This is a genomic window from Arcicella rosea, assembly GCF_040543805.1.
Lineage (GTDB): Bacteria > Bacteroidota > Bacteroidia > Cytophagales > Spirosomataceae > Arcicella > Arcicella rosea.
Window position 1 is genome coordinate 1 of record NZ_JBEUMS010000027.1, and the last position, 41931, is coordinate 41931.

A 41931-nucleotide genomic window follows, 5' to 3' on the forward strand; every position below is an offset into this window, starting at 1 on the left:
TTTGAAGACAGAATTTCACAAGTTGATTTATTGAGTTAGGGGGCTAGCCCCCTAACTCAATAAATCAAATGACACAGTTTAATGAACACTCCCCAGTAAATCAGAGTCTTAACTCTCTAAAACTGTATTTTAACTCAGATTTTCTGTATTAGAGTACAGATTTAGTGAGCTGGAATACAGAAAATCTGAGTACCAGCTCGCCCACATTGAGTTATTACTCAATAAATCTGAGTTAAAGCTCACTCAAACTGTATTGAAGCTCAGAAAATCTGAGTACCAGCTCATCCACATTGAGTTAATACTCAATAAATGTGAGTTAAAGCTCACTCAAACTGAGTTAAAAGTCAGAAACACTCCCAAGAACTCACTTTTGTGTATTAAGGAATTTATGGATATTTCCTTCTTAACAACAATGGTCGGGAGACCATCCACGGAAACAAAATACTTTTACAAAGAGTAAATTTTAAGTAGAAAAAGCTTACAGTCTAAAGCCAATTGCTTTTTTCCAAAACAATAAACAATGATTTTATTACAAACCAATGCCCCGTCGGACTGGGCAATGTTTTTTGGGCATTTTCATCCTGTGGTTGTTCATTTACCCATCGGGATGTTGATGATTGCAGCGATTTTAGAAATTATTTCTCGTAAAAAAGGATTAACAGCCTTACAACCAGCCATTGCTCCGATTTTATTTTTAGGAATGATAACGGCTATTATTTCATGTATTTTTGGTTATTTACTTGCTAGTTCAGGCGAATACAGTGAAGAAACGCTGTTTTTGCATCAATGGATGGGCATTGGAGTTGCTTTGACTGCTTTAGCTGCTTGGTACATGAAAGTAAATTGGCAACAAGACCCAACCATGAAAAAGGCATACATGCCTGCCGTTTATTTGATTGTGATTTTATTAACTGGCACTGGCCATTTAGGCGGAAACATGACGCATGGTGAAGATTATCTTTATAGTTTTACGCCAGAGCCTTTTCGTTCTTTAGCGGGTTTACCACCACGAGAAAAAGGAAAATCTGGTGAAAAAAAGAAAATAGAAAACATCAACGAAGCATTGGTATATCAAGATATTGTAGCGCCAGTAATGGAACAAAAATGTTGGTCGTGCCATAATGCTAATAAAATAAAAGGTGGTTTGCGAATGGATACTCAGGAGCTTTTGATGAAAGGCGGTAAAAACGGAGTAATCATTAAAGGAAATGATGTTGCTAATAGTGAATTAATCAAGCGTTTATTATTGCCAGAAGAAGATGAGCATCACATGCCACCCAAAGGCAAAACGCCTTTGACTGAACAAGAAATTTCGCTTTTACATTGGTGGATTCAAAACGGAGCGGCTTTTGATAAAAAAGTAGCGCAACTAAAACCTGATGAAAAAGTAAAACCATTGTTAGCCTCCTTGGCAAGTGGGAGTGAAGGAAGTAATACGGCAACGGGAGGAGAAAGTATTTCAGCGGTTTTTAGTGAGAAAGTTTCTGAGGCTACAGAAAGTGATATTCAGAAACTATCAGCTATGAATGTTTTGGTCATGCCTGTTTCAAAAAGCCATAATTTTCTGGATGTCAATTTTGTGAATGCCCGAAACTTTGATGATTCAAAAATCAATCTCTTGACAAATTTATCAGAGCAAATTATTTGGTTGAAGCTTGGGAATACAAAAATTTCGGATAAATCATTAACTGAAATTGCTAAACTAAAACACCTCACACGTTTGCATTTAGAACATACAGCCATTACTGATGCTGGAATTGCTCAATTGAAAGATTTACAATTTTTAGAATACATTAATCTGTTTGATACACAAATAAGTGATGCTGGTCTGAAAGAATTAGCCAAGCTCAAAAACTTAAAGAAAGTATATTGCTGGCAAACAAAAGTTACGAAAGCTGGTGTAATAGCCTTACAAAAAGCCTTGCCAAACGTAGAAGTAAACATAGGTTGGGAAGATAAAGTCACAAAGTCTGATACCAATAAAGTAATCGCTCAGAAATAGTTTAGGAAACATGAGTTATCCAGAATTTTATAATCAAATAAAAAAGCGGTCGAAAAACTAATTTCGACCGCTTTTTTGTTTGATTACAGTTCCGTTAGGAACACTATATCGGTAGATATATCTTGTTTTAACTCCTTCAAGCCCCATCGGGGCGAAATATCTCGCCCCGATGGGGCTTAAAGGGATATTTTTACCATAAATAATGCTTCTACTACCGATATTTCGCCTCTCCGAGCCTATCTTGCTTTAATTTTATATAGATTTCTATTTTATGAAAAAATCGGATGGATTATTTCATAAAACCTACCAAACATAAGTAGCTACAACTCCAGCATCAAGTGTTTGAATCGCTTTTTTTCCTTGATAAGAAATATTGAATTTTTGTGCTTTATTACTTTCGTTTTGAACAATCAAAACCTTTTTGCCTGAAGGTGTTTTGAAAGCGACGTTGGGTAAACTTGCAGTTGTGTTAGAGAAAATTCGGACAGAATTGGGTCTTACAAACTTGGAAGCATGTGCTATAATGTAATAAGCTGGATTTCTGGTAATGCTATTTTTATCAATTGTAATTGCTCCCAAGCATTCTGTACATCCGCCTTCTGTGTGTGGATTTTGCTTTGGGTCGGCAGCTAAATTCCATTCTAATACTGTTTTGCACCAGTTTTTGGGCGCTCCGATGATGAGATTTTTTACATGCCAAGTTAAATCTCCTGAAAAATTTCCTGGACTGCCAATCCATTGTTCTGTAAAATATAAGTTTTTATCTGGATGGGCATTGTGTACATCCGACAATGTATTGATATAACCTCCGTACAAATGAAACGCAGAACCATCAATGTATTTTCTGGCTTCTAGGTCGTTCAAAATTGTGATTGGATAATCTGGACGATCGGCATTATGGTCATAAATGATGATTTTAGTATCCACTTTTGCCGCTTTGAAAATCGGACCTAAATGTCTTCTTACAAAAAGTCCTTGTTCTTCGGGCAACATCAATAAACTTGGATTATTTCCGGGATGAAGTGGTTCGTTCTGAACTGTCAAAGCATCAATTCTGATGCCTTCTTTTTTCATTTCTTGAATATACTTTAATAAATACTTCGCATAAGTAGAATAATATTCTGACTTTAAACTTCCTCCTTTTGAGCTTGCATTGCTTTTCATCCAAACTGGTGGCGACCAAGGCGAAGCAAGTATTTTAATTTCAGGATTAATTGCCAAAATTTGTTTTAATACAGGAATTAGATATTGTTGGTCGCCCGCCAAATTGAATTTCTTCAATTCTGGGTCGGTTTCTCCTTCAGGTAAATCATCATAAGAAAAAACATGATTATCTAAATCAGAAGCTCCTACACTGATTCTGAGATAACTAACGCCAATATTGGCATCATTCGTAGCAAAAAGTTCTTGCAATAAAGCGGCTCTTTCTTTGGTATTCATCTGGTTGATAAGCATGGCACTTCCTCCCGTCAAAGTAAAGCCAAAGCCATCCATTTTCTGGAAAACCTTACTTTCATCAATAATAATATTCGGTAAAGTATTATTGGTATATTCAAAATTGAAAGTTTTTGCTTGCTTCTTAAATAGAATAGATTCGTCTGAACTGGTTAGCCAAATTTCAGCGAATTGTTTTTGTGCTTGAATGTCAAAAAATGTTAGAAGATTTAAGCCAATGAAGAAGAGTATGTTGAATATAATTTTCATAAGAAAAAAGATTATTTTACACAGTATTAGATTTGTGTGCAAAATAATCTTTTTTACTGAGGAAGTAATATCCTGACTTGTCTGTTTTATTCAGAATAGCAATTTTGGATAAAAACGAATTGAAAATACTTAAAGTCCATTTTCCATTTGCTCCAGAATCAAAGCATGATACTTATCTAGATTGTCTTGTAATTTTAATAGTTGTTCTTTTGAACCCAAATAAGTAATATTTCTTTGATGAATGGATTCGGGGACAATGTCTAAAATATTTTGTGTACCATCGAATGACAAACCGCCTGCTTGTTCAATCACAAAAGCTAATGGATAGCATTCATAAAGTAAACGTAATTTTCCTTCTTTTGCTTTTCGGGTTGGAGGATACAAGTAAACGCCACCCTTTAATAAATTTCGATGAAAATCACCGACTAACGAACCAATATAACGAGCCATGCAGCCAGATTGCTTTCGCATATCCACAATAAAATCTTTGATAGGATTGGTGAATTCATCAAAATAAGCCTCGTTTACTGAATAGATTTTGCCATTTTCTGGCATTTTTATATCGGCATGTGAGAGGAAGTATTCTCCCAAAGAATTTTCATAAGTAAAGCCATTTACTCCTTTCCCTGTGGTATAAACCATAATCGTTGAAGAACCGTAAAGAATATAACCAGCTGCCACTTGCTTGCGTCCGCCTTGAAGAAAATCTTCCTCAACGGCAGGAGTACCAATTGGACTTACTCTTCTATAAATTGAAAAAATCGTTCCGATAGAAACATTTACATCAATATTAGAAGAACCGTCTAGCGGGTCCATTGCTACCACATATTTCGCATTAACATTACCTGTTTGAATAATTTCATCGTCTTCTTCAGAAAGAATTCCCACCACTTCGCCACCATTTACCAATGCTCTGATAAAACGAATATTGGCAATCATGTCTAGTTTTTGTTGGGCTTCACCCTGAATGTTCTCACTTCCTAAAGCACCCGTAATATCAATCAAGCCCGCTCGATTAATTTCACGATTGATGATTTTGGAGGCAAGTGCAATGTCTCTTAGCAATTGAGAAAGCTCTCCTTTGGCATAAGGAAAAGCCTCTTGTTGGCGATTGATAAATCTATCAAGCGTTGTTCCAACAGGTAAAGCAAGTGTCAGATTACTTTTCATATTCTAAAAGGGTTTATGTATGCGATATTTAGCTTTGAGCAATTGGCTGTGAGCTACGAACTTTTTACTTTTTATTATTTTAAAAATCTCATAGCTCAAGGCTCATAACTCATAGCTTAAAGCTATTTCCCACTAATTCTCAGATAGTTTTCTTCAAAAGATATTGACAGACTTCTCGCTTTTTGGTCATAAGCCTCTTTGTCTAACCACGTATTTTTAGGGTTAAGTAAATCTTTAGGCACATCTGTACACATTGTGGGCATTTCTAAACCAAATATATCATGTTTTATGAAATTTACATTGTCAAATTCACCTTTTAATGCAGCATGAATCATCGCACGAGTATATGGTAATTTAATGCGTGAACCTACACCATAGCCACCACCCGACCAGCCAGTATTAATTAACCAAACTTTAACATTGCCAGCCTCTAATTTTTCACCCAAAAGATTAGCGTACTTCAATGGATGAAGCGGTAAAAATGCAGCCCCAAAGCAAGCTGAAAAAGTAGCTTGTGGCTCTTTAATTCCCATTTCTGTACCTGCCAATTTTGAAGTATAACCTGCCACAAAGTAATACATGGCTTGTTCTATACTTAGTTTTGAAATAGGAGGTAATACACCAAAAGCATCTGCCGTTAAAAAGAAAATATTTTTTGGTGCATTGCCTACAGAAGGAATTGCTACATTCGGAATATAATGAATTGGGTAAGCTGTTCTTGTATTTTCTGTAACACTTTGATTGCTGTAATCTACACTTTTTGTGTTTTCTTTAAAGCGAGTATTTTCTAAAATTGACCCATAGTGAATCGCTCCAAAAATCTCAGGTTCTTGTTCTTCACTCAGATTGATTACTTTGGCATAACAACCTCCTTCAAAATTAAAAACCTGTTTGTCGTCCCAACCATGTTCGTCGTCGCCAATCAGATTTCTGTATGGGTCAGCAGAAAGTGTTGTTTTTCCAGTACCAGATAAACCAAAAAATAAAGCAGTGTCTCCGTCTTTCCCAATGTTGGCTGAACAGTGCATTGAAAGTACTTTTTTCTCTTCTGGCAAGATATAATTCAGTACCGTAAAGATGCCTTTTTTCATTTCACCAGCATAAGCTGTTCCGCCGATAAGGATGATTTTACGAGTGAAATCAATAATTGTAAAATTACTTTGACGAGTACCATCAATTTCAGGATTTGCTTCAAATTCTGGAATGTCTAAAATCGTCCATTCTGGTTCAAAGTGTGATAATTCATTTTCAGTTGGACGAATAAATAGATGATGGCAAAACAAATTATGCCAAGCTAAAGTATTTATCACCAAGATATTCATTTTATGTTCTGGTGCTGCACAAGCACAAGCGTAGCGTGCATAAAGCTTTTTGTTGGCAATAAATGTCAACATTTTTTGATAAAGTGCCTCAAATTTATCTGCTTCAAAAGCTTGATTGATTTCTCCCCAAGCCACAGTATCAGCAGTTTTGTCGTCATAGACTGTAAACTTGTCTTTTGGCGAACGTCCCGTGAACTTACCTGTATCGCACATAAATGCGCCTGTATCAGTAAGAGTGCCTTCTCCATTTTTTAAAGCTTCCTCAACCAAGGTTGAAACGCTGAGATTCAGTCGAATATCAGCATGAAGACTTAATAATGGGTGATTTACTTTTTGTTTAGCAGCTTTGCTAAAATCAGAAGTAAGGATGTCATGTTTCATGTTTGTAATTGTTAATTTGATCAAGACTCAAATAAAATTTAGAAGCATTCGAACGCATTGCAAAAGTAATTAGCGTAAAATTAAAAACAAGCGAAATTTCGCTAAAAATGAAAATAATTTACATTTTACGGTTTATTTTATATATAATATTTGAAAAGTATAAAATGTGAGTGCTTTTTTGAGCTTAGAAATGAATTTTACAGCAAAAATGTCAAATAAGAAATATTAAGCGAAAATTCGCTATTTTGCTTTTTTGGAGAAAATCTTTCAATAAATCTTATTAGCTTTGTGGAAATTATAAAGCGATGAGTGTGAATAGCGATAAAGTAAAAATAATTTTCGGGCTAAAAATCAGACAATTGCGTCTTGATAAAAAACTCTCTTTGAGCGAAGTCGCCGAAAAGTCTAAACTTTCAATTTCATATTTGAATGAAATCGAAAAAGGAAAAAAATATCCAAAAACAGAGAAAATAATGGCTTTGTCAGAAGCCTTAGAAATAGATTATGATTCATTGGTTTCGCTGAAATTGAGTAAGCAATTAGAACCTATTGCAGAATTACTCAATTCCAATATTCTAACGGAATTGCCCTTAGAAATTTTTGGAGTAGAACCTTCTGATTTTATCGAGTTGATGTCGGAAGCGCCAGCCAAAATCAGTGCATTTATCAGTACGATTATCGAAATCAGTAGGAATTACGATATGCGTGTGGAGCAGTTTTACTTTTCTGTATTGCGTTCATATCAAGAAATGTATGATAACTATTTTGACGATTTAGAGCAATCTGCCCAGCAATTCAGAAAGCTTTTTGAAATCTCGGCTACTACTTCACCTAATGAAAAACTATTAGCTGAAATTTTAGAAAACTTTTATGGCTACCGTATCGAAGAATTCTCAAAAGAACAATATCCCGAATTAGTTACGATTCGCTCTGTTTATAACCCAGCTACTTCTAAACTATTAATCAATAAAGATTTAAGTACCGAACAAAAAACGTTTACGTATGGTCGTGAAATAGGTTATCAGTTTTTACAACTTAAAAAAAGATCGAATATTTCATCCGTAATAGAAGTAGGTTCTTTTGAAGAAGTACTTAATAACTTTAGAGCATCTTATTTTGCGGGAGCGATTTTAATCAACAAAGATATTTTGATTGATAGGCTTACTTACTTTTTTGCTTCACCCAAATGGGACGAAAACATGTTGCTGAGCATCATGCGTTTGTTCAACGTAACGCCAGAAGTATTTATGCACAGGTTATCGAACTTGATGACAAGCCACTTCAAGATTAATAATCTTTTCTTTTTGCGTTTTAATAATCAGGTTGATGACGATTTGTTTTATTTAACTAAGGAAATGCACTTGGCAAAATTGCACACGCCTCACGGCACGGCATTGAGTGAGCATTATTGCAGAAGATGGAAGGCGCTCACTATTTTAAAAGATTTAGAGAAAATACAGAAAGAAGAAGGCTATGATGCCGAAGAAGTATTATGCAAAGCGCAAGTTTCTGAATACATAGACACGGGCAATCATTATTTGGTAATTTGTTTAGCGAAACCATCGCCACCTAATTTAAAAATGAATAGCAGCGTTACTTTGGGTTTTGCCATTGACGATAACCTGAAAAGTATGGTAAAATTTCTTCCAGATTCATCATTGATTCACCGAAAAGTAAACGAAACATGTGAGCGTTGCGGTGCAATGGACTGTACCGACAGAATGAAACCACCTTATGTATTGCAAAAACAACAAGCCAGAGAAAAAATTAAAGAGTCAATCGCAAAATTGAATTAAGCAAATCTTAGAAAATTTATTAAATCGACCAGAAGAATTTTAAGTGCTTGAAAATCAAATATGATTTCTATGTTATCCTTGAAAATCTTTGAAATGTACAAGGCTTTTGATGGTTTGTTGTACAAAAAGAATAAAATTTTGATATTCTGGATATTTCAGAATATAATTTTGAAATAAAAAGGTTTTTATTCTTTTTTCGGTTGAAAAAATAAGTTTCTTCAAGATGTTGTATTGTTGCTTAATTGATATATATTTGCTAAATATACTATATCGTATTATTTCTATGAAAAATCCAAATTGTCCTCGTTGCGACGCTCAAAATGTTACTAAAAGTGGCGTAATCAAAGAAAAACAACGTTTTAAATGTAAAGACTGCAATTATAATTTTACGGTTGAGAAACTAGGAAAAGGCATTTCGGCATATTACGTCATCAAAGCCTTACAATTATATATTGAAGGAGTAAGTTATCGTGAAATAGAGCGACTTTTGGGGGTTTCACACGTATCAGTAATGAATTGGGTAAAGAAATATCAAATCAAAATCCCTAAAAACTCAGATTATTATCCTACTTATAAGATTATGAATCACAAAGAGTTAGCTGCTTTTTATGCTGATAGAGAGAATTTGAGAGATTCTGGGATGATTGTAACTGAGCTTGGAGATAAATTTATGTTGATAAAGTGGGAGCGTTTGAAGCATTAATCTTTTACGCAACAAATTTTTTTTGGATATCATGGAAATGGGTTTAGAATATTTTTCTAAACCCATTTTTTATGTAAACTATACTTAAATACCGTTACTATACCAATACTATTGACTGTATAGCTTTTTTTGTGACCTTTGGATTTTGTGCTTGTACAATAAAAACACGTTAAAGTACAAATAAGCCTTCGATTTTGAAACATGATTATCAGATTTTGACAATCGAAATACACAGCTTTAATCAATAAGAATAATTTTAGCTTGAATAACCGAAATCTTAAATCCAACATCCCAAATAAAGATATTCACTCAATCAAAACCCCTTATCTATAAACACTATGTCAGAACACACAGTAAAAAAAACATCCACTAAAGCACTCGCCGCCATTATTGGGGCATCATCAGTAGGAACACTCATCGAATGGTACGATTTTTATATATTCGGAAGTTTAGCAACAATTATTTCAACACAATTTTTCCCGAAAGATAATCCCACAGCAGCTTTTCTTTCAACTTTAGCCACTTTTGCTGCAGGTTTTGTAGTTCGTCCTTTTGGCGCATTATTCTTTGGTCGCTTAGGCGATTTGATTGGTCGAAAATATACTTTTATGGTTACTTTGGTGTTGATGGGCGGAGCAACTTTTGCCATTGGATTAGTACCAAAATATGAAACAATTGGTTTTTTTGCGCCATTAATTGTATTGATTCTTAGATTGTTACAAGGTTTGGCACTTGGCGGAGAATACGGTGGTGCAGCCACTTATGTAGCCGAACACTCGCCAGCAAATGCAAGAGGTTTTTGGACTTCATGGATTCAAATTACCGCTACAGCAGGTTTGTTTATTTCTTTAGGAGTAATCTTGTTAACCAAAAATTCGATGTCGAAAGAATCATGGGAAGATTGGGGCTGGAGAATCCCATTTATGGTTTCCATCATCATGGTTTATGTTTCTGTCTTGATTCGTAAAAACATGTCGGAATCGCCTCTTTTTGCCAAAGCTAAAGCCGAAGGGAAAACATCAACCAATCCATTGAAAGAGTCATTTGGTAATAAATTGAATTTCAAATTTGTCTTGTTAGCACTTTTTGGAGCAACAATGGGGCAAGGCGTAGTTTGGTACACAGGTCAGTTTTACGCACAAACATTTTTGTTGAAAATCATGAACGTGGATTTCGACCAAGCCAATACTTTGTTAATCATTGCCTTGATTATGGGTACGCCTTTGTTTGTATTTTTTGGTTGGTTATCCGATAAAGTAGGTCGCAAGCCAATCATGTTAGCAGGTTTATTATTGGCTATTTTCGCTTATCGCCCGATTTACGAAAAAATGTATCAAACCGCTAATTTGAAAAATAAAGAAGAAATTACGGCTCAAACAAAAGTAGCAATAAAAGCAACTTTGTTTGCTAATTCAAGTACAGATTCATTAATTACCACAACAACCAATAAATTTTATACCGACGGAACTACTTATAAAGAAGTAAAAAAACAGACAATTTTAGCAGGCAAAGTTGAATCAGAACAACCAAAAGCAGAAGTAGCCAAAACTGTTAAAATCAATGACAGCGATTTATGGACACTCGTTTGGTTGGTTTTTGTACAATTGGTTTTTGTAACGATGGCTTACGGGCCAATTGCCGCTTTCTTGGTAGAAATGTTTCCAGTAAAAATTCGCTATACTTCAATGTCGTTGCCATATCATATTGGTAACGGAGTATTCGGAGGACTGATGCCAGCGATTGCTACTTACTTAGTAACCAAAGCAAAAGATGCGAATGACGTTGCTGAAAAAGCAGGTGAAGCCATCAAAAATACGCAACCATATTTAGAAGGTTTGAACTACCCAATTTTAATTGCAGGAGTATGTTTTGTGATTGGTTTATTGTACATCAAAGAAGACAGAAGTATCAGAGATTAAATATTTTAAGGCTGAAATTAATTTTAAACATATTTTCATAAAAAGACATGAACGGAATTAAAAGAATATTAGGTATCGTTTGGATACTCTTAGGTTTAGCAACAGCTTACTTTGGAATTTATGAATTAGGCATTCCGAAATTTGCTTCGGGAAATCAAGAAGATTTGGTGTTTGGTATCATCATTATGATTATTCTTACTCCAATTATCACAGGGGGATTATTGATTTTTGGAAAGTACGCACTTTCTGGAGAATACGATAATTAAAATATAAAATTTTATTATTTATTCGTGGTTTATCTCGAATTTTAACCATAAAAAAGGGGTCTAAAAACTAATTTCGCCCCCTTTTTGTGATTGAGAGACATCGAATTCCTACTGTTTGAGCGGAGCGAGTTTAGGAATTCTTGATTTTCTTTTGTTACTTTTCTTTTATCAAGAAAAGAAAAGTAACAAAAGACGATAATAAATATAAATCCTCTAAAACTCGCTATTTTATGAGAAAATTCGAAATAAGCCAATTTTTGACTATAAAAAATTAGCAAGTATAGTTCTTTCTTTCTGAGAAGAGTTAAATTTTTACCCTAAATTGTGATAAAATTAATACTCAATCCAAAGGTTAAAATCTTTAGTCATTCATGAAAGAAAAGTTAAAAAATCAAAAACTTTTGGTACTTGGAATCGTATTTATGATTCTCTTTAACTTTCCTATTTTATCAATTGTTAACCACGATACAAAGATTAAAGGCATTCCAACACTTTATTTTTATGTTTTTACAATTTGGATATTATTCATTGGCATAATTTACTGGAGCCTCCGCAACGAAGAGCAAGAAATTAATAAAGATGAATAGTGTAGTATTAATATTGACTTCATTACTCTATTTGGTTTTCCTTTTTGGAGTAGCTTATTGGGCTGAACAACGTTCTGCCAAAGGCAAAAGTATTGTTAATAATCCATACATTTATGCACTATCGTTGGCAGTTTATTGTACCGCTTGGACTTTCTACGGCTCAGTGGGCAGAGCAGTAACTAATGGAATCGAGTTCATTTCAGTGTATATAGGTCCATCTTTAATGATGCCTTTGTGGTGGATTGTACTTCGTAAAATTATCAGAATCTGTAAAGTACAGCGCATTACTTCAATCGCCGATTTTATTTCTTCACGCTATGGTAAAAATGCCACTTTAGGCGTAATTGTAACGATTATCTGTATTTTGGGCATTTTGCCCTATATCGCTATTCAACTCAAAGCCATTTCAAATAGCTTTTTGATTGTGGCAAAAACTTCTGGCGAAATCAATACCGAGAACTTTTTTGTAGGAGATTTAGCTTTTTACATTACCATTTTACTCTCAATTTTTACCATCATTTTTGGTACACGCACCATCGATTCTACCGAACGTCACGAAGGAATGGTTACCGCCATCGCCGCAGAATCTATCATAAAATTGGTAGCTTTTTTACTCGTTGGTATTTTTGTTAGCTATTTTATTTTCGATGGCATTACAGATATTTTTCAAAAAGCTTCCAATATTCCAGCACTTCATAAAGTTTTTGTGTTTCATTCTGAACAAGATACTGCTGGTTGGTTTTGGCATTTATTGTTGTCGATGATGGCAATTATGTTTTTACCACGCCAATTTCAGGTTTCTGTCATTGAAAATGTGGATGAAAAACACCTGAACAAAGCATTATGGCTTTTCCCATTATATTTATTGTTGATAAATATTTTTGTAATTCCGATTGCGATGGGAGGCGTATTATTATTCCCGAACCATACTATCAATCCAGATGAATATGTGTTGGCGATTCCTCTAAAATTCAATCAACCCTTTATTACTTTATTTACTTATATCGGTGGTTTTTCAGCGGGTACAAGTATGATTATTGTGGAAACAATTGCGCTTAGTGTAATGATTTCCAATAATTTAGTAATGCCCGTAATCCTAAAAAGTGCTTATTTACAAGAGAAATTAGCTGGAAATTTAAGCTTATTAGTAAAGACAATTCGACGTGCTTCCATCGTCTTGATTCTTTTAATGGCGTATTTATATTACAAAACCATTGCCGAACATTACTCTTTGGTTTCAAATGGAATGGTTTCGTTTGCAGCAGTTTCTCAGTTTGCACCAGCCATTATTGGAGGAATTTTTTGGAAAAATGGTACACAAAAAGGAGCATTAATGGGTTTGTTGGTAGGCGTATTGATTTGGTTTTATACATTGGTATTGCCTTCAATGGTCGGAGCTGGTTTCTTCCCGCAGTCTGTAATTGACCAAGGTTTTATGGGTTTTTCTGCCTTAAAACCTTTAGCATTATTTGGATTAGAAGGCATGGATAGCATTTCTCATGGCTTGTTTTGGAGTTTACTCTTGAATATCTTTTGCTACGTTTGTTTTTCACTTAACAGTCATCAAAGTTCGATAGAGCATAATCAAGCAGTAATTTTTGTCGATATTTTCGAATATTCCGAACAAGTAGAAAGTCCAACAATTTGGCGAGGAACTGCCTATTTTTCTGATATTCAGTTGTTGCTAAGTAATTTTCTCGGAGAAAAAAGAGCAGAGAAAATATTAAAACTCTATGCACAAAAGCATAAAATCCGATTGACTTCCGAGATAGCTGAACCGCAAATGGTTAGTTATGTTGAAAAATTATTAGCTGGAATTGTTGGAACGGCTTCTGCCAGAATCATGATTTCTTCCGTTTCAAAAGAAGAAAAAATTTCAACAGAAGAAGTAATCAGTATTTTAAAATCTTCACAAAGCTTATTGTCGGCTAATAAAGAGCTCAAACGTAAATCGGTCGCTTTAGAAAAAGCAACGACAGAATTAAAAGAAGCGAACGAAATACTTCAAAAAACAGACAAACTCAAAGACGATTTCCTTTCAACGGTAGCTCATGAAATCAGAACGCCACTTACTTCGATTAGAGCTTTATCTGAAATCGTTTTTGATAATCCAGAAATGGATTTAAGTGAAAGAGAACACTTTTTAGGAACAGTCGTAAAAGAATCTGACCGACTTAGCCGATTAATCAACCAAGTACTTGATTTAGAAAAATACGAATCTGGAAAGCAAAAGTTGATTTTGGAGGATGTTGATATTCAGGAGGTTGTAAAAGATTCTATTGATGCGCTTTATCAGCAAGCGAAAGAAAAAGAGATAAAAGTAATCTTTATGCCGGATCGTTTTACACCAAGATTTGAAGCCGATAGAGATAAATTAATACAAGTAGTGGTGAATCTTTTATCGAACGCCATTAAATATTGTGAGCCACAAAAGGGAGAGATTATTTTAGCCACACATTATGCAGAAGGCTGTGTTTATACCAGTGTTCATGATAATGGTGTTGGTATTGATAAGAATTTTCAACGATTAATTTTCGATAAATTTTTCCAAGCTGAAGACCAAACTATTAAAAAACCAAAAGGAAGTGGTTTGGGTTTAGCCATTTCAAAAAAGATTATAGCATTACACAACGGACAAATCTGGGTAGAAAGCCAAGTAGGAAAAGGATCAAAATTCACCTTTTCGATACCCGTCGTTTAGATTACCATAAAGAAAATCAACATTTACTTATTTTATACGATATGAAAAAGACAATAAAAGTATTAATCGTTGATGACGAACCTAGCATTTTGATGTCTCTTGAATTTTTAATGAAGAAAGAAGGCTACAGTGTTTTCATCGCACGTGATGGCTCCGAAGCCTTAGAAATTATTGAAAAAGAAGTGCCTTCCATCATTCTATTAGATATTATGATGCCCCATGTAGATGGCTATGAAGTATGCCGACTTATCAAAGAAAGTATTCGTTTTCAACATATTAAAATCGTTTTTTTAAGTGCTAAAAATAAAGAAGCTGATATTGAAAAAGGATATTTAATTGGGGCGGATTTATATGTTTCTAAACCTTTTTCTACTCGTACTTTAGTGGCAAAAATCAATACATTAGCATTGGGAATTGTTTCAAATTAAGAAAGGGTGAATGTTGATGTATGGATTTTTACTTATAGATAGCATGAAAAACTAATTTCAGTCAAATTGGGCTTATATTATGATAAAAGTTCAAAATATCAATTGAAAAGCTATACTTTGTTTAGTAAAGATAGCTATATTTTTTTAGCGTAAAACCTGTAAAACAGTATTCAAATAAAAAAAATGTCTTGTACTTTTACAGTAGAAAATATTAAAATCTGAAGCAATTCAATACCAACTCAATTTCTAATATCCGATTAATGATGAATTTACAAATTAGCTCCTTTGATGATTACGAATCAGCATATAACCATTCAGTTTCAGACCCTGAAAGTTTCTGGGCTGAAATAGCACAAAATTTTCAATGGCGTAAACCTTGGAAAAAAACATTAGAATGGGATTTTACGACAGGAACAACCAAATGGTTTGCTGGCGGTAAAATGAATATTACTGAAAATGCTTTAGACCGCCATTTGGCTACTCGTGGCGACCAGCCCGCTATCATTTGGGAATCTAATGACCCACAAGAAGAGTCAATAACGCTTACTTACAAAATGCTTCATCAAAGAGTTTGTCAGTTTGCGAATGTGTTGAAAAAGCATGGAGCTAAAAAAGGAGATAGGATTTGTATTTATATGCCAATGATTCCAGAATTGGCAATTGCTGTATTGGCTTGTGCTAGAATTGGAGCTATACATTCAGTGGTTTTTGGAGGTTTTTCTTCGCAATCAATCGCCGACCGTATTAATGATGCACAATGTAATATCGTGATTACTTCTGATGGTTCTTTCCGTGGCAATAAAGAAATTGGCTTGAAATCTACGGTGGACGATGCTTTGATTCAATGTCCATCAGTGCAAAAAGTAATTGTTTCTACTCGTACTCGCACACCAGTTTCAATGCTAAAAGGGCGTGACGTTTGGTGGGAAAATGAAGTAAAAACAGTTTCATCTGACTGTCCAGCAGAAGAAATGGATGCAGAAGATATGCTTTTCATTCTTTATACTTCTGGTTCAACAGGTAAACCAAAAGGCGTTGTACATACTTGTGGAGGCTACATGGTTTATACCACTTATACTTTTGCGAATGTTTTCCAATATCAACCCGGACAAGTACATTTTTGTACGGCAGATATTGGCTGGATTACTGGTCACTCATATATCGTTTATGGACCATTATGTTATGGCGCTACTTCATTGATGTTTGAAGGCGTACCAACGTATCCAGATGCTGGACGTTTCTGGGATGTGATTGATAAACATAAAGTAGATATTTTATATACCGCACCAACTGCGATTCGCTCGTTAATGGGTTTTGGACTTGACTACGTAAATGGGAAAGATTTAAGTTCATTGAAAGTATTAGGTTCGGTAGGAGAGCCAATTAACGAAGAAGCTTGGCATTGGTATAACGATCATATTGGTAAAGGAAAATCTCCGATTGTAGATACTTGGTGGCAAACAGAAACGGGAGGGATTTTGATTTCTCCAATTGCTGGCATTACCAAAACGAAGCCTTCGTATGCTACTTTACCTTTACCGGGCGTTCAACCAATTTTGGTAGATGAAAAAGGAGAGGAGATTGTCGGAAATGGCGTTTCTGGAAATTTATGTATTAAATTCCCTTGGCCGGGTATTATTCGTACTACTTATGGCGACCACGAACGTTGTATCCAAACATACTTCTCTACTTATAAAAACCTTTATTTTACTGGTGATGGTTGTATGCGTGATGAAGATGGATATTACAGAATCACAGGTCGTGTGGATGATGTAATCAATGTTTCTGGGCATAGAATTGGTACGGCAGAAGTTGAAAATGCCATTAATATGCACTTGGGTGTGGTAGAATCTGCGGTGGTTGGTTATCCGCATGACATTAAAGGACAAGGCATTTATGCTTATGTAATTTGTGAAAAATCGACAGGACATGATTCTGATTTAACACGTAGAGATATTTTAGCAACTGTTACTCGTGTAATTGGACCAATTGCTAAACCTGATAAAATTCAATTTGTGAGTGGTTTACCTAAAACTCGTTCAGGTAAAATCATGAGAAGAATTTTAAGAAAAGTAGCGGAAGGAGAAACTTCAAATTTAGGCGATACTTCTACTTTGCTAGACCCAAGCGTAGTGGATGAAATCAGAGAAGGAGCTTTGTAATAGATTACTGGTATGTTGAATGAAGAGGTTTCGTTAAAAGCGAGACCTCTTTTTTATGCAATGAGATTCAAAAATCTTTTATGTTAATTTTTGTTAAGAGCAGTTAGATTTAACATGGTCGAAACTTTTAGACATAATCGCTTCATCAACAAGCCTTTTATTTTGTTAATGATGGAATGAATATTTGAAATGTGCTGATAATCAGTTAATTTGTGTAAGATTTGGGCTAAGTATTTTTTTGGGAATTATTAATAAAAGATGATTTTAATCGTCTTTTTAAAACTTAGCGAGCGTTTTAGTTAGGGAATGTAAGGGATAGACCCTCCTTTTTTTGGATAAAAATGTGTAAATTGCACCCTTGATTTATCAAAAGCTATTTGAAAAAGTAGAAATTGATGAATTTTTCTTACAATTTTTTAAGGTTTAAGTTAACGTTAGCGTACCTGAATATTAAATGATTGTTTCACGAAACCCTTATTGTAAAACGATTTGATATAATCATTTTCAATATCAATTGTACTACATAGTTAGGCTTTTGCGGTAGGTTTCTAAATATGTTATTATGATTTTAAAAACAGTTTTCCTACTTTTTACTGCCACGGTTACTGCATTTACGACTCCTTCCAAACCGAAAAAAACGATTAGTGGAAAGATTTCATATTATGCAAGTAAGTTTGAAGGACGAAAAACTTCTAGCGGTCAACGTTACAAAGCTAACCGCAGAACGGCTGCCCACAAATCGCTTCCATTCGGTACTTTATTAGAAGTAACCAATAAGGAAAATGGGAATGTGACCATCGTAAAAGTAAACGATAGAGGTCCACACAGTAGAGGAAGAATTTTAGATGTATCTTATGCGGCGGCGAAAGATTTAGGATTAATTGGCAAAGGAACAGCTTCTGTAGCGATTAAAGTACTCTCATTTGGTGATGGCGTCCTTAGCCTGAATGAGGAAGAAGAAGTACCATTAATTGCCAAAGACACCACACAACAAATATCAATGGTTGATATACTTCTTAGTAAAAAACCAATGTATATGATGGTTGTAAAAGATTCAAATGGAAGAATCAGGTTAGATTCAACAGCAATCAGACCTTTAAATCTTGGCATTAAGGAATAACAAAAAAGGCTTCGCAATTTGCGAAGCCTTTTTTGTTGATAAGATTTTTAGTTTTACTTTCCACCGAAGCCAAAAGTTAAACCTGCATTCACCATAAAGAATTTAGAGGAAGTACTAAAATCAGCATTACCCGGCGAACCGTTGTTTGAACCATCTTTATTATCAAAAATAAAGTTATAAGTACCTTCTGCAAAAATTCCCAAATTCCCCACTGGAATAGCGATACCAAATTTTGGGGCAGCTCCAAATTTAGAGGAAGTTGTTTCAGAATTAACACCCAATACATTACCTTTTAACGTAGAAGTAAAAACTCCCGCTTCAGCACCAAGATAAGGACGAACAATTCCTTTTGTTAAATAATATTCAAACATACCCGTAATCGGAACGATAGTATTTGTGAACTGATACCCCGTTCCATTAAATTCTTCTTTGATTGATTTTACACCTACACCCACAGCAAATTGTTCGCTAACAAATACTTTGGCTTGTAAACCTGCTCCATATAGCCCTTTTGCATCTTTGGCATCGGGTGCAAAATATGATCCATGAATTCCTAATGAGAATTGTGCAGCAGCTTTCTGAGTTGTAGCAACTAAAGCGGTCGCTAAGATGGCGAATGTTAAAAATAGCTTTTTCATATTTTAATAATTTTATGAAGAGATAGAATATTCTTCTGTTGATGTAGAGTAATTAAAAAGATTTGTTCCAGTCGAATTTTTGCTTTAATGTGTGGTTTTTTTTACACAAATTAATTGATGAGCATAATTTTTATGGAATAGAGGAATAAAAAAATGGGGAAAATCAAGCTGATTTTCCCCATTTTCCTGTCAAAAAATTGATTCGTTTTCTATTTTACTCCAATATATCTCTCGAAAAATTCATAAATTCTAAGCATTCTATCTATTTTCTGGCGAACATTCCCAGTCCTTGAAAGTTCGTGCGTTCCACCCGGCATACGCACATACTCAACTTCTTTACCCATAATTTTGAGTGATTTATACATCATTTCAGACTGTATTACGCCAGTTCTTAAATCATTTTCACCGTGTTTAATTAAGAATGGCGTTTTGATTTTATCCACATAAGTATAAGGTGATTCTCTTTCTAAAATTGGTTTGATGTTACTTTCCCAAGGATAACCGCCAAAATAATTTGGTGTAAGTCGCCAAGCGTTGCCTTCGCCCATGAAAGTAGATAATTCATAAACACCTCTTTGTGCAAAAGCAGCTTTAAAACGGTGGTCGTGCGAGATAATCCAAGCCGTTAAATAACCAGCATAAGAACCACCCGTGATTACTTGTTTGGAAGTATCAACCCAGCTTGCTTTGGCAGCATCGCTTGTTGCAGCTAAAACATCTTCCGTTGGTCCATTGCCCCAATCTTGATAATTTGAAAACTGGAAATCTTTTCCATAGCCTCCCGAACCTCTTGGATTGGCATAAACCAAACCATAACCTTGCGAACAAAAGTATTGGAATTCATGCCACATCGATGCTTCGCCTGGTCCCCACATGGCAGTTGGTCCACCGTGCATATTTAATAGTAAAGGATATTTTTTACCAGCTTCAAAATTGGCAGGTTTCATAATCCAATACTCTACTGATTGACCTTTTGAGTTTTTGTAAACTCTTTTTTCAGGAAAGCTCAAGGCTTTATTTTGTAGCCATTCGTCATTATGAGCGCTTAATTTAACAGCATTTTTCATCAATAAATCTGCTGTATATAATTCAGAAGGGTTTTTTACTTCAGTTTTGGCAAAAAGAATTCGTTCTTTAGAAATGTCAAAACTGCTGATTCCTGTATCATAGTCACTTAGTTTTTCGATTTTTTTAGTCTGCACATCTAATTTATAAACAGGTACTCCACCATTTGAACTTGCAGTGAAATACACAAATTTACTGTCGTCTGTCCATTCAAAATTATTAGCAGCTCTGTCGAAAGTAACTATCGTTTTGTTACTTCCATCAGCACTGGCTAAAATGATTTGATTGAAGCCCAACCAATCTGTTTTAGACATGGTTGCAATCAACAATTTTCCATCAGGCGATGGCGTAGCACTATTATATGAAATGCCTTTTTCAGCGATAATTTGTTTAATGCCCGAACCATCAGCATTCAATAAAACAATCGAAGCATTCAATTCTCTATCTGGATGTTGTAAACTATCTCTACCACTCGACGCATAGATTTTCTTACTATCAGCCGACCAACTTCCGCCGTTATACGACCAGAATCCTTTTGTCAATTGTACAGGTTTTGCACCTTCTTTGGCATCAATCACAAATAAAAGATTAAAGCGAATTTCTGGTTCAGTCGTAGATTCTCCTTGAAAATTCAAGCGGGTAATTACTTTCGCTTTTTTATCCTCAACATCTTTTTCAAGATATGCTCTGATTTCTTCGATACTTCCGTTTGGATTAGCTTTTACTTTTTTATCAGTTTTCAAGAAATCATTGGTTTTGAAACCAGCTTTTTCAATCGACCATGAAGGCAATTTTTTACTTGGATTGATCAATGAATCTTTCAGTAAATCCGAAAAAGTAACATTGATAGAAAACAAAATCTTACTCCCATCTGGCGACCATTGTGGATTACTCGCTCCGTATTTAAAATCTGTTAATTGAAATGCTTCACCACCATCTAAAGGCATCAAAAAGATTTGAGACTTACCTTTTACATTTCTTGAAAAAGCAATTTGTTTGCTATCTGCCGACCAAGTAGCAGCACCAACGCTTTCAGTACCACGAGTTAATTGTTTTACCGTTTGGAAGTCAGTCAACCATAAATGTGAGCGATAGTCGAAATCTAGTTTATCTGTTTCGTTACTTTCGTTAGTTCTTAAAGCATAAATGGCTTTTTTACCATCAGGCGCTATAGATACGCTAGCAACTTGTTTGATTTTGGTCATGTCAGTAACCAAAATTTTCTCTTTTCCCTTTTGAGAAAAGGCTACATGTGAGAAGGTTAATACTAAAAGAAGGAGTGTTTTTTTCATGATTGATGAAGGATTTTGAATTTTAAAGTAAAAAAAATAAATTTTATGAAACAACTTTAAGACAAATTGCATGAAAAGTTTGGCATTTGTTGATTAGTGTATAAATTTACCTAAACTACTAAACGCTAAATTTTTTGCAATATTCATTCAACACAAAATTTCTACGAATTTTGTCACTATTTCTTTTGTTTTCTATCGTTTCTTGTAACGAAAAAAAAACAAATAAATCAAATAGAAGTGTATTTATCGAATATAAAAATGGTAAATATACTATTCAAAAAGATGGCAAACCTTTTTTAATAAAAGGTGCATCTGGTTATTCTCATTTAGAAGAATTGAAAAATGCTGGAGGCAACACTATTCGAACTTGGGATACTACCAATCTTTCTGCAATTTTAAATGAAGCAAAAGTAAATAATATCGCTGTTATAGTAGGTTTACCTATGCCAGATAATGAGCAAATAGATGTTTTCTACAATGACCCTCAACAAGTAGAAGTTCAATATAAACGCTATTCGAACTTAGTTCATAAGTACAAAAATCATCCTTCTTTATTATTCTGGTGTTTAGGAAATGAACTTTCATTTCCACACAAACCTAAGTACAATTCATTTTATAAGACTTTCAATAATTTAGTTGAAATGATTCATAAAGAAGATGTTAATCATTTGGTAACCACCACAATGGTGAATTTTCAGCGTAAAAATATTTTTAATATTAAGTTCAGGACTGATATTGATTTTATCTCTTTCAATGTTTTTGGAAGGCTCAAAGGTTTTGAGAAAGAACTTGAAGATTTTGAATGGTTTTGGGATGGCCCATTTTTAATTACTGAATGGGGAATAGATGGTCCTTGGGCAACTACTGAACATACTGTTTGGGGTGCTTATATAGAAAATACGAGTACTAAGAAAGCAGAACAATATTTATCTATTTACAAAAAATACATGCCTGATAAAAATCCAAGATTTTTGGGCTCGATGGTATTTTATTGGGGGCATAAGCAAGAATATACACCAACTTGGTTTAGTCTTTTTGCTGAAAATGGAGCAACCTCAGAGGCAGTAGGAATAATGCAATATATTTGGAAATCTCAGAAGCCTACTTTAAAAGCACCTCAAATTAAATTTATGTTGGTAGATAAAAAAGGGGCAAAAGATAATATCATATTTACGCCTAATAAGCGTATATCAGCTGAGGTGCTAATGAATAATCCAGAAAATGAGAATAATGAATTGTCGTTTTCTTGGGAAATTTTACCTGAAGATTGGTATAAAGAAAATGATACTTATGGTAAAAAGAAGCCAAGGAATATGAAGGAGCTGTTTGTTGAACAAAATACAACAAAAGTTGTTTTCAAAACGCCTTTAAAAGAAGGACCCTATCGTATTTATGTAACAGTCTATGACAAAAATGGACAATTTGCAAGTAGTAACACACCTTTTTATGTAGTTGAGAAATAATTATGAAATATAGACACGCTTTACATCCGCCAACCAAAAAACAGCAAATCATACTTCAGTCGATGATTGTTATTGGCTTTTGTACGATGTTTTTCTTCCTGTTTTGTTTTCTAAATAAGTTAGTAATTGTAAATGCTTTTCTATTTTGGCTTTTACTTATATCATTTTTATTTACTTGTTTGAAAGTTACTTACGAATGGTATCACTACTTATTTATCACTGTTAAGCCAGAACCTCCAATAACCCAAAACTATACAGTAGATATTTTTACAACTTTTTGTGCAGGAGAACCTTACGAAATGATTGTAGAAACCCTAAAAGCGATACAAGAAATTACTTATCCACATACTACTTATTTATGCGACGAAGCTGACGATGCTTATTTAAAAAAGGTTTGTGCCGAACTTGGGGTTAGGCATGTAACAAGAACGGATAAAAAAGATGCAAAAGCGGGTAATATTAACAATGCTTTAGCACAATCTACAGGTGAACTTTGTGTGGTACTTGACCCAGACCACGTTCCGCCTCCTAGCTTTTTAAACCCAATTGTAGGTCATTTTGATAATCCTGAAATTGGGTTTGTACAGATTGTACAGGCATATTCCAATCAAACTGAAAGTAGAGTGGCAAAAGGTGCTGCCCAACAGACATATCATTTCTATGGACCAATGATGATGACAATGAACAGGTATGGAACTGTACCTGCGATTGGAGCAAATTGTACTTTTAGAAGAACTGCTTTGGAGTCAATTGGTGGACATGCTCCAGGACTTGCTGAGGATATGCACACGGCTATGAGGCTACATGCACAAGGTTGGAAGTCTGTTTTCGAGCCTTCAATGCTCACAAGAGGACTTGTTCCTGCTACTTTGTCTGCTTATTATAAACAACAATTGAAGTGGTCGAGGGGAGTATTTGAATTATTGGTGACAAGTTATGTAGAACTTTTTTCTAAATTTAGTTGGCGACAAAAGCTTCATTATGGTATTGTACCTTTGTATTATCTTTCAGGGTTAATCTTCGCTATCAATTTACTATTGCCAATTTTATCTCTTTTTACGCAGACTTTTCCTATCAAAATTGATTTTTTGGTTTTTGCTCAAAACTCTACCCCTTTCGTTTTATCTATAATACTTATTAGGCATTATGTTCAGAGGTGGGTTATTGATGATACTGAAAGAGGGTTTCATATAGTAGGAGGGCTCTTATTAATTGGTACTTGGTGGGTATTTAACCTTGGGCTGATTTATACAATTATTCGTAAAGAAGTTCCATACATTCCTACTGAAAAAAGTATCAAAGAAGGGGGTAGTATCAAAATAAATCTCCCTAATATCATTATTTTATTGTTGTCAATCGCAGCTATCGTTTATGGTTTATATCACGATTTGAACCCATTTACCATTATTATGGCTTGTTTTGCGGGTTTGAATGTGGTATTTCTCACATTTACTTTAGTTATTAGCGAAGAAATAAGATTGAAATCATTAATCAATCAACATTATTGGCTTAGGATTTTATACGAAGTAGTTTTTAAGTTTAGGATAAAATTTTGGTTTTTTAGAAGAAAGATATACCACCTCTTAAGAAACACCGCTCTTATTCTTTTAGTCCTCTTTATTAGTTTTACTATTTTTATCAATGAAACATCCTTGATAAATAAACAACAATCTGTAAGGATAACCCCTAAAAAAAATACTTTTCTAACGGGCATATTTGCTCCTGAACAAACTGATGGATTGAGTTCCCTAAAGCTTGTCAGAAAATACCAGTCTAAATATCAGTCACATTTTGATATTATTTCATTCTATATTTCATGGGGTAATCAAGAAAAAAACTATTTGCCGATTCAAAAGATAGACTCTGTTTTTCAAAATAATTCGATTCCAATGATTACTTGGGAGCCTTGGCAAATGCCTTTTGAAGATGAGGGTGTTTCAATCTCAGAGAATCATGAAAACAAGGTTTTTAAAAAAATCAGCGATGGGAAGTTTGATGTTTATATCGAACAATTTGCTTTACAATTAAAAGCACTAAATCGTCCGGTATTTTTAAGATTTGCTCATGAACCAGATAATCTATTTTACCCGTGGTCAGTAAAAGGGAACAATACGCCTGAGGAGTTTAAAAATGCTTGGCGCTATCTTTTCATGAAGTTTAAAAAGATGGGAATCTATAACGTCATTTGGGTATGGAGTCCTTGGAAAGTAACGGCTGTAAAAGATTACTTTCCCGGAAAAGATTATGTTGATTGGATAGGAATAACAGGGCTGAATTATGGGCAATTCAATACACAAAATCCGAGTTATTCTTTTGAAGAAATCTATCAGCCATTTCATAAAAATCCAATTTTTAAATTAGGCATTCCAGTAATGATTGCCGAAATGGGCTCATTAAAGAAAACTGGACACAAACAAGACGTTTGGGTAAAAACAGCGATTAATAAAATAAAAAGTAAATACCCTGAAGTACGAGCATACGTCTTTTTTAATTCAAGTTTGGATAAAAATATGCCAGATGGAAGTATTGGTTTATTGGATTGGCAATTGAAAAATATACCTAAAATCAAAGCTGGATTGCCCAAACAAAAATACACTCCTTTGATTCAGAAAAAAGGGGCAAATACTATGATTGTCGCAACTGATATTGCGACTGATAGCAGTAAAATGTTTTTAGGGACAAAAGGCGTAAATTATTTGAAAGGGAAAAATTGGTTTAAAAATATAAATCCACTTACTAAAAAAGTTATTGAAAGTGATTTTGCTACTATGAAATTGACTGGAGTAAATACCGTTAAAATCTCTGGACCTAATATTTACGACCGTAATATGCTGAATGTAGCCAAGAATTCAGGCTTGAAAATACATTATAGTTTTTGGATTCCTGAAGCATTACGGTTTATCAAAAATGAACGAGAACTCAATAGGCTTTCCATGAATATCCTTGAAACAATTAGTATGTATAAAAATGAATCTTCAATTGTTTCATGGAATATCAGTAATAATACTTTACAACAATTAGAACTAAATTATTATAAGCCCGAATTACTTTATCAACAGCAAGCATATTTCCGATGGTTGAGAAATTTAATACAAAAAATAAAGAAGATAGACTCAAAACGAATAGTTACTGTAGATGTGGCTGTAACGAGTAATATTGCTGAAACGCTTAATATGATTAAAAATCAAGTACCAGAAATTGACTGTTTTGGTTTGATTTTATCTGACAAAGCAGATTTTAGGAAACACATCAGTAAAATATCTTTACCTTATTTTTTCAGCCAAGCGAATGTAAAAGCATACCTCAAACTTTCTGAACATAAGGTTGGAGTCATCATTGAAAATTGGCAAGACCAACAAAGTGCATATAGCACAACTTTTAATGGATTGAAAGACGAAAAAGGTAGGAATAAAGAATCATTATTTCAATTGAGCGAATTGTGGCATGGGAAAATTAAAAAGAATGATTTACCACCTGTAAAAATCTTACGACCAGCACTTACTACAGTTGCTAATACGGTTTTACCTTACTACGCACTTGTGTATAAGAATGAGCATTGGCATTTAGCAGAATACTTTAAAACTGGATTGAGTTTTGAATGGTACTTGGTAGAAACTGATGCGAATGGGGTTGCCATTTCTCAACAATTATTAGGAAATGGAGCTTATATAAATGTGAAAATCCCTGAGAATGTATCTCGTTATCGACTGTACCTGATAGCTTCACAAGGAGAAAATATTAGAACGAGTCAATCAATTCTGAATATACCGCTTTAATTTTTATTGTGATGAATCCAAAGTTGAAATATAGCTTATTAATTATTTTTGCAGTTTTTGCCTTAGCGATGTTGAAGCTGACAAAGCCTATTTTTCAATCAATTTTTGTAGATGAGTTGACAGATAGATTTTATGAACCCGTGCTTGGTGTTTATGATAATACGGAAAAGCCTACAAAAATAAACGTTGATAATATCCAACACTTTACAATTATTTGGAGAAATACAGGAATTTGGTTTAATAAAGCTGCCCTAGAAAAAACATTGAATACTGGTAATGATGTTTTTTTAACGATTGAAACGTGGTCAAAAGACGGTTTTTTTTCAAGAGCAGAGGATAACGTCATTGCTGAACTACTTGCTGGAGATTTTGATAAAAAGATAAAAGAATTAGGAAAACTTTTGGCAGATAAGCATCAACAAGTATTCATTCGTTGGAATCCAGCGATGGAAGTGCCAGAATATCGCTATCCTTGGCAATTTCAATCACCTATTTTATATATTGAAGCTTTTAATAAGTTTGCTTTTCAATTGAAAAAACTAGCACCCAACGTAAAGATTGTTTGGGGACCTTCAGGTTATCCGGGTGATACAGAATACTGGCCAAGCGATAAGTTTGTAGATTTTGTAAGCATAAGTATAGCTGAGGAAAAAACGACAGATTCTGTTATAATCCATAAAACTGCGACTCAGTTACTCAAAGAAAAATTGCATAGAATGCGGTTTATCAATAAACCAGTTTTGATATTAGGAGTAAACGAGAAAAAACAATCATGGTTTCAAAAGGAATGGATTCAAGAAGCTACAGCCAATCAAAGAACGTACAGGAACACCATTTACTCTTCACAGAATTTTGTTTCAACAATCGTGAATAAAGCGGAAAGAACGAAAATGATTTTGGGCGTTTATGACCCACTCGAAAAACTAATAAATTCACCATTTGTACAAGTAGAGCATATTTTTACCGATTGGGGTGAGATTCAAAAAGGTGAATTTGCAAGAAAATTTAAGGCAATAATTCAGCGAAAACATGATGTGATTCTTACAGTTGAGCCGTGGAAAGACACGACAAAAGTAGTAGATAAAGAAGTACTTCAAAATGTATTGAAAGGTCGTTATGACCGAGAGATAAGTTTGTTGTATCGCATTATCACAAAAACGAATCAAACTGTTTATTTACGTTGGGCTCATGAGATGGAGATACCGATTCATCGCTATACTTGGCAAAGCCAAGACCCTGTTGTGTATATCAATGCCTATCGTTATTTTATGCTTTTTAATAAAAATCAAGCGACGAATATTCGTAGAGTTTGGGGGCCAGCAGGAGATAGAGGCTCAATAGATTGGTGGCCTGGCAATGATGTTGTTGATTTTATCAGTATTGCTATTTATGGATTACCTGATAAGAATATTACGGATTATAATAAGCAAGAGCTTTTTAGTGATATTTTCAGTCGTAAATTTTACCGAATGCGGTTTGCAGAAAAACCTATTTTTATTACCGAATTTGGTGTAAAAGGACCAAAAGAGTATCAAAATAAGTGGATGAAAAATGCGGCAGAAACACTCAAAAATAATAAAAATGTATTTGGCGTAAGTTATTTCAATCAACACGATACACCAGATGCTTGGGGAAAAATTAAAGCTCCAGATTGGAGTATCAGCGAAACCACATTTCAGCAGTTTAGTAAGGATTTGGAGTAAAAATGGTCTTCTACTAGTTCAAGCCTGAGGCTTGGACTTTTATAATGTACAAGTGGGAGTAACTCATGGCATGAGTAATCTTATAGAAAAATAAAGCCCATCTTTTATTGATAATGACCTTTAGAAGCAACAATAACGACAATAGTATTGCCTACTACCTCATAAACGAGGCGATGTTCATGATTGATACGCCGTGACCATAGTCCAGTCAAATCGTACTTAAGTGCTTCTGGCTTGCCTGTGCCTGTAAATGGATGTTCTGCAAGTTCCTCTAAGAGCGTGAGCAACTTTTTAATAACCGCTTTATTGCCCGACTTTTTATGAAACTCAATATCATCTTGGGCTTGTTTGGTAAAATCTAGGCGATAACTCATTCTATACCTAAAAAGTCTTTAAGGTTTTCTTTTTCAACACTTATAAAATTACCGTCTTTATACTCCTGTCGGCTTTGTTGAATTTTATCTACAAATTCAGAGTTGTATTCGCTTTTAGGGTCAGCCACTTGAACAAAGTTCAGCGAGTTAACTAACTGCATAAAAAAAGCAAACTTATTTTCGGGGATATTGAGCGTTACTTGTTTCATGACTTAATGTGAAGTAAAGTTTGAATCCTCATTTTAGCAATAAAAGTGATTGTCAACTAAAGTTGCATCGAATGATACATTAAATTTAGTGTAAAAATTAAGTATAATCAAAATACTTAGCGTTCACTTGTTTAAGTCTGTGGCTTGGACAGGTGTTTTATTTCGAAATGACTTTATAAAAGTACAAGTAACGCTTTTCTTAACACTTGAACTAGTTTTGTGATGCTTAGACTTTTATAATGTACAAGTGGGAGTAACTCATGGCATGACTTCCAATTAATTGGCAACTATGATAAAACTAGCAAAGTCATGCCATGAGTAATTTTGCTTGTAAATTGAAAAAAATCTAATCTGTCCGAGAAATCTTGTAAGGGAGAAAAGAAATTTTCTAATCCGTCCGAGAAATCTTGTAAGATGTGAAAGAAATCTTCTAATCCGTCCGAGAAATCTTGTAAGATGGGAAAGAAATCTTCTAATCCGTCCGAGGAATCTTGTAAGATGGGGAAGAAATTTTGTAATCCGTCCGAGAAATCTTGTAAGATGGGAAAGAAATCTTCTAATCCGTCCGAGGAATCTTGTAAGATGGGGAAGAAATTTTGTAATCCGTCCGAGAAATCTTGTAAGATTGGAAAGAAATCTTCTATTCCGTCCGAGAAATCTTACGAGATTGGAAAGAGATTTTCTAGCTCATCTGAGAAATCTTGCGAACTGAGAAAGAAAAACTTACAATCCATAAAACAAAAGAGGTGTTTCGCTTATCGCAAAACACCTCTTTTGAATATATCTATCTGAATAGAAAAATTATTTTCTTTCAGCAATATCAACATAAGCACGTTCAGTAGCACCAACATAAACTTGACGTGGACGACCGATAGGCTCTTTGTTAGCTTTCATTTCTTTCCATTGTGCAATCCAACCCGGAAGACGACCAATTGCAAACATTACTGTAAACATATCAGTTGGAATACCTAATGCACGGTAAATAATACCTGAATAGAAGTCAACGTTTGGATATAATTTACGAGCTACGAAATATGGGTCGCTCAAAGCAGCCGCTTCTAATTCAGCAGCAATTTTCAATACTGGGTCGTTGATTCCCAAAGCAGATAATACATCGTCAGCTGCTTTTTTGATGATTCTAGCACGAGGGTCAAAGTTTTTATAAACACGGTGACCAAAGCCCATTAAACGGAAACCAGAATTTTTATCTTTAGCCATCGCAATGTACTTAGAAGTATCACCACCGTCAGCTTTAATAGCTTCCAACATTTCAATTACTTCTTGGTTAGCACCACCGTGAAGCGGTCCAGAAAGTGCATTGATACCTGCTGAAATCGAAGCATATAAACTAGCATGAGAAGAACCCACTAAACGAACCGTAGAAGTTGAACAGTTTTGTTCGTGGTCTGCATGAAGAATCAATAATTTATTTAAAGCTGCCGAAACTACAGGGTCAACATGGTAAGGAGCAACTGGCAAAGCAAACATCATGTTCAAGAAGTTTGAACAATAATCCAAAGAGTTGTTTGGATAGTTTACTGGATGTCCTTGAGATTTTTTGTAAGACCAAGTAGCCATTGAAGGCATTTTTGCCATTAAACGAATAATGTTCAATTCATCAGCACCTGCTTTATCGCCAGTGTAGAAAGCCGACATCGCACAAACCATTGCAGAAAGTACGCCCATTGGGTGTGCATTCACAGGGAAGCCTTCAAAAATTTTACGCATATCCTCGTTAACGATGGTGTGCATTTTGATTTCGTGCTCAAATGCTGCGTATTGTTCAGTAGTAGGAAGTTCACCGTAGATTAATAAATAAGCAACTTCCAAGAAAGTAGCTTTTTCAGCTAATTCTTCGATTGAATAACCTCTATAACGAAGAATCCCTAGCTCACCGTCCAAAAACGTAATCGCACTTTTAGTAGCTCCAGTGTTTTTATAACCAGAATCAATGGTGATATGACCTGTTTCATCACGGAGTTTGGCAATATCAATTGCTTTTTCATCTTCACTTCCTGTGATTACAGGAAATTGATACTTTTTGTCACCTAACGAGAGTTCTGCAAATTCTGACATAACCTATATTTTATTGGGCTTTATCTTGAAAAAATATGTTTTTATTTTGTTGATACGAAATTAAATGAAAAATCCTCTTTCTAATGTTTTAGTGGGTTTTTCTTTGCAAAATTTAGATAGTTGTTGAAAAAGTTCTATTTTTAAATAAGAACCTTATATTCTTGTAATTATCTTGGCGCAAGTTAATCACGAAAATTTAAACCTTTGTTACCTTTGTGAATAAATTACCTGTTTTATTAAACACAGATTTAATCATTGAATAAATGCTAAAGAACTATAAAAATACTTCGACCGAACGCTTCTTGAAATATGTTCAAATCGATACACAATCAGATTCAAATTCGACTACACAGCCATCAACCTTAAAGCAGAAGGATTTAAGTAAGCTTTTAGTTCAGGAACTTATTGAAATGGGGGTACAAGATGCCCATTTAGATGAATTTGGTTATGTATATGCTACCATTCCAAGTAATTCTGAAAAACCAGTACCTGTTATTTGTTTTTGTTCGCATGTGGATACTTCGCCTGATTGTTCTGGAGAAGGTGTTATACCAATTATTCATCAGCATTATCAAGGACAGGACATTGTTTTACCAGATGATAATTCTCAAATTATCAGATTGACAGACCATCCAGATTTAGCACATCAATTTGGTAACGATATTATAACGGCAAGCGGAACTACTTTATTGGGTGCAGATAATAAAGCTGGCGTTGCTGAAATTATGGATGCGGCTTATCATTTAGTGAATAATCCCGAAATAAAACACGGAACAATTAAAATACTTTTCACGCCAGACGAAGAAATAGGAAGAGGAACAGCAGCCGTAGATTTAGAAAAATTAGGAGCAGATTTTGGTTATACGATTGATGGAGAAACTTTGGGTTCTTTGGAAGATGAGACTTTCTCAGCAGATGGTGTGAAAATTACAATTCATGGAGTAAGTCAGCACCCTGGTTTTGCGAAAGGGAAAATGGAAAGTGCATTGAAAATTGCAGCTGAAATTGTGGCGAAACTTCCCAAAGAAACACTTTCGCCAGAAACAACAGAAGAAAAAGAAGGATTCATCCATCCAGTAGGGATTTCGGGCATGGTAGAGACAGCTACGATTGAATTTATTATTCGTGATTTTTCGGTAGAAAAACTGCATGAGCATGAAGCTGTTTTGAAGACAATTATGGAAGAAGTATTATTGAATTATCCGAATTCAAAAGCTACTTTTGAAGTATTTGAACAATACCGAAACATGAAAGAAGTATTGGATAATTACCCAGAAGTAACCGCTTATGCTTTAGAGGCGATTGAAAGAAGTGGAATTGCTGGGAAGCAAATGAGTATCAGAGGAGGAACTGACGGTTCGAGGCTGTCATTCATGGGTTTACCTTGTCCGAATATCTTTGCAGGCGAACACGCATTTCATGGAAAACATGAGTGGGTTTCTGTACAAGACATGGAAAAAGCTACCGAAACTATTGTAAATTTGTGTAAAATTTGGGAAGAGAAAACTCAATAACAATTACCGATAAATCAAATGATTAAGATTAAAAACGAAGCTGAATACGAAAAAGCCTCGGAACGAGCAGACAAACTTTACAATGCCAAAAAAGGCTCGTCGGATTACAACGAATTACAAGCATTATTAAAAGCCTTAAAAGCTTATGAAGATGATTTTGTAAAGATGTTGAAAGATGAGTATTAAAAGGATGTAAAGAAAAACGGCTGTTTTCAGTGATTGGAATAGCCGTTTTTTTTTGTTATAGATTATCTATGAATGATTTTACTTGGTTGTGGAAAAGTTTGAAGCTTTTTGATTGTTTAGCTAACTCTTCAAAGTCGGCTTTCTGAGCTACTTCGGTTGCGACTTTTTCAATTTTAATCTGATTTGCGTTACTTATCCCGTAAAGTTTTTTCTTGATTTCATCTTTACTTTTTGCTTCTAAAGAGCTGTTTGCTATTTTGCCTTCGCTTTTATCTTGATATAAAACCCAGTAATCTATGGCTTGGATTGGGACAAATAAAATAGTTTTATCTTCAAACTTACTGTATAGCTTTCCTATCTTATTTTTTATTTCTTCAATTCTTGCCTGATATTTAGGCATATCATCTTCAAAATCTGACTCATCTAAATCAATTCCTGCAATGAAAAGCTTTACATCATTTTTATTGATAAATGACGTGATATAATGGTCTTTAATCTTAGATAAAATAACAGAAGAACTGGATTTTCCTCCACTCGGTTTCATTTGTCTGCTCGAAACCAATTGAATGTTAGGTTTTTCTTTTTCAAAAACTCTTCGTAAGTAGATTTCTAAAAAAGTATACTCAGCGTATCCTTCGCCAAGTAAGGTGTAGGTTAGTTTTTCTTTCATGCTGGTACACCTCCCATTAAACCCATAAACCAATTTTCGCCAATGTTATCAGTATAATCAATTGGGTCGATGCCAAATTCTTTTGCTTTTATAATCCCAGGTTCAATTATATCTTTTTGAAGATTTTTAACAAAAGTTGCCCCTTCATCATCTTTGTCAAAAATAAAAACAGCCTCTGGCATGGTAGTAAATTCTTCTAAAACGTGTTCATTATGACTTGTCATAATTACTTGAATGTCTTTATCTTCTACTAATTGGAAAATAAATTTCATGATTTCATGAATTCTTCGTGGATGAATGCCTTTTTCTGGCTCTTCCAACAACAATAATTTTGGTGGATTGGGTTGATGGATAATACAAAGAATGGCGAGAAAGTATAAAACGCCTTCAGATAGCTCGTTAGACCAATATTTAACATCATCTTTTCCTAAACCCCATTTTTTGTGTGTTCTTAGGTCGCCTTCGGGAGATACTACTGTCTTAAGATTAATATCAGTGAATTCTGGAATACATTTATGCAAATCTCTCTCAAGTTTTTTATATAAGTTTTTGTGCTCATCTTTCAAAAAATCTAAAAAAGCTACAATGTTATATCCATTCTCAGACAAAAAGTAATTAACAACACCACTAATCGGTTGAGGCTTAACAAATGTTTCAGGAAATATTTTGTAAATACGAATATTTTGTAAAATATTCCTTTTTAAATCAGTAATAAAATATCTTGCATTATTGCTCGATAATCGCTCATCAGGATATGGATATCCATTAAGGTTCGTTAAATAAGTTAAGTCTAAATCCTCATCTAATTTTATAATTCTCTCAAATCTATCTGTTTCAGTATCTATTTCGAAAATTAAGTTTTCATTGCTATGTTTGAATGAGTATTCCTCTAAATCTTCTTTTTTCTTAATAAATTTCCCATTTGTTTCATCAAGAATGGATTTGCCCCACAACTCCAATCCCTTCAAAAAATTACTCTTCCCTGAATTGTTTGGACCAATCAGGAGGTTTACTTTTTGGAGTTCGAGCGTCACATCTTTAAGGCTCTTGAAGTTCTGTATTCTTACTTTTCGTAACATCTTCTTTTCATTTATTTACACAATATTAACCATCTTTTCAATCTTCGTGAAACAGAACCAATAGATTTTGGTATTTTTGAGGAAATCTTGTCTTTTTAGGCATACACTCTTCGTTACAATCAGATGAAAAAACTATTTCTTCTCGATGCAATGGCATTGATTTATCGAGCGCACTTTGCTTTCCAGAAAACTCCTCGTATTACTTCTAAGGGTTTGAATACCAGTGCGGTATTTGGCTTTACTAATACTTTGTTGGAGGTGCTTACTAAAGAAAAACCTACGCATCTTGGCGTGGCTTTTGATACGCCAACTCCGACGTTTAGACATATTCAGTTTGAGGCCTACAAGGCTCAGCGTCAGGCTCAACCAGAAGATATTACGATTGCCATTCCATATATCAAGCGTCTTTGTACTGCCATGAATATTCCGATGTTAATCATGGAAGGCTACGAGGCGGATGACGTTATTGGTACTGTCGCCAAACGTGCTGCTCGTGAACATGATGATATGGAAATTTATATGATGACGCCCGATAAAGATTACGGTCAGCTCGTGGAGGAACGAATTTTTATGTACAAGCCTGCTTTTATGGGCAAAGGCGTAGAGATTTTGGGCGTTAAGGAAATTTGCGAGCGCTGGGGAATTCAAGATGTGTCGCAAGTAATTGATACTTTGGGTTTGATGGGTGATGCTTCTGATAATATTCCGGGGATTCCGGGAATAGGGGAGAAGACTGCCCAAAAGTTAATTCAAGAGTATGGTTCTTTAGAAAATCTGATTGCTAACGTCGATAAACTAAAAGGCAAGCAGCAAGAAAACGTTAGAAATTTTGCTCAACAAGGTTTATTGTCGAAAGAATTAGCAACGATTCACTGTGAAGTACCTGTTACTTTCGATGAGGAAGATTTAAAAGTTTGTGAAGTAAACAAAGAATTACTTTCTCCGCTTTTGGATGAATTAGAATTTAGGACTTTACGTCGTAGATTACTGGGTGAAGAAGCCGTAGTAGAACAACCTACTGCCATTCCAGAAGCTAAAAAAGCTACTGCGGCGGCAAAAGCGAAAGCTTCATCTGGTCAGTTTGATTTGTTCGGAAGCATTGTTGAAGAAAAGAAATTAGAGCTTTTTGATGAAACCGATACGCCTTCTGAAAGTAATCCGAAAGCTACGATTGATACTACCGTTCACCAATATCATTTGATTGATACGCCAGAATTGCGTCAGTCTTTGATTCATTTTTTGAGTTTGCAAGATGAAATTTGTTTCGATACTGAAACGACAAACGTTGATGCCGTTGAAGCCGACTTGGTGGGTTTATCTTTTGCGTATCGTGCGGGCGAAGCTTATTACGTGCCAACGCCTGCCAACCGTGAAGAAACGCAAGCCATCGTGGATGAATTCAAGCCGATTTTTGCCAATGAAAAAATCACTAAAATAGCCCAAAATATCAAGTATGATTTAATGGTACTTGCCCAATATAGCGTGGAGGTAAAAGGCAAAACTTATGATACAATGTTGGCACATTATATCATTGAGCCAGAGAAACGTCATGGAATGGATATTTTGGCGGAGGATTTCTTGCATTATACACCAGTTTCGATTGATGAATTAATCGGTAAAAAAGGAGCGAAGCAAGGTAATATGCGTGATGTAGAATTTGAGAAAATCAAAGAGTATGCTGCCGAAGATGCCGACATTACTTTACAATTGAAAGGTAAACTACATCCAATTTTAGTCCAAAATCCAAGTGCGGTGAAGTTGTTGGAAGAAGTAGAAATGCCTTTGACACAAGTACTTTCTGATATTGAAATGGAAGGCGTAAGGCTGGATATTGATTTCTTGAAAGATATGTCGAAGACTTTGGAAAAAGATATGTTGGAAGTACAAACCAAAGTTTTTGAATTGGCGGGACAAGAATTTAATATTGGTTCGCCAAAGCAATTAGGAGAAATTTTATTCGATAAATTGAAGCTTGACCCCAAAGCTAAGAAGACCAAAACGGGTCAATACATGACGGGTGAAGAAGTATTGTCTAAATTAGAAGCTGAACACGAAATTGCTCGTAAAATTCTGGATTTTAGAGAATTACAAAAATTGAAATCAACTTATGTAGATGCTTTGCCTTTGATGATTTCGCCAAGAACGGGCAGAGTACATACTTCTTTCAATCAGGCAGTTACGGCTACTGGTCGTTTGTCGAGTACCAATCCTAACTTACAAAATATTCCGATTCGTACCGCTCGTGGACGAGAAATTAGAAAGGCATTCATTCCTAAAAACGATGATTTCTTGATTCTTTCAGCCGATTATTCACAAATTGAATTGCGTATCATGGCGGCTGTTGCCAAAGATGAATCTATGATTGAAGCCTTCAATCAAGGAAGAGATATTCACGCTACTACTGCCGCAAAAGTATTTAATGTGAGTTTGGACGAAGTAACTTCTGATATGCGTAGAAAAGCCAAAACAGTTAATTTTGGGATTATTTATGGCGTTTCGGCTTTTGGTTTGGCACAGCAAATTGCTATTTCAAGAACGGAAGCCAAAGAAATTATTGACAGTTATTGGCGAGAATTTCCAGCCATCAAACGCTACATGGATACTGCCGTGATTGAAGCCCGTGACAAAGGTTATGTAGAAACCATTTTGGGAAGAAGACGTTACTTGCGTGACATCAATTCAAACAATATGGTAGAACGTGGTTTTGCCGAACGCAACGCTGTAAACGCACCGATTCAAGGTTCGGCGGCGGATATGATTAAGGTGGCGATGATTAAAGTAAATGATTTTATCAAACAAGAAAAACTACAATCTCGCATGATTCTGACTGTGCATGACGAATTAGTTTTTGATGTACATAAATCAGAGTTAGAATTGATGAAAACCAAAGTAAACGAATTGATGGTAAATGCCATTCCTTTCCCCGTTAAAATGGAAACAGGTATGGGCGTTGGTTTGAATTGGTTAGAAGCACATTGATTTTGTGTGATGAGTTTGAAAGGCGAAGTATAGTTTTGACAACTTTTTTGAAAGTTGTCAAAACTAATTAGCTGAAAGCGCTATAAACACATTTCAAACATTGCTATAATTCTTCATTAGCGAATATTATCTTGTAATATGCAGAGCGTAAACTCTTTTGAGTAGGTCAAGGAGTTCTTCATTTCTCAAAGGTTTTGAAATATAATCATCCATGCCTTTTTGAAGACAAATATCACGATCTTCCGACATGGCGTTTGCAGTCATTGCCGCAATAATTGGAGATTTTAGCTGTTTTTTAATTATTTCAGTTGCTTCAAATCCATCCATTTCAGGCATTTGAACATCCATTAAAATTAAATCATACTTTTGTGATTTTAATTTTTCAAGCACTTCTAAACCATTCACGGCTATTTCATTATTATAACCAAGTTTTGTTAATAAACGAGAAATCAACTTTTGGTTTACTAAATTATCCTCAGCAATAAGAATATTTAATGGATACATTTCAGCAAATTCTGTGCTAATAATACTTGAGGTTTTCACTGAAGTAATCACATTATTGGCATTCCCATTTAATGAAATATAGACTCCTTTTAGGAATTGCTGTAGTTTTATTGGTTTAATTAAAATAAATGAAAAAAGATTGGGGTACTTCTTTTTCGTTTCATCACCAATAGAACTCAGCATGATGATGGGAATATTTGCATCTATTTCTTTGATACTTCTCGCTAAATCAACGCCATTCATTTCTGGCATTTCCATATCAGTAATGACCAATTTTATATTATCTTCTTTTTTGAAAATTTCAATCCCTTCCTTCGCTGATAGTGCTAATAAAGGTTCCATTTTCCAATTCTTGAGCTGTTTTTGTATTATTTTTAAGTTAGTTTGGTTATCATCTACAACAAGTACCTTTGTATTGTTGAACAAATTGAAATCATAAATAACTTTTGTTGAAGTAGCTACATTACTTGCTTGAGTAATGATATTAAAGATAAATTCTGAACCTTCACCCAGAACACTCTTAACAGAAATTTCTCCACCCATTAAATTAACAAGTCTGGTACAAATAGCTAAACCTAAGCCTGTTCCGCCGTATTTACGAGTAGTTGATGAATCTACCTGTGAGAATGCTTTAAATAATTTATCTATCTTTTCTGCTGGAATACCAATACCTGTATCTCTTATGCTAAAGCCAACAGAAATATCTTCATTACTTTTAGATTTACTAAGAAGATAAATTTTTAAAAATATTTCTCCTTTATTGGTAAACTTAATAGCATTGTTAATCAGGTTTATTAATATTTGTTTCAGCCTTAAAGAATCTCCAAAAATATTGGCTGGAACATCATCGTCAAGTTCATAAATCAAATCCAGATTAGCTAATGCAATTTTGTGTGAAAACATTTCTAATACATCTTCAATAGTATCACGAAGATTAAACATTTCATGCTCAATGTCCATTTTCCCAGATTCAATTTTTGAAAAGTCTAAAATGTCATTAATAACACTTAATAGACTTTCTCCACAATTGATAATAGTATCTGTGTATTCTTGCTGTTCATTATCCAATTTAGTTTCTGAAAGGAGTGTTGCCATACCGATTACACCATTTAACGGTGTACGTATCTCATGGCTCATGGTTGCTAAGAATATACTTTTAGCTTGATTAGCCTTTTCAGCTTCTTCTCTTGCTTGTTGTTCTTGGCTCTTTTGAAGGGAGAGTTCAGTGTTAAGCACTTGTAAATGATTAGCTTGTACTTCTAACTCTTCCGACTTTGTATAAAGCTCATCATTAAGTTCGCTTAACTTGAGTGTTCTTTCCTGTACTAGTTGCTCTAATATTAACTTTTGTTTATTTATTTTATTGATTCTGAAATTATAAAAAATATAAACTAACACAAGAAAACACAAGGCTCCCAAAACTTTAAACCAAATTGTTTCCCAAAATGGAAGAGTGATGGTTATATTAATAGAAGTACCAACCCTATTCCAAATACCTCTATTATTTGAAGCGATTACCCTAAACACATAACTGCCTGGTCGTATATTCGCATACTTTGCTAGGTTATGGTTACTTGGTGGAGACCATTGATCTTCAAGTCCTTCCATTTTATACGAATATTGATTGTATGTACTCGACTTATAATTTAACGCCGCAAACTGGAAAATAATTGACGACTGTTTATAACTAAGCGTAAGCTCAGGACTAAAACTAATATCTTTATTGAACCCAATTAAAGAAGAATCGGAAGGTAAAACTGTTTGATTATTGATTTGAAAATTGGTTAAATAAACAGGAGGGGCAAAAGTATTAGTTTTGATGTTTTTCGGGAAAAAAGTATTCATCCCCTTAATTCCACCAAAAAACATTTGACCATCATTTGCCTTTAGGTAAGCATTCGCTTCAAATTCCATGTCTTGTAATCCATCAGAAGTATTAAACATGGTATATGCTTTCGTTTTAGGGTTTAGTCTTACTAAGCCATTGGAAGACGAAATCCATAAAAGGTGTTTTTCGTCTTCAGTAATACCCTTAATAAAGCTATTATCTAAATCGCTATTTGTATAATAAGGTTTAAATTTATTTGTAGCTTTATCGTAGCGATAAAGCCCTTTTGTTCCAATCCAAACAACTCCTTCACTATCCACAAAAATTACTCTTGAATCTATTTTCTTTATCTTATCATCTAAATAATGAGTGAAAATTCCAGTCTTCGAGTCATATCTATTTAATCCTCCATCATCAGTACCAAACCAAAGATTACCTTGTTTATCTTCTGCAATTGAAACTACATTATTACCAGACATTGCAGTTCCATTATTTCCTTTGGTAATCCTTCTAAAGGTTTTTGTTGCTGAATCCCATAAATTTATGCCACCATAATAAGTAGCAATCCATAAATTACCTTTGCTATCCAGAAGGAAATCTTGTAAGAAATCTGAACTTAGTGAGTTACTCTTTTCAGGGTTATTTTTGTAATGTATAAACTTTCCAGTTTTAGCATCAAGTACATCAATGCCACTTCCCCATGTTCCAATCCATAAATTACCACTGGCATCATTTGCAATCGTTTGGATAGCGTTAGAGGAGAGGCTGTTAGGGTTATTTTTAATATACTTGTAATGCTTGAATGAATCATTGTCAGGATTAAATTTATCAAGACCTCCTCCATCTGTACCTATCCAAATATTATTGTTACTATCCTGAAAAAATGCTTTTACATCATTATAGTTTAATGAGTTAGAATTACTTTTTTTTCGATAAAGCTTAAACTTATCGACACCAATTGTATATAAATCTACTCCGCCTCTGTGCATTCCAATCCAATAATTCCCTTGAACGTCCTCAAGAATAGCTGATACTGTGCTATTAGATAAGCTTCCAGCATTTTCAGGAATTGGAAAATAATTATAGATTTTTTTCTTTTGAGTATCAAATTGTATCAATCCATTATTAATCGTTCCAATCCAAATGTTTCCGTTGGAGTCAGCCATTAAACTCAAAACCATGTACTTTGAAGGTACATCTTCTGGGTAATCAAGCGATAAGTAAGTTTGAAATACATTTAAACGGCTTTGATAGCTTATCAAACCATCACTATCAGTCCCAATCCATAAAGTGCCACTTTTATCTTGAGCTAGAACATTAATGGAATATTTTTCACTTTGAGGAATGACTGTATATTGATGGGTCTTTAAATCAAAACTGCACAAACCCATTTTGGTACCTATCCAAAGTTTCCCCTTTTTATCATCAAGAAGGCAGTTTTGGTTATTGTATTCTTTACTTTTACTATTGATGATAGGGAAAGGATAATGTTGTATTTTACCCGTTGTTGTATTTAATAGTTTTAATCCACCTCCCAAAGTCGATACCCATAAATTATTGGGATTCACATCGGAACAAATTCCTGTGATGATTTCAGATGAATGACTTTTATGGGTTGCTCTCTCATTTATGTACTGAGTAAACTGATTTGATACTGGATCAAAACGGTTCAATCCATACGATGTTCCTATCCAAAGTTTATGCTGGGCATCTTCATAGATACAACGAATAAAATTATCACTAATACTATGGGGGTTATTTTCTTGGCTTGTATAAACAGTAACATTTTTACCATCGTATCTATTTAAACCAGAACGAGTACCAAACCATAAGAAACCTCTGCTATCTTGAAAAATACTGTTTACAGTAGTATTGCTAAGACCTTGCTCATTTGTAATATGTTTGAAATGAGAATGAGAGATTTGAGCATTTGAAGTGAACCTTAATAAGAGCAATATAAGAGTGAATACTCGTCTTTGAGAATTGGTAATAATGTATGATTTGACATACGTGATTAAACGTAATTTTATCATAGATAAAAAGTAAGGTTTATTGAGAATATGAAAGTAATAGCGGTACTTTAAACAAAGATATGTACAAACTCTTCTAAATTTAAAAATCTACACATAATTTCATAAGATTTACTCCATTGATTATCATAAGTTTTAGAAAAACCTTACTCAGCCCAAAATTTAAATTTCCTTTCACCATCAGATGTTGGGAGTGTTCATTAAACTGTGTCATTTGATTTATTGAGTTAGGGGGCTAGCCCCCTAACTCAATAAATCAACTTGTGAAATTCTGTCTTCAAATG

The 41931-nt window shown here is 34.4% G+C and carries 27 protein-coding genes; 16 read left to right on the forward strand and 11 right to left on the reverse strand.

Annotation, left to right across the window (positions count from 1 at the left end; translation table 11 throughout):
• The first annotated feature begins 520 nt into the window (after nt 1-520).
• The gene (locus tag ABID42_RS23345; RefSeq protein ID WP_367285718.1) at nt 521-2002 is read left to right on the forward strand and encodes a c-type cytochrome domain-containing protein; all 1482 of its coding nucleotides are present in this window, start codon (nt 521-523) and stop codon (nt 2000-2002) included.
• A 303-nt stretch (nt 2003-2305) separates the two neighbouring features.
• Here the strand turns inward: ABID42_RS23345 and ABID42_RS23350 are convergent, their stop codons facing one another.
• From ABID42_RS23350 to pckA, 3 genes are all read right to left on the reverse strand, one after another.
• Complete coding sequence (locus ABID42_RS23350; protein ID WP_367285719.1) at nt 2306-3706, reverse strand: glycoside hydrolase family 30 protein; 1401 nt, start codon at nt 3704-3706, stop codon at nt 2306-2308.
• Nucleotides 3707-3835: 129 nt separating this feature from the next.
• Nucleotides 3836-4876 (reverse strand): class 1 fructose-bisphosphatase, encoded by a 1041-nt coding sequence (gene fbp, locus ABID42_RS23355; protein ID WP_323255210.1) that lies wholly within the window; start codon nt 4874-4876, stop codon nt 3836-3838.
• Nucleotides 4877-4998: 122 nt separating this feature from the next.
• Nucleotides 4999-6579, reverse strand: a complete 1581-nt coding sequence (pckA, locus tag ABID42_RS23360) for a phosphoenolpyruvate carboxykinase (ATP) (protein WP_367285720.1) — start codon at nt 6577-6579, stop codon at nt 4999-5001.
• 305 nt (nt 6580-6884) lie between these two features.
• Between pckA and ABID42_RS23365 the strand changes: the two genes are divergently transcribed.
• The 9 genes from ABID42_RS23365 (at nt 6885) to ABID42_RS23405 (ending at nt 18261) form a co-directional block, all read left to right on the forward strand.
• On the forward strand, nt 6885-8375 hold the full coding sequence (locus ABID42_RS23365; RefSeq protein WP_367285721.1) for a helix-turn-helix domain-containing protein: 1491 nt from the start codon (nt 6885-6887) through the stop codon (nt 8373-8375).
• Nucleotides 8376-8658: 283 nt separating this feature from the next.
• Nucleotides 8659-9078 carry an IS1/IS1595 family N-terminal zinc-binding domain-containing protein gene (locus ABID42_RS23370; RefSeq protein WP_323255216.1) on the forward strand — a complete coding sequence of 140 codons (420 nt, stop codon included), beginning with the start codon at nt 8659-8661 and terminating at the stop codon, nt 9076-9078.
• A gap of 338 nt (nt 9079-9416) precedes the next feature.
• Entirely contained in the window at nt 9417-10997 is a 1581-nt protein-coding gene (locus ABID42_RS23375) for an MFS transporter (RefSeq protein WP_367285722.1), read from the forward strand.
• Nucleotides 10998-11044: 47 nt separating this feature from the next.
• Complete coding sequence (locus ABID42_RS23380) at nt 11045-11263, forward strand: DUF6814 family protein (RefSeq protein ID WP_323255220.1); 219 nt, start codon at nt 11045-11047, stop codon at nt 11261-11263.
• Between the two features lie 371 nt (nt 11264-11634).
• Complete coding sequence (locus ABID42_RS23385; protein WP_323255222.1) at nt 11635-11850, forward strand: hypothetical protein; 216 nt, start codon at nt 11635-11637, stop codon at nt 11848-11850.
• Complete coding sequence (locus ABID42_RS23390; RefSeq protein WP_367285723.1) at nt 11843-14551, forward strand: ATP-binding protein; 2709 nt, start codon at nt 11843-11845, stop codon at nt 14549-14551. The genes ABID42_RS23385 and ABID42_RS23390 overlap by 8 nt, the downstream gene beginning before the upstream one ends.
• A gap of 41 nt (nt 14552-14592) precedes the next feature.
• Nucleotides 14593-14979, forward strand: a complete 387-nt coding sequence (locus tag ABID42_RS23395) for a response regulator (RefSeq protein ID WP_323255226.1) — start codon at nt 14593-14595, stop codon at nt 14977-14979.
• 260 nt (nt 14980-15239) lie between these two features.
• The gene (acs, locus tag ABID42_RS23400; RefSeq protein ID WP_435521493.1) at nt 15240-17141 is read left to right on the forward strand and encodes an acetate--CoA ligase; all 1902 of its coding nucleotides are present in this window, start codon (nt 15240-15242) and stop codon (nt 17139-17141) included.
• A 562-nt stretch (nt 17142-17703) separates the two neighbouring features.
• Nucleotides 17704-18261: a septal ring lytic transglycosylase RlpA family protein gene (locus ABID42_RS23405; RefSeq protein ID WP_367285724.1), complete on the forward strand. Its 558-nt coding sequence runs from the start codon at nt 17704-17706 to the stop codon at nt 18259-18261.
• Nucleotides 18262-18314: 53 nt separating this feature from the next.
• Here the strand turns inward: ABID42_RS23405 and ABID42_RS23410 are convergent, their stop codons facing one another.
• On the reverse strand, nt 18315-18899 hold the full coding sequence (locus tag ABID42_RS23410) for a hypothetical protein (protein WP_323255231.1): 585 nt from the start codon (nt 18897-18899) through the stop codon (nt 18315-18317).
• Between the two features lie 209 nt (nt 18900-19108).
• On the reverse strand, nt 19109-21256 hold the full coding sequence (locus ABID42_RS23415; RefSeq protein WP_367285725.1) for a S9 family peptidase: 2148 nt from the start codon (nt 21254-21256) through the stop codon (nt 19109-19111).
• Nucleotides 21257-21426: 170 nt separating this feature from the next.
• On the opposite strand from ABID42_RS23415, the gene ABID42_RS23420 reads away from it, so the two are divergent.
• The 3 genes from ABID42_RS23420 to ABID42_RS23430 are packed head-to-tail and all read left to right on the forward strand — an operon-like array spanning nt 21427 to nt 28198.
• Nucleotides 21427-22719, forward strand: coding sequence for a glycoside hydrolase family 2 TIM barrel-domain containing protein (locus tag ABID42_RS23420; RefSeq protein ID WP_367285726.1), 1293 nt, complete (start codon nt 21427-21429; stop codon nt 22717-22719).
• Between the two features lie 2 nt (nt 22720-22721).
• The gene (locus tag ABID42_RS23425; RefSeq protein ID WP_367285727.1) at nt 22722-26495 is read left to right on the forward strand and encodes a glycosyltransferase family 2 protein; all 3774 of its coding nucleotides are present in this window, start codon (nt 22722-22724) and stop codon (nt 26493-26495) included.
• A gap of 11 nt (nt 26496-26506) precedes the next feature.
• Nucleotides 26507-28198, forward strand: a complete 1692-nt coding sequence (locus ABID42_RS23430) for a glycoside hydrolase family 26 protein (RefSeq protein WP_367285728.1) — start codon at nt 26507-26509, stop codon at nt 28196-28198.
• Nucleotides 28199-28302: 104 nt separating this feature from the next.
• On the opposite strand, the gene ABID42_RS23435 is transcribed toward ABID42_RS23430, so the two are convergent.
• The 3 genes from ABID42_RS23435 to ABID42_RS23445 all read right to left on the reverse strand — a co-directional run bounded on the left by ABID42_RS23435 (nt 28303) and on the right by ABID42_RS23445 (nt 30857).
• Nucleotides 28303-28572 carry a Txe/YoeB family addiction module toxin gene (locus tag ABID42_RS23435; RefSeq protein ID WP_367285729.1) on the reverse strand — a complete coding sequence of 90 codons (270 nt, stop codon included), beginning with the start codon at nt 28570-28572 and terminating at the stop codon, nt 28303-28305.
• Nucleotides 28569-28781 (reverse strand): DUF2683 family protein, encoded by a 213-nt coding sequence (locus tag ABID42_RS23440; protein WP_367285730.1) that lies wholly within the window; start codon nt 28779-28781, stop codon nt 28569-28571. The genes ABID42_RS23435 and ABID42_RS23440 overlap by 4 nt, the downstream gene beginning before the upstream one ends.
• Nucleotides 28782-29582: 801 nt before the next feature.
• Nucleotides 29583-30857, reverse strand: a complete 1275-nt coding sequence (locus tag ABID42_RS23445; RefSeq protein ID WP_367285731.1) for a citrate synthase — start codon at nt 30855-30857, stop codon at nt 29583-29585.
• A 263-nt stretch (nt 30858-31120) separates the two neighbouring features.
• Between ABID42_RS23445 and pepT the strand changes: the two genes are divergently transcribed.
• Nucleotides 31121-32371: a peptidase T gene (pepT, locus tag ABID42_RS23450; protein ID WP_367285732.1), complete on the forward strand. Its 1251-nt coding sequence runs from the start codon at nt 31121-31123 to the stop codon at nt 32369-32371.
• Nucleotides 32372-32389: 18 nt separating this feature from the next.
• A complete protein-coding gene (locus ABID42_RS23455) occupies nt 32390-32557 on the forward strand; it encodes a hypothetical protein (protein WP_184135319.1) in 168 nt (55 codons plus the stop codon).
• A gap of 55 nt (nt 32558-32612) precedes the next feature.
• On the opposite strand, the gene ABID42_RS23460 is transcribed toward ABID42_RS23455, so the two are convergent.
• Together ABID42_RS23460 and ABID42_RS23465 are read right to left on the reverse strand one after the other, a co-directional pair.
• Entirely contained in the window at nt 32613-33227 is a 615-nt protein-coding gene (locus tag ABID42_RS23460; RefSeq protein ID WP_367285733.1) for a hypothetical protein, read from the reverse strand.
• The gene (locus tag ABID42_RS23465) at nt 33224-34306 is read right to left on the reverse strand and encodes an AAA family ATPase (protein ID WP_367285734.1); all 1083 of its coding nucleotides are present in this window, start codon (nt 34304-34306) and stop codon (nt 33224-33226) included. The genes ABID42_RS23460 and ABID42_RS23465 overlap by 4 nt, the downstream gene beginning before the upstream one ends.
• Before the next feature lie 123 nt (nt 34307-34429).
• Here ABID42_RS23465 and polA point away from each other — a divergent pair, with 123 nt between their 5' ends.
• The gene (gene polA / locus ABID42_RS23470) at nt 34430-37285 is read left to right on the forward strand and encodes a DNA polymerase I (RefSeq protein WP_367285735.1); all 2856 of its coding nucleotides are present in this window, start codon (nt 34430-34432) and stop codon (nt 37283-37285) included.
• Nucleotides 37286-37411: 126 nt separating this feature from the next.
• Here the strand turns inward: polA and ABID42_RS23475 are convergent, their stop codons facing one another.
• Nucleotides 37412-41572, reverse strand: coding sequence for a hybrid sensor histidine kinase/response regulator (locus ABID42_RS23475; protein ID WP_367285736.1), 4161 nt, complete (start codon nt 41570-41572; stop codon nt 37412-37414).
• Between the last annotated feature and the right edge of the window lie 359 nt (nt 41573-41931).

Excerpts from the sequence above, each read along its gene's own strand:
- ABID42_RS23345 (WP_367285718.1), top strand. The coding sequence starts at position 521 with ATGATTTTATTACAAACCAATGCCCCGTCGGACTGGGCAATGTTTTTT.
- ABID42_RS23350 (WP_367285719.1), bottom strand. The coding sequence starts at position 3,706 with ATGAAAATTATATTCAACATACTCTTCTTCATTGGCTTAAATCTTCTA.
- fbp (WP_323255210.1), bottom strand. The coding sequence starts at position 4,876 with ATGAAAAGTAATCTGACACTTGCTTTACCTGTTGGAACAACGCTTGAT.
- pckA (WP_367285720.1), bottom strand. The coding sequence starts at position 6,579 with ATGAAACATGACATCCTTACTTCTGATTTTAGCAAAGCTGCTAAACAA.
- ABID42_RS23365 (WP_367285721.1), top strand. The coding sequence starts at position 6,885 with ATGAGTGTGAATAGCGATAAAGTAAAAATAATTTTCGGGCTAAAAATC.
- ABID42_RS23370 (WP_323255216.1), top strand. The coding sequence starts at position 8,659 with ATGAAAAATCCAAATTGTCCTCGTTGCGACGCTCAAAATGTTACTAAA.
- ABID42_RS23375 (WP_367285722.1), top strand. The coding sequence starts at position 9,417 with ATGTCAGAACACACAGTAAAAAAAACATCCACTAAAGCACTCGCCGCC.
- ABID42_RS23380 (WP_323255220.1), top strand. The coding sequence starts at position 11,045 with ATGAACGGAATTAAAAGAATATTAGGTATCGTTTGGATACTCTTAGGT.
- ABID42_RS23385 (WP_323255222.1), top strand. The coding sequence starts at position 11,635 with ATGAAAGAAAAGTTAAAAAATCAAAAACTTTTGGTACTTGGAATCGTA.
- ABID42_RS23390 (WP_367285723.1), top strand. The coding sequence starts at position 11,843 with ATGAATAGTGTAGTATTAATATTGACTTCATTACTCTATTTGGTTTTC.
- ABID42_RS23395 (WP_323255226.1), top strand. The coding sequence starts at position 14,593 with ATGAAAAAGACAATAAAAGTATTAATCGTTGATGACGAACCTAGCATT.
- acs (WP_435521493.1), top strand. The coding sequence starts at position 15,240 with ATGATGAATTTACAAATTAGCTCCTTTGATGATTACGAATCAGCATAT.
- ABID42_RS23405 (WP_367285724.1), top strand. The coding sequence starts at position 17,704 with ATGATTTTAAAAACAGTTTTCCTACTTTTTACTGCCACGGTTACTGCA.
- ABID42_RS23410 (WP_323255231.1), bottom strand. The coding sequence starts at position 18,899 with ATGAAAAAGCTATTTTTAACATTCGCCATCTTAGCGACCGCTTTAGTT.
- ABID42_RS23415 (WP_367285725.1), bottom strand. The coding sequence starts at position 21,256 with ATGAAAAAAACACTCCTTCTTTTAGTATTAACCTTCTCACATGTAGCC.
- ABID42_RS23425 (WP_367285727.1), top strand. The coding sequence starts at position 22,722 with ATGAAATATAGACACGCTTTACATCCGCCAACCAAAAAACAGCAAATC.
- ABID42_RS23430 (WP_367285728.1), top strand. The coding sequence starts at position 26,507 with ATGAATCCAAAGTTGAAATATAGCTTATTAATTATTTTTGCAGTTTTT.
- ABID42_RS23435 (WP_367285729.1), bottom strand. The coding sequence starts at position 28,572 with ATGAGTTATCGCCTAGATTTTACCAAACAAGCCCAAGATGATATTGAG.
- ABID42_RS23440 (WP_367285730.1), bottom strand. The coding sequence starts at position 28,781 with ATGAAACAAGTAACGCTCAATATCCCCGAAAATAAGTTTGCTTTTTTT.
- ABID42_RS23445 (WP_367285731.1), bottom strand. The coding sequence starts at position 30,857 with ATGTCAGAATTTGCAGAACTCTCGTTAGGTGACAAAAAGTATCAATTT.
- pepT (WP_367285732.1), top strand. The coding sequence starts at position 31,121 with ATGCTAAAGAACTATAAAAATACTTCGACCGAACGCTTCTTGAAATAT.
- ABID42_RS23455 (WP_184135319.1), top strand. The coding sequence starts at position 32,390 with ATGATTAAGATTAAAAACGAAGCTGAATACGAAAAAGCCTCGGAACGA.
- ABID42_RS23460 (WP_367285733.1), bottom strand. The coding sequence starts at position 33,227 with ATGAAAGAAAAACTAACCTACACCTTACTTGGCGAAGGATACGCTGAG.
- ABID42_RS23465 (WP_367285734.1), bottom strand. The coding sequence starts at position 34,306 with ATGTTACGAAAAGTAAGAATACAGAACTTCAAGAGCCTTAAAGATGTG.
- polA (WP_367285735.1), top strand. The coding sequence starts at position 34,430 with ATGAAAAAACTATTTCTTCTCGATGCAATGGCATTGATTTATCGAGCG.